The 57,671-nt window shown below is 55.9% G+C and carries 41 protein-coding genes, 3 tRNA genes, 1 other RNA gene and 1 pseudogene (1 of these 46 running past the window's edge); 20 read left to right on the top strand and 26 right to left on the bottom strand.

The annotated features are described in order from the left end of the window. On the top strand, positions 1-1,042 hold the 3' end of the coding sequence (locus SPI05_RS03845; RefSeq protein WP_321076329.1) for an AAA family ATPase. The gene continues 1,265 nt to the left of window position 1, outside the view; 1,042 of the gene's 2,307 nt are visible here — the last part of the coding sequence; its start codon lies off the left edge, out of view; the stop codon is at positions 1,040-1,042. Here SPI05_RS03845 and SPI05_RS03840 read toward each other — a convergent pair. After that, positions 1,014-1,259, bottom strand: coding sequence for a hypothetical protein (locus SPI05_RS03840; RefSeq protein WP_321076328.1), 246 nt, complete (start codon positions 1,257-1,259; stop codon positions 1,014-1,016). The genes SPI05_RS03845 and SPI05_RS03840 overlap by 29 nt on opposite strands. Before the next feature lie 42 nt (positions 1,260-1,301). On the opposite strand from SPI05_RS03840, the gene SPI05_RS03835 reads away from it, so the two are divergent. Beyond that, positions 1,302-2,198 carry a XamI family restriction endonuclease gene (locus SPI05_RS03835; protein ID WP_321076347.1) on the top strand — a complete coding sequence of 299 codons (897 nt, stop codon included), beginning with the start codon at positions 1,302-1,304 and terminating at the stop codon, positions 2,196-2,198. A 64-nt stretch (positions 2,199-2,262) separates the two neighbouring features. Continuing rightward, positions 2,263-3,756, top strand: a complete 1,494-nt coding sequence (locus SPI05_RS03830; RefSeq protein WP_321076327.1) for an Eco57I restriction-modification methylase domain-containing protein — start codon at positions 2,263-2,265, stop codon at positions 3,754-3,756. A gap of 345 nt (positions 3,757-4,101) precedes the next feature. Here SPI05_RS03830 and SPI05_RS03825 read toward each other — a convergent pair. Both SPI05_RS03825 and SPI05_RS03820 read right to left on the bottom strand, forming a co-directional pair. Then, a tRNA-Ala gene (locus tag SPI05_RS03825) sits at positions 4,102-4,177 on the bottom strand. 33 nt (positions 4,178-4,210) lie between these two features. Further along, positions 4,211-4,287: transfer RNA gene (locus tag SPI05_RS03820), tRNA-Ile, on the bottom strand. 548 nt (positions 4,288-4,835) lie between these two features. On the opposite strand from SPI05_RS03820, the gene SPI05_RS03815 reads away from it, so the two are divergent. After that, complete coding sequence (locus tag SPI05_RS03815; RefSeq protein WP_296180270.1) at positions 4,836-5,096, top strand: CopG family transcriptional regulator; 261 nt, start codon at positions 4,836-4,838, stop codon at positions 5,094-5,096. Between the two features lie 198 nt (positions 5,097-5,294). On the opposite strand, the gene SPI05_RS03810 is transcribed toward SPI05_RS03815, so the two are convergent. Then, the gene (locus tag SPI05_RS03810; protein WP_321076325.1) at positions 5,295-5,780 is read right to left on the bottom strand and encodes a prolyl-tRNA synthetase associated domain-containing protein; all 486 of its coding nucleotides are present in this window, start codon (positions 5,778-5,780) and stop codon (positions 5,295-5,297) included. A 369-nt stretch (positions 5,781-6,149) separates the two neighbouring features. Next, on the bottom strand, positions 6,150-6,335 hold the full coding sequence (locus SPI05_RS03805) for a hydrolase (protein WP_321076324.1): 186 nt from the start codon (positions 6,333-6,335) through the stop codon (positions 6,150-6,152). Positions 6,336-7,054: 719 nt separating this feature from the next. On the opposite strand from SPI05_RS03805, the gene SPI05_RS03800 reads away from it, so the two are divergent. Continuing rightward, positions 7,055-22,177, top strand: coding sequence for a VaFE repeat-containing surface-anchored protein (locus SPI05_RS03800; RefSeq protein WP_414601962.1), 15,123 nt, complete (start codon positions 7,055-7,057; stop codon positions 22,175-22,177). A 182-nt stretch (positions 22,178-22,359) separates the two neighbouring features. Here the strand turns inward: SPI05_RS03800 and SPI05_RS03795 are convergent, their stop codons facing one another. Both SPI05_RS03795 and SPI05_RS03790 read right to left on the bottom strand, forming a co-directional pair. Next, a complete protein-coding gene (locus SPI05_RS03795; RefSeq protein ID WP_321076320.1) occupies positions 22,360-23,247 on the bottom strand; it encodes a rhomboid family intramembrane serine protease in 888 nt (295 codons plus the stop codon). Positions 23,248-23,295: 48 nt separating this feature from the next. After that, the gene (locus SPI05_RS03790) at positions 23,296-23,817 is read right to left on the bottom strand and encodes a peptidylprolyl isomerase (RefSeq protein WP_321076318.1); all 522 of its coding nucleotides are present in this window, start codon (positions 23,815-23,817) and stop codon (positions 23,296-23,298) included. Between the two features lie 189 nt (positions 23,818-24,006). On the opposite strand from SPI05_RS03790, the gene SPI05_RS03785 reads away from it, so the two are divergent. After that, entirely contained in the window at positions 24,007-24,435 is a 429-nt protein-coding gene (locus tag SPI05_RS03785) for an acyltransferase (protein WP_282922431.1), read from the top strand. Positions 24,436-24,665: 230 nt separating this feature from the next. Here the strand turns inward: SPI05_RS03785 and SPI05_RS03780 are convergent, their stop codons facing one another. Further along, positions 24,666-24,938: a cell division protein CrgA gene (locus tag SPI05_RS03780; RefSeq protein ID WP_282922430.1), complete on the bottom strand. Its 273-nt coding sequence runs from the start codon at positions 24,936-24,938 to the stop codon at positions 24,666-24,668. Between the two features lie 113 nt (positions 24,939-25,051). Between SPI05_RS03780 and SPI05_RS03775 the strand changes: the two genes are divergently transcribed. From SPI05_RS03775 to galE, 3 genes are read left to right on the top strand one after another with little or no spacing between them, the layout of a single operon-like run. Continuing rightward, positions 25,052-26,488 carry a class E sortase gene (locus tag SPI05_RS03775; protein ID WP_321076314.1) on the top strand — a complete coding sequence of 479 codons (1,437 nt, stop codon included), beginning with the start codon at positions 25,052-25,054 and terminating at the stop codon, positions 26,486-26,488. Positions 26,489-26,505: 17 nt separating this feature from the next. Further along, a complete protein-coding gene (locus SPI05_RS03770; protein WP_321076312.1) occupies positions 26,506-26,661 on the top strand; it encodes a hypothetical protein in 156 nt (51 codons plus the stop codon). A gap of 51 nt (positions 26,662-26,712) precedes the next feature. Beyond that, the gene (gene galE / locus SPI05_RS03765; protein WP_321076310.1) at positions 26,713-27,738 is read left to right on the top strand and encodes a UDP-glucose 4-epimerase GalE; all 1,026 of its coding nucleotides are present in this window, start codon (positions 26,713-26,715) and stop codon (positions 27,736-27,738) included. 133 nt (positions 27,739-27,871) lie between these two features. Here galE and SPI05_RS03760 read toward each other — a convergent pair whose 3' ends face one another. Beyond that, entirely contained in the window at positions 27,872-28,069 is a 198-nt protein-coding gene (locus tag SPI05_RS03760) for a hypothetical protein (RefSeq protein WP_321076309.1), read from the bottom strand. 29 nt (positions 28,070-28,098) lie between these two features. Next, positions 28,099-29,565 carry an NAD(P)/FAD-dependent oxidoreductase gene (locus tag SPI05_RS03755; protein WP_321076308.1) on the bottom strand — a complete coding sequence of 489 codons (1,467 nt, stop codon included), beginning with the start codon at positions 29,563-29,565 and terminating at the stop codon, positions 28,099-28,101. 234 nt (positions 29,566-29,799) lie between these two features. Here SPI05_RS03755 and SPI05_RS03750 point away from each other — a divergent pair, with 234 nt between their 5' ends. The 8 genes from SPI05_RS03750 (at position 29,800) to SPI05_RS03715 (ending at position 38,391) form a co-directional block, all read left to right on the top strand. Further along, positions 29,800-30,612, top strand: a complete 813-nt coding sequence (locus SPI05_RS03750; RefSeq protein ID WP_321076307.1) for a hypothetical protein — start codon at positions 29,800-29,802, stop codon at positions 30,610-30,612. Between the two features lie 5 nt (positions 30,613-30,617). Beyond that, positions 30,618-30,713, top strand: an RNA gene (gene ffs, locus SPI05_RS03745) — signal recognition particle sRNA small type. A gap of 113 nt (positions 30,714-30,826) precedes the next feature. Next, entirely contained in the window at positions 30,827-32,539 is a 1,713-nt protein-coding gene (locus tag SPI05_RS03740; RefSeq protein WP_321076306.1) for an OmpA family protein, read from the top strand. Positions 32,540-32,723: 184 nt separating this feature from the next. Beyond that, on the top strand, positions 32,724-34,757 hold the full coding sequence (locus SPI05_RS03735) for a DNA polymerase III subunit gamma and tau (RefSeq protein WP_321076305.1): 2,034 nt from the start codon (positions 32,724-32,726) through the stop codon (positions 34,755-34,757). Next, complete coding sequence (gene recR / locus SPI05_RS03730) at positions 34,757-35,359, top strand: recombination mediator RecR (protein WP_321076304.1); 603 nt, start codon at positions 34,757-34,759, stop codon at positions 35,357-35,359. The genes SPI05_RS03735 and recR overlap by 1 nt, the downstream gene beginning before the upstream one ends. Positions 35,360-35,570: 211 nt before the next feature. Beyond that, complete coding sequence (locus SPI05_RS03725) at positions 35,571-36,905, top strand: aspartate kinase (RefSeq protein WP_321076303.1); 1,335 nt, start codon at positions 35,571-35,573, stop codon at positions 36,903-36,905. Beyond that, entirely contained in the window at positions 36,902-37,951 is a 1,050-nt protein-coding gene (locus tag SPI05_RS03720; RefSeq protein ID WP_321076302.1) for an aspartate-semialdehyde dehydrogenase, read from the top strand. Before SPI05_RS03725 ends, SPI05_RS03720 begins: the two co-directional genes overlap by 4 nt. Positions 37,952-38,031: 80 nt before the next feature. Continuing rightward, positions 38,032-38,391: a thioredoxin domain-containing protein gene (locus SPI05_RS03715; protein WP_321076301.1), complete on the top strand. Its 360-nt coding sequence runs from the start codon at positions 38,032-38,034 to the stop codon at positions 38,389-38,391. A gap of 95 nt (positions 38,392-38,486) precedes the next feature. Here SPI05_RS03715 and SPI05_RS03710 read toward each other — a convergent pair whose 3' ends face one another. Next, positions 38,487-39,803: a hypothetical protein gene (locus tag SPI05_RS03710; RefSeq protein WP_321076300.1), complete on the bottom strand. Its 1,317-nt coding sequence runs from the start codon at positions 39,801-39,803 to the stop codon at positions 38,487-38,489. 297 nt (positions 39,804-40,100) lie between these two features. Here SPI05_RS03710 and SPI05_RS03705 point away from each other — a divergent pair, with 297 nt between their 5' ends. Next, positions 40,101-41,093 carry a hypothetical protein gene (locus SPI05_RS03705; protein ID WP_321076294.1) on the top strand — a complete coding sequence of 331 codons (993 nt, stop codon included), beginning with the start codon at positions 40,101-40,103 and terminating at the stop codon, positions 41,091-41,093. A 41-nt stretch (positions 41,094-41,134) separates the two neighbouring features. On the opposite strand, the gene pknB is transcribed toward SPI05_RS03705, so the two are convergent. The 13 genes from pknB to SPI05_RS03640 form a co-directional block, all read right to left on the bottom strand. Then, a complete protein-coding gene (gene pknB / locus SPI05_RS03700; RefSeq protein WP_321076292.1) occupies positions 41,135-42,994 on the bottom strand; it encodes a Stk1 family PASTA domain-containing Ser/Thr kinase in 1,860 nt (619 codons plus the stop codon). Further along, a complete protein-coding gene (locus SPI05_RS03695) occupies positions 42,981-44,489 on the bottom strand; it encodes a serine/threonine-protein kinase (RefSeq protein ID WP_321076290.1) in 1,509 nt (502 codons plus the stop codon). Before SPI05_RS03695 ends, pknB begins: the two co-directional genes overlap by 14 nt. Then, positions 44,486-45,946, bottom strand: coding sequence for a penicillin-binding protein 2 (locus SPI05_RS03690; protein ID WP_321076288.1), 1,461 nt, complete (start codon positions 45,944-45,946; stop codon positions 44,486-44,488). Before SPI05_RS03690 ends, SPI05_RS03695 begins: the two co-directional genes overlap by 4 nt. Then, entirely contained in the window at positions 45,943-47,439 is a 1,497-nt protein-coding gene (locus SPI05_RS03685; RefSeq protein WP_321076286.1) for an FtsW/RodA/SpoVE family cell cycle protein, read from the bottom strand. Before SPI05_RS03685 ends, SPI05_RS03690 begins: the two co-directional genes overlap by 4 nt. Further along, positions 47,439-48,761 (bottom strand): PP2C family serine/threonine-protein phosphatase, encoded by a 1,323-nt coding sequence (locus SPI05_RS03680; protein ID WP_321076285.1) that lies wholly within the window; start codon positions 48,759-48,761, stop codon positions 47,439-47,441. Before SPI05_RS03680 ends, SPI05_RS03685 begins: the two co-directional genes overlap by 1 nt. Beyond that, positions 48,761-49,225, bottom strand: a complete 465-nt coding sequence (locus SPI05_RS03675) for an FHA domain-containing protein (protein WP_321076284.1) — start codon at positions 49,223-49,225, stop codon at positions 48,761-48,763. Before SPI05_RS03675 ends, SPI05_RS03680 begins: the two co-directional genes overlap by 1 nt. Positions 49,226-49,241: 16 nt before the next feature. After that, on the bottom strand, positions 49,242-50,090 hold the full coding sequence (locus SPI05_RS03670; protein WP_321076283.1) for an FhaA domain-containing protein: 849 nt from the start codon (positions 50,088-50,090) through the stop codon (positions 49,242-49,244). Between the two features lie 99 nt (positions 50,091-50,189). Then, a complete protein-coding gene (locus SPI05_RS03665) occupies positions 50,190-50,963 on the bottom strand; it encodes a methionine ABC transporter permease (protein ID WP_321076282.1) in 774 nt (257 codons plus the stop codon). A gap of 1 nt (position 50,964) precedes the next feature. Next, positions 50,965-52,014, bottom strand: a complete 1,050-nt coding sequence (locus SPI05_RS03660) for a methionine ABC transporter ATP-binding protein (RefSeq protein WP_321076279.1) — start codon at positions 52,012-52,014, stop codon at positions 50,965-50,967. Positions 52,015-52,176: 162 nt separating this feature from the next. Continuing rightward, a tRNA-Arg gene (locus SPI05_RS03655) sits at positions 52,177-52,249 on the bottom strand. Between the two features lie 81 nt (positions 52,250-52,330). Beyond that, positions 52,331-52,930 carry a sugar O-acetyltransferase gene (locus SPI05_RS03650; protein ID WP_321076277.1) on the bottom strand — a complete coding sequence of 200 codons (600 nt, stop codon included), beginning with the start codon at positions 52,928-52,930 and terminating at the stop codon, positions 52,331-52,333. A gap of 116 nt (positions 52,931-53,046) precedes the next feature. After that, on the bottom strand, positions 53,047-53,793 hold the full coding sequence (locus tag SPI05_RS03645; RefSeq protein ID WP_321076275.1) for a sulfite exporter TauE/SafE family protein: 747 nt from the start codon (positions 53,791-53,793) through the stop codon (positions 53,047-53,049). Positions 53,794-53,921: 128 nt separating this feature from the next. Beyond that, entirely contained in the window at positions 53,922-54,536 is a 615-nt protein-coding gene (locus SPI05_RS03640; RefSeq protein ID WP_321076274.1) for an FGGY-family carbohydrate kinase, read from the bottom strand. Positions 54,537-54,588: 52 nt separating this feature from the next. On the opposite strand from SPI05_RS03640, the pseudogene SPI05_RS08985 reads away from it, so the two are divergent. Next, a pseudogene (locus SPI05_RS08985) lies at positions 54,589-54,672 on the top strand (hypothetical protein); the annotation flags it as partial. Positions 54,673-55,245: 573 nt separating this feature from the next. On the opposite strand, the gene SPI05_RS03635 reads toward SPI05_RS08985, so the two are convergent. Both SPI05_RS03635 and SPI05_RS03630 read right to left on the bottom strand, forming a co-directional pair. Beyond that, positions 55,246-55,680: a hypothetical protein gene (locus SPI05_RS03635; protein ID WP_321076272.1), complete on the bottom strand. Its 435-nt coding sequence runs from the start codon at positions 55,678-55,680 to the stop codon at positions 55,246-55,248. A gap of 5 nt (positions 55,681-55,685) precedes the next feature. After that, positions 55,686-56,084, bottom strand: coding sequence for a helix-turn-helix transcriptional regulator (locus SPI05_RS03630; RefSeq protein WP_321076271.1), 399 nt, complete (start codon positions 56,082-56,084; stop codon positions 55,686-55,688). A gap of 1,051 nt (positions 56,085-57,135) precedes the next feature. Between SPI05_RS03630 and SPI05_RS03625 the strand changes: the two genes are divergently transcribed. After that, entirely contained in the window at positions 57,136-57,534 is a 399-nt protein-coding gene (locus SPI05_RS03625; RefSeq protein WP_321076269.1) for a DUF3800 domain-containing protein, read from the top strand. Positions 57,535-57,671 lie beyond the last annotated feature (137 nt).

Raw genomic sequence — 57,671 nt, 5'->3', positions numbered from 1 at the left:
GGCCACCGCGCAATCAGCACGCACCTCGATAAAGAACCTCGACTCGCAGATCCAGCAACTTCTCGGCTCAGTCGTTGACACAAGCGCCGTCAAAGAACAGATCAACACCGTCCTGCGAGAATCCGGATTCCAAGGCTTCTACCTCGACGACGTCCCAGACAAGGAAAACACCTACCGCGTAGTCCGCCTCGACGGCACCACCGCCGAAAACCTATCCGAAGGCGAACGAAACTTCATCGCCTTCCTCTACTTCTACTTCCTCATCCAGGGAAGCCTCGACCAAACAGAAGACCCCCGGAACAAAATCGTGGTCATCGACGACCCGGTCTCAAGTATGGACTCCGGCGCAATGTTCATCGTCGCCGCCCACATCAGAGAACTCGTCAAAATCTGCCAAAACAATGTTGACTACCGCCACGACACCGGACGAGGCAACCACGTCAAACAGATTATCATCCTGTCCCACAACCCATACTTCTATAGAGAGGTCTCCTACGCCAACCTCAGCGACTACCGCTACGCCTCCTACTACCTAATCAAAAAGAACGACAACGTCTCGAACGTCACCTTGTGCGTACGTGACCGGCAAGACGCCCCATCCCAGATAGAGAACTACTCCCCAGTCCTCAACTCCTACGCAGCGCTATGGCACGAATACAAAGAAGCTACGACTTCCATCACACTGCTCAACGTCACCCGCCGAATCCTTGAACACTATTTCCTGCAGCTCTGCGGCTACGACAACGCAGACCTCACCACAACCCTACTCAAAAACAACCGCGAAAAATTCATCCACACCGACGCCCAAGGCCAAGAAGACCTCGCCGACTACCACCTCGTCACATCCATGCTCACCTACATCCGCCACCACAGCAGCGGACTCGAAGACGACACCTACCTCATCGCCGAAGACCACGACCCCAACCAACTACGCCGCATCTTCCAACTCATCTTCACCCTCATGGGACAAGAACAGCACTACAAGATGATGAATGGACAACACGCGGACGACATTACGCCAGCAGAAGCGAGAAGCAGATGAGCCTGCGCTCAAACCGGCAAAAAGAAACCGCGTCGGTCGAAACAGGAATTTTCTGCACCGCCGGATCATCTATGACGCCAATCAAGATCAGCGCGACCGGAAAAACCGTCTCAAGCGCAAGAAGGCATTCATTTGGCGAACAGGATTGTGACACTCTCGGGCCAAAGATCACGAAAGGCAAGGACTTCTTATGAGTAAGCCAAATATCAACCGACATCGCGTGGATCTTTGGAAGGAGGATGTTTACCGATCGGTGAAGATGTACAACGAATGGTTTCTCGACGCCGCTCCCGAAGCGTATAGAGGTTCCCGTTCCGCCGTGATTGACGAAGTCGAGCAGCTTTTCAAAGCCACCGCCTACATGAATAGGTTAACCCCGCAAGACATTATGGATGCCCCACAGATTATCGGAATTCTCCGTATGGTCACTGCTCCACCAATTGCTCGGGACAGGTTGGTTGGTCTCGCCAATGTTCCCAAATCACTTGTCAATAGCCTTGAGGCTGGCCGGTTACCAGCCCGAATGAATGACAAGGATTTACGAGATAATTTAGAGCGGATTATTTCGATAATTATGGAGCTTCTAGACGACACTCTTTTTGAATGGGTTGCCACGAAGACGCCTCCTTCCGAGAAGCAGATTGAGCTTGCCTCAGTTGTTGTGGGCGATCGCCGATGTGGCGCAGTTACGGACCCCATCATTAGAAACGCGCAAGAAGCGCGACAAATGGCAGTGATGCGCGCATGGCTGACGGCCCGCGGGTACAAAGAAGAACGCTACGCCAGCAATCTCTCTCTTAAAGATCTACCACCAGGAACTTTTTCCGTGCACCACAACGTTCCGGTAGAAAATCTAGCGGGCAAGCTCATAAATATGCCGATTGACCTCGTAGTGCAGCCACATACACCAAGCCAATCCGGATTCCCTGTACTTATTGAGGCTAAGAGTGCTGGCGACTTCACAAATACGAACAAGAGACGCAAAGAAGAGGCAGCAAAGGCACATCAATTGAAGCGCACTTACGGCGATCAACTTGACCTTCTTCTTCTTTTATGCGGTTATTTTGACGCAGGGTATCTAGGCTATGAAGCCGCTGAAGGGCTTGACTGGATCTGGGAGCACAGAGTGGAGGACCTAGAAATTGCCGGGCTTTAGTCTTACAGATCTTGAGGAGAAACGCCTATCCGAGCAGCGCAGACTCGATGCGAAACGTGACGCTGTGGAGCGGAACAAGGAGGGCCAGTTTGCAACGCCTCCTTCGCTAGCAAGTTCAATAGCAAAATTCGCACTCCAATTGGTTGCAGTTGATGAACCCATCATGCTCGAGCCGTCATGCGGCTCCGGAGCTTTCATTTATGCTGCCCTGTCAGCTGCAGAACAATCTGGCATTAGGTTTAGGGAAATCGTTGGAATTGAGAAGGATCATGAATTTGCTGAGGTAGCAAAGAATCTATGGAGTGAGTGGGGGACAACGATCATTGAAGGAGACTTCCTCGATTTTGCTACAACCTCTTCACTCAAAGCGGATCTGCTCATTGCTAACCCACCGTACGTTCGTCACCATCATTTGCCAAAAGAAATCAAAGCTCGTTACGGCGCAATCGTGTCGCGTGCTGCTGGACGATCACCTTCTGGCTTGTCAGGGCTTTACGTCTACTTCATTCTCAGTTCCCAACTGTGCCTAGCGCCAGGCGCCATATCCGCATGGCTCATTCCATCTGAGTTTCTCGATACAAACTATGGAAAATCTATTCGGAAGTACCTAGCCGAAAAGGTGTCTATCGAGCGGATTCACCGATTCGATCCCGATGGATTGGTTTTTGATGACGCATTAGTCACATCTTTAATTGTCGTCTTTAAGAACAAACAACCCGGCAAGAATCACTTAGTCACTTTCTCCGAAGGCGATGACATCAACAACCCAGAAGGCGCCAGTCTCGTGTTCCCACAGACTTCACTGCGAGGAGAAAACCGCTGGAGTGGATATTTCACGCAAGTTCCACGTTCCGGCCTGCCGGAAACTGAACCTACACTTTCTGATTTGTTTACTATTCGTCGTGGAATAGCAACGGGAAATAATGCCTATTTCATCCGCTCTAGAGATGCGGTCGCAGCGGACGGAATTGACGATTCGGATCTCATTCCTGTGCTTCCCCCGCCCCGAAGGCTAGATCTTCTAACCATTTCTGCCGATCCGGATGGGTGGCCAATTTTATCTGAACAGCTTGTCCTGATGAGTTCCTCTGAGCCTGAAGCAACGATTGCAGCCAAGAACCCGAGTCTCGCAAAGTACTTTAAAGGTGCTGATGACAAGACACGCAACTCCTACTTAGTACGCAATCGCTCGCCCTGGTACAAAGTCGAGAGTCGAGACCCCGCGCCCATTTTGCTGACCTACATGGGGCGGGCGAACGGCAAAGGCACCCCCTTTAGATTCATTCTCAATTACTCGAGAGCCATTGCCACCAACGGTTATTTAATGCTCTACCCACGCGGCGTACTCAAAAACGCTATCCAAAAGGGCTCTCTTACGCTTGAGGACGTACACCAAGCTTTGCAACAGTTCTCCCAAGAATCGCTGATAGCTGGAGGACGAGTTTATGGAGGAGGACTCAGGAAGATCGAGCCGAAAGAGCTCGCAAATGTCCCGGCCGGTTCAATCTTCCGCCAGCTTGGGATTCGGGAAAACACGAGCGAGGACCTCTTGTTCTAGGAAACGTATATCACGAGACGAACGAAGCGACGCTCATATATGTGAATTCGGCACCCTAAACTGTTTTGACTCCTAACCCCATACTTTTTGACGGAGCCCCTAAACAATTTGACGATGCCCGATACTTTTTGACGGAGCCTCATACATTTTGACGCCCTCGGGGTCGCGACGCCCCGAGCTACCGCCTGAAGCCCAGATTCACCAGCCGGACTAGCCTCATCTATCGCCCGCTACGCCCACCCAGCACCCAGCCACTCCCCAGAAATCCAGCCCTGACAAGCCAAAACACCGCCCATCCGGGCAAAACAAAAGGACGCCCACTTTGTATCAAAATGAGCGTCCTATTGGTGGAGCTAGGGGGACTCGAACCCCCGACCCTCTGCTTGCAAAGCAGATGCGCTACCAGCTGCGCTATAGCCCCGTTTGTTATGAAAAAACCCCGACGATTCGGGGTTGGTGGGCCTAGCTGGGCTCGAACCAGCGACCTCAGTCTTATCAGGACTGCGCTCTAACCAACTGAGCTATAGGCCCTTTGGGCACCAGAAGATACTACCCGAACCCGCTATCTTGCGCAAATTCGCGGGGTATGCGGGGGTACGCACCGGTATGTGCTGACGATGTCACAAGCGCGGTGGGTTGCGTTGGGGTTCTCACAGGCGCGGCGGGCCCGGCATGAGTTGCGGTTCTCACAAGCGGGGTGGTTACAGCGTGGGTGTCTCCGCCTGGGCTGGTGGTGTCACAAGCCACGTCTCACAGTGAAAATGCCTTGCACACTTACGAAATACATAATACAATATATGTCGTACATAATAGTGGGCAGGAAATACAGTGGAGATATACATCAACGCTAGGATTGCACAACGCCACCCCGACATAACACCTGCAATGGTGCGCGAAGCCTGGAACACAATGTTGAGATGTATCCCCCGAGATACCGACCCTGTGCAATGGGTAGGTGTAGGAATCGCTGATGGAAAACTCATTGAGTACATCGCGATTGAGAATGATAACGAAACTTGGCACGTGTTCCACGCTATGAAGGCAACCAGGAAAACATTGAGAGAGGTAGGGCTGGAAAAATGAATTGGACTGCGGCAAACGGCACGACCTACACCGATGAACAAATCGAGCAATGGGCCACCGCCCAAGAGACCGAACCCGAGTACACGGGCTCGCATCTCGCTCCTTCCAAACCCGGCAGGCCCGTTACGATCGGAAAAAATGCCCAACCTTTCACGATTCGGTTGGACGAAGCCCGGAGAAACAAAATAACCGCCTTGGCCAAAAAAATGAACACCACTCCCAGCGGTCTGGTGCGCGACCTCATCGACGCTATGTAACCAGAGCCACCTCGTGCCGGTATGCGCTGACGGGTTCACAAGCGTGGTGGGGTACGTTGAGGTTTTCACAAGCGCGGTGTTTCCGGCTGAGGGCCCTCGTCGGCGGCCGGGCCGGGCAGACAAACCGGCCAACCGCTCCGACGCGGCCAATAAAGTCCGACAGCCGACTAAACCAAGCCGCGAACCCAGGGTGTGGAATTACACCTCCACCAAATGGTAATCAATCCCCAGCTCGTCATAGAGCCGCAGGAAATCCTGAGTCCCCAGGAACAGGGTGGCGCGGTTGTCGCCCGGGTGGAAAGTAAAAATGTCCTCCTGCATCATGGTTTTGTCCAGGTAGAGCGCGACTGAACGGTGGTCGGGGTCAATCATTCCGAGGGGCGAGACGACTCCGGGCTCCAGCCTGAGGGTTTGAGCCAGCAGCTCTCCGGATCCGAAGGACAGGCGGCTTTCCCCGACTTCGCCGGCAAAACCTTTCAGGTCAATCTGTTTATACTCGTCCGTAATTAAAAGATACGTGCGGGTTTTCTTGCGGTTGGTCAAGAACAGGCTCTTGGTGCGCACGCCCTCGTGGCCCTCGATATATTCGTCCGCCAGCTCGATGGTCGTGGCCGGCGGGTGTTCCACCAGCTTGTATTCGACGCCGTGTTCCTGCAAGGTTTCCAGTATCTTGTTGCGTTCCATACGTTCCTCCTTCTGGGTATGCGGTTAGGGTTCGCGCAGGGTTAGGTCTGCACAAGGCCGGGGCGCGCACAAGGCCGGGGCGCGCGCCGAATCTGGGTCGGCCCGAGCTTGGTGTTCGCCGGGTCAAAGTGCTCATTAGGACGGGGCGCGTACTGAGGCCTGTAAGGCTATCGTAGCCCGAAGTGGGTTCGGGGCGCGGTCGGCAGGAGAGGAAATCGGGAGGAAGCGAAATCGACGGCGCAATATCAGCAGTGCAAAATCGGCAATCCCATAACCTGTGGTGTAAAACCTCAGCAGCCTAAAACCCGCTGCGTATAAGAAAATAGACCCACCGTTTTGCGGCGGGTCATGAGGCTGTGGCTGACTGCGTTAGTCGGCGCTGACCTCCACCAGAACCTGTTCGTAGCTGCCGTAGGAGATTTCTACGGGCTGTACTTGAGTGTTTCCGGTCAGTTTGGTTTCGTGGTCGGCAGCCTGAGCAGGCAGTAGGGTGCTCAAAGCTACCACTAGGGCTAACACCACTGCGGCAAATACGCCCTTCTTTTGTGTCTGCATGGTTCCTCCAAATTTCTCTCCCCGCGGACAGTTGATAACGGACAAGTCCAGCATCAACGCCGCTATACAGTCAACTATACCCGATTTTCAGGAAATTACAAGTTGTTTTTCTAAATTCTTTCACCGGGATTTTTCGCGGATTTTGGGGATTTCTATCCATATCTGAGGGTTTTCCCGTTTCATTATCTGAAACCGGGGCCTCGTGTAGGCTGAAGGAATCCTGGAAATGTCTGGTCGTTTTTCCGGCATCGCCTAGGCGGGGAGTTGTGTTCGAGAACGAAGGCGTTTTCACCAGGTCGGTTCCGCAGCGGTGGTGTTGCGGGTCGGATTAGATGGCAAAAGCGCCGGTGGGAGGCTTCATTCTCAGGTTCGAATTCGATTTTTAAGGTTATTTTAAGATTTGCGGAAAATACTGGGGAATTTTGCAGAAAACCGCACTTTTTACTGTTTATTTGCGGTTTTGAGACCCCGGTTCGAGGTGACAAACTCAGCTTCGCATTCTTGGAGGGTGCTGAAAACTGCCGCTATTTTTGGCGAATTTTGCCCGGTTAAGCTGAGTTTTCCTAAAGCAATACTGGGGTTTACCGAACGACTCTGGAGTGATAGTCAGATTGTCAGCACAATCCTGGAAGTACTCTTGGAGATAGCTGGGAAACCTGGTATTCTTATCACTGTATATAAGCAGGTGAAGTGTCCCCACCAGGGTCCAGACCGAAGAAATGGCTAACAAATGGAGGTATTTGAGCATGAGTGCTATAGCCAAGAAACCGCGGCAAAATCAGCCCGGAAAGCCCACTTTGGTGAGCTATAAGCAAAAAGGTAAAAAGAGCCGGAACTGGACCGCGGGGGTTATAGCTTCGGCTATCGCCGTGGCGTGGGCCGTTGGCGGCTTGGTTATGCCCTCTCTGGCGGCCACTCCGGCAGCCCAGGCTTCGGTAAAGCCCACAGTGACCGTTAGCGACGGAAATGGTGTGGTAAGTGGTACTCAGGTTCAGGGTAAAAGTTTTGGCGTTGCAGTGAAGATGGATTTGTTCTCCACTGAGGACCAGGCTGAGGCCGCTTTAAATTACGGTAAAACAACCCAGGTCGGAGAGTTTACCGCACAATATCTACCAAAAGAGTGCATAATTAAATACAGTAGCATCACCACTGTTGGCGGAGGAAAAAACAAAAAAACCTATGCCTATTTCTCCAACGATCAAGGTTTGCAGGAGGTTCATCCCGACCGAGGCAATAGAGACGTTAAGCTTGAAAAGAGGTATGACCATGCTTTTGGTGCTTGGGTGCTCTACCCGAGTGGTTCCTCTTTAGTCTCCTTCAATCAGTCTTCTTCTCCCAGCAAGGCGGCTTCCTCCAACCGTTCTACTGTTTCCTCTGCTGAGCCTGAGGAAGATGAGGATACTCTCACCCTGAGCCTGGAGCACATCGAAGGCGAAGCGATGGCAGCGGCTGGCGCTCCTGCAGATACGGGTGCGACTCAGGCGCGTATTTTTGCTCAGACTTCCGACCCCTCCAGCGACCCGGGTTCCTCCACCGAGTCCACCGGTTCGGCCAGCACCGCGCAGCTTCCCGCCAATACTGAGGATCCGGTTGAGCCTGCCCCTCAGACTTCGGAACCTTCATCGGATCCTTCCATTCCCACTCCGGTGACCGGTCCAAATAAGGCGCCGACGACCCCCACCCCGACCGCAACGGCTACTTCCGGCGCGGTTGCGTTCGCTTACAAATTTGAGCCCACGATGAAAGAAATCAAGCTCAAGTTTGATCCCAGCGTGGACAAAGACACCGCTATTGCCGCCTTTAATAAACAGGTTGATGACGCTAAAGCGGATGTGATGGATCAACTGGACCAGTTTGTGGCTGCACATAACATTGATGCTGTCACCAAGGCAAAGATGGTGGATAACCTCAACGCCCAGTTCGATAATCTGCGCAAGCAGGGCCAGGACTGGTTAGAAAAGAAATATGAGGAATCGGGCTCTACTTCAAGTTTTGTGGGTTTGGATTACTGTGAACAGAACGGTCCTATTGTCCCGGTTGGTAGCCTGATTCTGGTAAAGAACGTTAATGCGGCACACCATGGAAAAGAGTCGAATGTTTGGTGGTTGGTAAAGAAAGATACCAATGAAACCACAAAGAAGATTCCCATGTATTCAGATAATGATGGTGTAACCATCACGACTAATGGCGAATCTTCATTCTGTGTTGAACCAATGCAGAGCTTGGACACAGGTAAAAATCATGAGTTTTATACAAATCCGTCCCAAACTACTATTGAATGGGCAAAGAATAATCCCGAGAAAGCTGAAATAGTTAAAGCTATTGCCTGGCATTTTGCAAAGCATGGTAATAAAGAATATGGCAAGCATCAGAATGCCATTTGGATGACTGTGTTGGGATTGCCCGATAATTTCGGTACATTTGATGGAAATAATTATACTTGGATCGGTGGTTTAAATACGCTAAGTGCTTTGATTGAGGAAGCTAAATCCGAGTACAAGAATCGTCCGCAGGCGCATATTATTGAGGCTCTGGAAACCATGCATCTGGATCAGGTGTCCTTGGAACAGGCACCTGATGGCGCATACTTGTTACGTGTCAAGCTTAACGATTATGACTTGAATTCGGCCGAGGCTCAGGCTATTGGTGAGAACGTTTACCTCGCTGTGGCGGGTGCCACAGATGAAAACGGTAACCCTATCAACAAGGTTAGCTTGAAGGATGCAGCGAACGGAGTAACCCTCAAGATTACCGACCATGGTAGCTTCAGTATCGGTTTTGCTGGTATGCTCGAAAACGTTGAGGATGCATACTTTGTAGATGCTACGAATGGAACGACACAAGGTCAGGTCGTAGTTACTAAAAAGAACCTCGACGTCTCCGGGCTACTGGAAGTATCTTGGACTCACGTTCCCGAACCGAAGCCTTCAATTAAGACCACCGCGAAGGTGAATGGCGCTGACTCGGTACTCGGTGGCGCAGAAACCGCCACGTTCTCCCGTACGGATGAAGTCATCACCCTGAGCGATGATGTGACGTATGAAAACATCCCCGCCAACACAGGTTCGAATGCTACTAAGTACCTGATTGGCACGCTTAAGAAAGTTAGCGGCGGAGTCACCACCACGGTGTTCACCCAAACTGCCGACGCCCCGATTAGTGGCAAGGGCACTTTGACCGGGCAATTCAAGTATCAGTTGAAGGCTTCCGAGGTTAAGGACGGGGATTGGTTCTATTACGAAGAAGTCCTGGCGACTTCTGACCCGAAGTACGCCGGCGGTGGACAAATTGATTCTGCCTACGGTGAGCTCAATATCATCGCCAAGCACACCGGTGAGCACGCGGACCAGACCGTTAACATCGTTAAGAACAAGGCCCAGCTGACCCTGGAGAAAGCTGCAACTGGTGCTACCGATAAGGCTAGCGGCAACGTGACCTTCCAAGTCACTTGTGATGATGGAACGAAAGCGACCCTCTACGCTCCCGCAAAGGGCGGCGCGGCCAATACGGATAGCACCCAGGCGGGAACGCCCAGCCCCATTGATGTCACTCCCGGCACCAAGTGCACTATCGAGGAAACCTACCGGTCCGCTCCGGTCAACATGTCCGCTCCCAATTGGTCTGCCACCAACGCCACTGCGGATGGTGCGACGGTAGGTTCCTCGGTCAAGTTCGTGATGGGTCAGGCTGGTGACATCAAAGTCATCGCGACCAACACTTACGAGGAACAGACTGGCGGCTTCAAGGTTATGAAGTTAGTCCAGGGTGACAGCAACATCGACGCGAATGCCGCGGCTGCTGCCAACGGCGGTAAGTTCCAGTTCACCTACACCTGTGACAAGGGTGTGGCTGGCGGAAGTTTCTCGCTTCCCGAGGATGCCTCTACCGACACGGATAACGACCTGTGGACCTATGAAGTCAAGGGTCTGCCGGTAGGCACCAAGTGCAAGGTCACCGAAACCCAGCCGGTCGCTCCGCAGGGCTATGACGTCGTGGTATCCACCACGAATGCCTCGGGCGTGACCAGCCCGCTCAGCACCATTGCGGTGAAACCGATTCAGAATGGCGTCGTCGATGCCGTTGCGTTCGTCAACTACTACCAGCCCGCCGATGCGGCCTTCAGCCTGCAAAAGGAGGCCAGGTTCGACAATGGAGATAAGGAATCCATCAACCAGGACTTCTTGCTGCGCTATCGGTGTCAGGGCGCGAACGCGGACACAGGTTGGAAGTACCAGCCTGTCCCTGCTAATGGCGCTCCGGTGGCCGTCACGTCTGGCATTAAGGCCGGCATGACCTGTACTATCACCGAGAATCCGAGCAGCACTGCCGTGCCTGGGGCTATCTTTAAGTCCTTGACCTTCGGGCAAACCGGAATCCCGGCAACCAACGTGTTGGAGAACTCCGCTGATGAATTCAAGTTCAAGGTTCCGACCAACGGCGCAACTGTCGTGGTGACGGCGACCAACCTCTACGAACATAAGATGGGTTCGTTCACGCTGACCAAGAAGGTCAAGGCTGACGGTGCGAACCCGCTGAAGGAGGACAAGGCCTTCGATTTCACCGTCACCTGCGGTAAAGACGTGACTACCTTTAGCCTGAAGGCTGGCGAGACCTGGCCCTCGAAGTCTGACCCGGTGAAGTCCTACCCGGTAAATACTGAGTGCACGATTCAAGAGGATAACCCGCCTAACGCGGCTTTTACCAACAAGGTTTCCTACACCAATGCTGAGCCGCTAGGTGAAAACAAAGCCAGGGTAGTCATTAAGGAAGGCGCCAAGCCGGCAGTGGAGGTTGTGGCCACCAACACGGTGAAAGCAAAGTACGGCGGGTTCTCTGTCACCAAGAGTGTTGAGGGCGACGCCAAGGCTGAACCCGCCACCTTCACTTTTGATTACGAGTGTAACGACGAGGCTAAGACCCAAGACACCCTGGACTTGAAGGCTGGGGAAACCAAGACTGTTGACAACATCTTGGTCGGCACCACCTGCTACATCAAGGAAACCCCGGGCACTATTGATGGCGTCACCGTCACCCCGGATTGGGTGACGGACCTCGCCAACGGCACCGGAAAGTACGAAAAATACAAGAAGTTCACCATTCCCGAACAAAAGGATGGCAAGGCTCAGGTGTTGAAGCTGGAAGCTAAGAACACCTTGGATTACGACAAGGCGAGCTTCACCATTAAGAAGGTCGTCCAGGGCGGAGCCGTCTTTGAGCCCGGCGCCACCTTTAAGTTCACCTACAGCTGTACAGCCCCGAACGGTAAGACCTACACTCAGGCCACTCCGTTTGGCTCCCAGGCCAAGGCTAAATTCATCGAAGTAGCCCCCGGTCAGGAATCGGCAGCGATTGTGGTGCCGAAGGACTCCAAGTGTTCCGTGGCTGAGCCGAAGGCTCAACTGGACGCCACCAACAAACAGCTGGTGAATGATCTGAACGCGAACCCGTTGAAGTACGTGTCGACCTCGTTCGTTCCGGCAGGTAAGGACCTGGCGTCCGGTGAACAGACCGTGACTCAAGGCAACGTCTTCCAGTTCGCCGCTACCAACGTTTACACCGAAAAGATGACCGGCTTTAAGTTCTACAAGGCCGCCCTCACCGGTAACAACGCTGGCAACCACACCGAGCAGTTCTACTTCAACTACTCCTGCCAAACTCCGGCTGGAGCGGTTAAGAACGGTGTCGGTTACGACCTGAGCGCCGGCAGCGACCCGGTCAAGGTCGAGAAACTCCCTGTAGGCACCAAGTGTGTCGTGTGGGAGAAACCGGTAGTGGCTAAGGCTAATGAAGAGCCCACGACCACGTGGACCGTTGGCGCTGCTAAACCGGTTGAAGGCAAGGAAGTAAAGCCTTTCGATACTAACGCGAAAGCCCAGCCCAACGGCGTGGCGTTCACCGTGGATAAGGAAGATGAAGCGCTGATGGTTGGCGCCACCAACGACTTCACGGTGCCCGACACCAAGCTGGTGGTCAGCAAGACCATCGTGGCTGGTGAGAACACCAACGTTGACTCTAAGACGGTCAAACTCTCGGCGACTTGTAAGTACCCGACTGATAACGCCGACCACGTCATCATGGACGGCAAGACCTTTAAGAACACTGACAAGGCCGAGTTCACCGCTGATGTGAACGGTGTGAAGATTCCGGTCGGTGCGACCTGTACCATCACCGAATCTGAAGCCAGCGCGAAGGTGGCCGGACACAAGTGGACCGTGGAGATGAAGGAAGGCAAGAACGTCCTTTCCGACAAGGCGACCGGCACGGTCACTTTGAATACCGAAAAGGGCCGGACAGTCGAGGTAGTCAACACTTACGAGCGTGAGCTGGGCAAGTTTAAGATCATTAAGTCGGTTACTGCCGCCAAGAACATCACGGTGAAGGAGTCTTACGACTTCACCTACACCTGTGCTGATCCGAAGGATGCCACCCAAAAGGTGGAAGGCAAGGTAACGAAAGTCACCGATAAGGGATACCAGTTCGCAGAGAACATCCCTGTCGGCTACACGTGCCACATCACCGAGGATCAGGCTGGTGCAGAGACCGAGGAAGGCTCGACCCTGTCGGCTACCTTGTCGGAGAACGACTTCGTAGTCGAAAAGGACAACGTGGTTGAGGTCAAGGTAGATAACGTCTACTCTGACGCGAACGGCAAGTTCAGCGTCACCAAGGCGATTGCCTCTGACTCTACCGCGGCGATTGTTGACGGCAAGTACAACTTCGAGTACTGGTGTGTGACCCCGGACGGGTCCAAGATTGGTACCCAGGATGCTCCTATCACGTTCAATATCGCGGCTGACAAGACCTGGACGTCCGGCAACCTACCCAGCGGTTCCAAGTGCTCCATCCGCGAGGTGACCCCGAGCGGTAACACCGCCGGCGTGTCTGCCGAAGTGTCCTGGTCGTTGGATGAATCTACGACCATGAAGGGCGTAGAGCCGACTCCTTACACTGCTGTTGGCGCTGAAGGTAACTTTGTGTTCGGTGCGGAAGGTGCTACCGCCGGCAAGTTCGTCATCGGCAAGGACGGTACTACTACCAGCCTGAACGCTACGAACAAGCTGACGTACAAGGAAGTCAAGCTGTCGCTACAGAAGGTGGCGGAAGCCACTTCGGCAAACGGTAGACTCGACTACTCCGAGGATAACTTCAACAAGAGGCAGCAGTACAACGAGTACTACCGCTACATGAACCGCAACTACGTGAATATGCACGTCACTTGCAAGAGCGGTAATGACACGGTTGTTGATAAGACAGTCAAGGTTGATGTCAACGGCAATGCCCTCGACTTTGGCACGGTGCCGTACAACTCGAAGTGTACGGTAGCGGAGCTGGACGATCAGAGCTTTAACGACCGGAATGCCCTCCTGTACGGCAACTGGCGTCACAAGGCTGAAATTTCAGCCACTGATGCCAACGGCAAGGCTCTGGCCTCCCCGGTTAAGTACGCCTTTGACATGTTGGGGCCTGATGAAGAAAAGGCCGCTATCACGTTCGATGTCACTTCCGAAGCCAACGTCTCCGTGAAGATGGTCAACAAGTGGGATTGCTACGCCAGTATTGAAACTGTCTTGGATGCTCCTGGACAAGAGGCTACTGCTAACGGCCAGCGCGTATTCAAGGATGGCATCAAGGTAATCGATATTAAACCTAATCAAGATCGGGTCAAACTGACCGATAAAGTTACCTTGAAGAATGTCACTGAGGACCAGACTTACACGGTGGTGGAACGTTTGTACTCCACCAAGATGGCCGGAAAGACGGGCATCTTCGATGCGGGATACCTGAATTGGAAGAGCGAAGGCGGCGCCAATTGGGATTATTACGCAGAGGAAGTGACCGTTCCCTATGGAGCGAATGATTTCACTAAGGAGATTTCCTTCACGATTCCGGTTAGCTTACTGAAGGAACATCCCGAAGGTATTGCCGCGGGCATCATGGTGTTCAACGGCGGAAACCCGATGCAGCTGAACCAGGCTTGCGCCAAGTGCAGGGCCTACGGTTCTGAGCTGACGCTACCGAAGGGTCAATCCATCGTTCCGCAGTTTGAACCGGAGATGTGGACTATTGCCAACGACCGGACGACAAACTCGCGAGTCATGTCTACGAACGAAAAGGATGTGCCCACACAGAAACTCACTGATAACCTCAAGTACACCAGGGTTTCTGCAGGTGACTACTACCTGTACGGACGTTTGGTGCAGACGGATGATACCAGTAAGTCCGCAGTGGACAATTACAAGAAGATTGCTGTTCCGGCTGGACAGAATTTCTTCGGCAACAATGAGGCAGTCAACGAGTTCACTCTGGAGACAGCTAACCTGACCCCAGGTGCCACATATGTAATGTTCGAATACATGCTGCCGGCTGATGTGGATGTCAACAGTCTCGCGAGCAAGACTCCGGCTGAACTGCAGGCAATGTCCAAGGCGGCAAACCTGCCCTTCCACGCGGATGTAAAGGACATCTGCCAGAAGCTGTACACGCCGAAGTTAAAGACAACCGCTTCGATTGACAAGCCTGTGACCCCGGCCGTTTCGGATGACGCGACGGTTACGGTCAAGGATGTGGTCAAGTGGAACAACCTCGCCGGAGGTCGCACCTACACTGTGACCGGTACCTTGCATGTCAAGGATGCTGACGGAAACGATGCTGGTGCACTCAACGATCCGGGCGCAACCGCAACCAAGACCTTCACGGTCAACGGTCCGCGCGACGCCCTTGTCAAAGAGGGTGAGGTCGAACTGACCTTTACCGTCAAGGCTAAGTCCCTAAAGACCCAAACAGTTGTGGCCTTTGAGGAAGTCAAGGATGGCGATGTAGTCGTAGCGACTCACGCCGACATCACCGATGAGGATCAGACGGTTTACAGCCCGTCAATCGGCACGACCGCGAGTGTGAAGAATGGTGCTCCTACCACCCAGAACATTAACGGTAAGGATGTCACGCGCAACGCAACCGTTGACATGAGTAACGCCAAGCCGGTTAAGGATTCCAAGACCAAGGAACTCTCCGATGTGGTTGTGACCGATGAGGTCGCCTACAACTCCATCGCTCCGGGCAACTACGTCATGTACGGCGAGCTCACGAAGATCAACAACAAGAGCACGACTACAGTTCAGACCGCGCACCAGACGCTGACTGTCGCCAAGGGCGCTGCCAGCGGCAAGATGGAACTCACCTTCCCAGGTGTGAAGGTCGTGAGCGGTGAGAAGTACGTAGTGTTCGAGAAACTCTACAAGGCGGACGACTTCGACCAGACGGCCGGAAAGCCGAAGAGCGGAGCTACCGCGGTTGCTGAACACGCCGATCCGAAGGATGAAGCTCAGACCGTCTACGTCCCCGGTGTCACTACTGACGCATACAACGGCGCTGGTAAACCCGGCGACAAGTACGTGGATGTCACCAAGGACTTCACCATCAACGATAAGGTGACGGCCTCTGGCCTGATTCCGGGCAAGACCTATGAGGTGACCGGCGAACTGAAGATCAAGGACGGCTCTGCGGAAGGTCAATCCACGGGTATTACCCAGACCGGTACTATCACCGCCGATGCCAAGGGCAACGGTGAGACCGTCCTGACCTTTACGGTTACCGCGCAGCAGGCTGCCGATTTGGGTCTGATTGGTAAACCGATTGTGGCCTTCGAGGACCTCAAGCACGAAGGCAAGACCATCGCGGTACACCATGACATCAACGATGGCGACCAGACGGTCTACAACGGTTCCATGGGTACCAGCGCAGTCGATAAGTCTGATGAGAACCAGACTATGACTCCTGGTCAGAAGGACGCGACCATCGTCGATACGGTGACGTTCACCGGTAAGTTCGAGCCGAAGCACAACTACACCTTGGTTGGTGAGTTGCACTACGTCAACACTGACAACGGTGCCAAGACCTTGGGTGAAAAGGTGCCCGGTGTCACTGTGGCTCCGAAGAGCGTAACTGCTGGTGCGGACGGTACTATCGCTGACCAAAAGATGGAATTCAAGGTTCCTGCCGATTCCATCAAGGCTGGAAAGTCTATGGTGGTTGTCGAGAAGCTGTTCGACGGCAAGAATACGACCGGTACTCCGGTGATTACGCACGAAGATCCGAACGATGCGGCTCAGACCATCACGGTCAACCCGGTTGAAATCGACACGACCGCTTATGACGGCACTTCCAAGGATCCGAAGGATAAGAACCTGGAAGCCGCCAAGGATGGCAGCGTGACGATTTGGGACCTGGTGGACTACAAGGGTCTGGAAATCGGCAAGGAATACACGATTACCGGTACTCTGCACTACCAGGCTGACGCCACTTTGGCTGATGGCACCCAGGTCAAGGCCGGGGATGCGATTGACGCCAAGTACGTTACGACCGAGCCGGTCACCTTCACTGCCAACAAGCCTAACTCGACAGACAAGGATGCCTTCCAGGTCATCGTGAAGTTCACGGTACAGCGCGCCGGTTTGGCTACCGCTCCGGTTGTGGTCTTTGAGGACCTGAAGCAGGGCGAGACCCCGCTGGCAACCCACACCGATATCAACGATGACAACCAGATTGTCTACCCGCCGTCCATCACCACAGTCGCGCAGACTGCGGATGGCGCCAAGATGATTCAGGTCAACCCTGATGCGAAGAAGCAGGGCAACGTCACCATCACCGATACCGTTGACTGGAAGGTGGCCGCTCCGGGCACCTACACCCTCAAGGGTCAGTTGATGGAGGTCAAGGATGGCAAGCTCGTCTCCGAGACCCCGGTTGCGACTGGTAACGAAGTGACCATTACGGTTGAAAAGGGTGAGTTCTCCGGGACCAACAGTGAGATGAAGTTCACCTTGAAGGCGGACAAGATTCTCGCGGCCAACAAGGCCGGTCACTCCTTCGTGGTCTACGAGCAACTGGTTGGTAAGGATGGCAAGCCTATTGCCACCCACGAAGACCCAGCTTCACCTGAACAGACCGTGACGCTCGGTTCTCTGGACACCACCGCCACTGATGCGGCTGACGGCGACCAGGTAGTGGACAACACCGGTGATGTGGTCATCACCGACCGGGTGGATTACACCGGTCTGAATCCGGCCCAGAACTACACCCTGAAGGGTGAGTTGAAGGACAAGGCGACCGGCGACACTGTGAAGTTGTCTGACGGCTCGTTGGTGGAATCCACCATCGAGGTCGGTCCGGGTACCGGCAACGACATCGATCCGAGCGGTGCTGGATTCTTTGAGATTCAGTTCTCGGTTCCGGCTGGGGTTATCCTCGGCAAGCAGGTCGTGGCCTTCGAGACCGTTCTGAAGGATGGTAAAGAATTCCTGATTCACCACGACATCAACGATGACTCTCAGACCATCTGGGCTCCGAAGCTCGCCACTAAGGCCAGAGCTGAGGGCGACCGTGGTCTGGTCATTGCCGACGCTAAGTCAACGGTCAAGGACACCGTGACCTTCACCAATATGAAGGTTGGGGAAACCTACGTGGTCGTCGGCGAACTGTGGAACAAGACTCAAAACAAGTCCACCGGTATTAAGGTCACCTCTAAGTCGTTCAAGGCTGACAAGGCGACCTGGACCGAGAACGACTTCATGACCTTCGAGATTCCGGCCGGTACTGTGGCCGAGAACGACGAGCTGGTCGTGTTTGAGACCCTGTACCTCGGCGAGAAGGCAGACGGTCCGGCTGAGTCTACTCACCGGGATCCGAACGACCCGGCACAGACTGTTGGCTCCGGCGTGAAGCCCGGCATTAAGACGGTGCTGAGCGTGGATGGCAACCGTGCGGCTGGTACTGCGGTTCCGACCGTCCCGGTCGAGTCCAAGCAGCTGGTTGATACGGTCAGCTACGTTGGTTTGACTCCGAGTGTTTCCTACACGTTGAATGCGACCCTGATGGAAATCGGTCTGGACGGTAAGGTCACCGACACCGGTATTACCGGCACCGCCACCTTCACCCCGGACAAGGCCAGTGGCACCCAGCAGGTTGGCTTCAATGCCATCCCGGAGGGTACGCTGAAGCCCGGCTACAAGTACGTCGCTTACGAACAGCTGATTCGTAACGACAAGCCGAACGAACCTCCGCTGAAGCACGAGGATCCGAAGGATTCCGACCAGACGGTAAAAACCGCCTACAACCCGACTATTGAAACCGACCTGACTCAGGACGGCACCCAGGTCATCGCGACCGATGCGGCGCTGGATTTGCAGGATAAGGTGCAGATGAAGGGTCTCATCAAGGGTGAGAAGTACGTGCTGGTTTCCCGCCTGGTGTACAACGCCGGTCAGCCTAACGAAACAGTTTTGGCAGATGGCCTAGAGAGGTTCACCGCTGACAGTGTGGACATGACCAAGGACATCAAGTTCAACGTGACGGCTGATAAGCTCAAGGCTCCGATGGAAGCGGCTAAGGCTGCTGGCAGCGAGTTGAAGCTGGTGGCGTACGAATACCTGACACGCGCCTCGCTTGTGACTGGTGACGACGCAACCATCAAGGCCAGCGTTACCGACACGACCAAGTGGGATACTAAGCACGCAGACCCGAATGATGGTCGTCAGACCGTGACAGTTGTGGACGTGCCTCGGATTGGCACCAAGCTGGAATACGAAGGCCAGAAGGTTGTTTGGGAAGGCGATAACGTCAAGCTGATTGACCACGTTGAGTTCTTCAACCTGCTGCCCGATACCGAGTACACCCTTAGCGGCTCGCTCATGGGTATCGCGGCTGACGGTACGGTCAGTGACACCGGTGTGGTTGGTACAGGCAAGTTCACCACCCCGAAGGCAACTAACGGCGCTACTCGCGTGAACGGGACCATCAAGGATGGGACAGCTGCCACTGTCGAGTTCACGGTACCGTTGAGCGTCTTGAAGGCTAACGATAAGTTGGTTGCTTTCGAATCGTTGCAGCTGAAGGGCCAGCCCGTGGCGGATCACAATGATCCGAACGATGAGAACCAGACTGTGAAGGTCAAGCATCCTGGCGTGGGCACCGAAGCCAGTTATGACGGCAAGTCAAACCTGACGGTTTGGAAGGGCGTCAATAAGGAAGGCAAGAAGGCTCCCGAAACCTACACGGTTCACGACGTAATCCGCATGGCGAACGTCGAGGAGGGCAAGACCTACGCTCTGGACGGTCAGGTTTACAGCAAGATTGCCTACAGTAACGGTGATAAGACAGCCTTGGCTACCAACGCGAAGACTGTAAAGGTCACCGAGAGCATGGCTGTGGATCCGAACGCTGACGAAATCGCCAAGTACGGTAAGGATGTCAAGGTTTACGAAACGACCATGGACATCACGGTCAAGGCTACGGACATTAAGGCCGATGGCGACAAGCTGGTTGTGTTCGAGCAGCTGTGGGCGGAAGGCACGTATGAAAGTGCTGACGGCGGCAAGGTGACCCCGAAGGGTGACAACAAGCCGGTGGCGGTACACAACGAGATTACCGCCGACTCCCAGTCCATCAACGTGAACCGTCCCGAGTTCGGGTCCTTGACCCTGACCAAGGCTGTCACGGGTTGGGATGAGAACACCGCGAATGTCGAACGCACCAACGCGAAATACGTGTTCACGGTTACCTGTACCGAAAAGGGCTCGACTGACACGATTACCCTGCACGAAGGTGAATCCGCGACCATTGACGGTATTCCCGTGGGTGACAAGTGCACCATCAGCGAGAATGTCCAGAATGCTGAAGAGCAAGCCGGACTGAAGGACACCGTGAAGTTCACCGAGGCCAACGGCGTCACCGTTGAGTCCACGAAGAACGGCGAGGGCACAGTGATTGTCGGTGGCACGCCGAACGGTACTACCCGCGTTGCGAACGTGACAGTGACCGCTGAAAACGTGTTCACTAACGAAGTCTCCATCGGTACGCACACCACCGGTAAGTTCGACAAGAAGGCCAGCAATGGCGACACGATTACCGATCTGGTGAAGTACCAGAACCTGCAGGGCGGCGAGTACCTGTTGCACACCTACTTTGTCGAGTACGACAAGGCGGGCCAGGCTCACAAGATTGACTACGTCCCCTCTGAGGTGCGCAAAGTCACTGTTGTGGGCGGCTACGCTGTGGGTGGTCACAACGGTACTTGGACCATCGATATGAAGGTTCCGACCGAGCTGATTCAGGAACATAAGACGGTCGTCTTGTGGGAAGACCTGTATCGGATGCCTCAGGATAGGGATGCTTTCGAGGCGCAGTTGTCTAAGTTGCCGACCGGCAAGACTGCTGCAGGCTTGATTGCCTCCCACCATGAAGAGAATCTCGCTTCGGGTGCTGGCACTCAGTGGCTGGAAGTCTCCACCCACTTCGGTGGATTCCAGGTCACCAAGGTAATCAAGACGGATGCGGATATGCCCGCGGACGTGGTTGGTAAGATTCCGACAACCTGGAACTTTACCTACAAGGCTAAAGTGCCGGATGGTAAGACCGCCAAGGAAGGGACCGCTCTGGAGGGCAGCTTCAACCTGACGGTTGACCCGAACAATCCGACCAAGGCTGTCAGCCAGAAGTTCGACGGCTTCCCGATGGGTACTGATATAACCATTACGGAAACCGACGCCAAGGCGCAGATTCCGACTCAGGCAAAGTGGAAGGTTACATGGAAGTCTGAAGGCTGGACTGATGGTGCAGAAGGTACCACCAAGAACTTCAAGATTACCCCGGCCTCCACTGTGAGTGTCACTGCTCTCAACGAGTTCAGCTTGGTCAAGCCTACCTTGGCGACCGTGGCTCGGACCGCTGATGATGGCAAGATGCTCAAGCCGAGTGAGGACACAGCCGTGGTCGATACCGTCACCTACACCAACCTGGTGGAAGGACGCGACTACTGGCTCAAGACCGAACTGGTTTACGTCGATGACACGGCTGACCCGAATGACAACCAACCAGTGCTGGGTGCCGATGGCAACCCGCTGGTGAAGTGGACGAAGGTCACGGCTGAAACTGACAACAGCGAATGGGTCGTTGATCGGGACAACCCGATGGTGGTTCCCGCCGACGCTAACCCGGATGCTGACGTGGTATTCTTCGAATCTCTCTACGAGATGACGAAGGATGGCGGACAGCCCAAGGCCGAAGACAAGCCGATTGTGGAACACCGCGACAACAGCGATGAAAAGCAGATCATCACTCGTCGTCCGGCTCTGGACCTCCAGACCACTGCGGAATTGTCCGGTGCTAAGGCGATTACCGCCGGTGAGAGCGCGACCGTGAACGATAAGGTGACTTACAGCGGCTTGAAGGCCGGTGCCGAGTACACCTTGGTTGGAACCTTGGTCAAGAAGTCCGATGGCTCCATCGTTGGTTCGCCGGTGACTGTGGCTGGCTTGAAGGCTGAGGCTGACGGCTCCGGCAGCTGGAAGATGTCGATTCCGCTGACCGCGAAGGATACGGCCGGCTTGACTAACGGCGAGAAGCTGGTGGTCTTTGAGAAGGCCTACGTCGGTAACCTGCCGAAGGCTGGTACGGCTCCGGCTGGCACCTACACCCCGATTCTGGCTCACGAAGACCTCGAGGATGCTTCGCAGACCGTGAACGTGGTGAAGCCGACGACTCCGCCGCACACGCCTGGCACGCCTGGTACGCCGTACACGCCTGGCACGACTCCTCCGAGCTCGTCGACCACGCCTCCTCCGCCTCCGGTAGAGTCTGAGACGACGAACCCGCCGAGCACCCCGCCGACCATCCCGGTTGCCCCGGCGACCACCCTGCCTCCGATGCACCCGAAGGTTCCGCCAACATTGGCACGGACCGGTGCGCAAGCAGCAATCTTTGGTGGCTTGTCCATCCTGATGATTGCGGCAGGTGCAGGGATTGGCTTGCTGGCAGCACGCCGCAAGCGCCAGTCTGACGCGCAGTAGGCGACATAAGCCCTAGGCTACTGAAACGGCGAGGTCTCACGACCTCGCCGTTTCAGTATGTGTGTGGCTTTAATCAGCGCCATACCTGCTGGAGTTGTTGCTAAAGGTGGAGAATAGCCGGGTAGCTGCCAATAAGGGCAGCTACCCGGCTATTCTCCCCTTATAAACCGGTTTCCGGGGGATTATTTTAAGAAACTGTAGATAGCCTCGTAGTTGAAATGGTAGAAAACCCAGTTGCTCACTAACAGCACGGCGAAAACTCCGCCGTAAACCGCGAGGTCACGCAGCCGTGTGGTCGTATTGGTGACTCGGCGCACCACGGGAGAGGCCGGAGCAGCTGGGGAATCCGCCCCGTTAGGAACCTTCGATCCGTCTGGCGCCGTTGCGTCGGAAGTTTCCGGCACGTCCAAGGCTGTGGTACCTGGATTCTCCAGTGGCTCGGGCGCATTGGCCGTAAAGTGGGGGTCTTCCACACCCTCGCCGGGAATCACTTCGTAGGTTGAATGACGCAGCACCCAGCCGGTGTAGGCACCTAGCGCCAGACCCACCACTAAGCCCCCCAGATGGGCCACCCAGGCGACGTTAGGAACCATGAACCCTATCACAAAGTTCAGCCCGATTAAGGTCGCCATTTCGGTCCAAGGCAAGCGCAGCACCTTTTGAATCGCCAGGACCATACCAAAGAATCCAAACACTGCCCCGGACGCCCCGACCGTGGGGGTGATCCAGGCGTTGGGGTCGACAAAAACGGATAGGCATTGCGCCATGAGCGCCCCGAAAGCGCTGATACCAAACGCTAGGGCCAGTTTCACGTGGCCCACGACCGGCTCCAGCGCCCTGCCGACCACCAGCAAAGCCCAGGTGTTAAACGCCAGGTGAAACGGTGAGGGCACCGAATGCAGGAAGGCCGCGGTGATGAAACGCCACGGCTCAAACAGGCCCAGGAGCGGCAAAAATGCGAAATTCTGAATGACTCCGGGGATAAACAGCTCGGCGACCCAAACGATGATTAAGGCGATACAAAGCCCCCAAGTCACGTAGGGCTTAGGGGCTTTTGCGGTGCTTTTCATGACTTAACAGTACATTCAAAACCGCCGGAGTACCGGGTCAAACGGGCTTTACTCCGTGATGTCGATGGACTCAATCATGATGTCCTCCAGGGGACGATCCGAGCGGTCCGTTTGGGTTGCGGCGATTTTATCCACGACAGCGCGGGACGCATCGTCCAGGACGCGGCCAAAAATCGTGTGCTTGCCGTTGAGCCAAGTGGTCGGGGCGACAGTGATAAAGAACTGGGAACCGTTGGTGCCCTGGCCGCCACGCGTTCCGGCGTTAGCCATCGCCAATAGGTAAGGTTCGGTGAAGCCCAAGGCCGGGTCGATTTCGTCGTCAAAGACGTAGCCCGGGCCGCCGGTGCCGGTGCCGATGGGATCCCCGCCTTGAATCATGAAACCGGAGATGACCCGGTGAAATACCGTGCCGCTGTAGAGAGGCTCAGTTGAAGTTTCCCCGGTAATGGGGTGAGTCCACTGACGCGCGCCGGTCGCCAGGTCGGTGAAGTTCTTTACCGTGACTGGCGCGGATTGCGGAAAAAGTTCCAGGCTGATGTCGCCTTCAGATGTGTGAATTGTTGCTTGCATAGTTCCATCTTTTCATGCGTGCGGCCCGGGCGCAAAGCATTTTTTCGGCAGTCTGTCCGTCGTCGGCGAGGCCCGTTTTGGGGTGGTCGAGAAAAAAGAACAGGGCTATTTCCTGCAAAAATTCCAAATAAGAGGCAAAATAGTACCAACCGTGTCCGTTCGGCTCGGTTTGAGAGAAAGAAGGATCCAATGTTGGATAACTTGTCGAAATGCATCGATATGGACTGCATGAAACGAGCCGGAGAAGACATGGCACTGAATGCTGCTGAGGTTGCTGGGAAGGCTCGCGGGGCCGTCGGGGACTTTGGCACTAAGGTGAAATCAGACCTCCTGCCGCGGGCGCAAGCCGTCAACGAGGCAGTGTCAAAGGCGGTTACCGGCGACGGTACCATCGCCGAAAAAGTTTCCAAAGCGAGTGAAGGAGTCAAGTCAGCTATGAACCCCAAAAAGAAGTGCCCAATTCGTCATCCCTGGTTGACGACTATCCTGTTGACCGGAGTCGCCGCGGTGGCTGGGTTTATCTTGTATAGCCGCACCCGTCCGGTCGAGGATCCCTGGGCCGAGGAATCCTGGGAGGATATTGATGATGACGACCTGGTGGTCGTTACCGACAAGTAAAAAAAATCTTTAAAAACCGACCGGCGGCTGATGTTGCCGGTCGGTTTTTTAGCACCCCCGGCTTTGCTTTCGCTGTTATTACTCGGAAAACGAAGGGGCGGAACCCAAGCGCGAGACTAGGGGGTGTGCTTTTCGTGGCAAACGCAACGAAAAGTGAGGGGAACCCGACCCCTAGGTCACGCGTGGTTCCCCCGAGTTGACAAGCAATAAAAATTAAGCAGAAAAAAGCCCTATTTCCACCACATCAGCATGATGAAACCGACCATGATGACGCCAAATCCCAACGCGATGTTCCAGTTGCCCAGCCCCAGCAGGTTAATCCCCGCGGTTTGCGCCAGGATATAGTGCAGCACAATCCACAGCAGACCCACGCCCATGATTATCAGGGCAGCCGGAGCGTACCAGCTGGGGGAGTGCTTCATATCCTCAGTCCACGAGGGACGCAACTCGCTGTCAGACTTAACCACTTTCGAGGCGCGCTTGCGCTTTTTGGATTCGGGCACAACAACTCCTTGTGACAAAAGTTTGCTTAACAGGTTAATGATAACCGTAAGCTAAATCCTTTGGAAATTGGTAAAATTGTGGAGTTGGTGTATCCGCGCGTCAAGGGGTTGGAATGAGTGAGCAGCGTCCTGTACCACAGCAGTTTCCCTCGCGCCGGCAACGTCGCGAACAGCAGGAACCGCCTGTAGCACCGCTGTCGCCCGCGCCGGGGCAGCCTCGCGGGACGCAACCTCCCGTAGCGCCGTCTCCCGGGGCTCAGCCTTATGGGGCCCCACCTCGCGTGCCGCAGCAGTCCGCCCTCCCGCCTCAGGTGGTCTCACAAGGGGTCACAAGTGCGGTTCCACCTGCAGGTTTCCAACCTCTTGCCGAACCTTCCGGCGCGGTTCGTCCCGCGACTGCCCAGCCAAATCGTCCGGTATCCCCCGGCGTATCGGCGCGCCCCGCGGCGAACCCCCCGGTTCCTGGCTCGCCACACTTCTCCATGTCGGGCCCAGCGAATCATCAAGTCCCCGGCACGGCAAACCCGGCAGTCCCCGCTTTTGCCCCGGTTCCTTCCCGCCCCCCGGCAGCCTCGACACGACCAGCAACCCCGGCGCTCAACCCTGGTGAACCCCAGGTAAACCCACAATCCTCACCGAAAGCCTCAACCCGCCCGTCTGAACGACCCACTGCCTCGACTGACCCAGACGAGACGGCCGCCTCACCAAAGCGCCGGCGCACCCCCGTATCGGTCCTGGTGATGAGCGGGATTGGGCAAACCATGCTGACGGTCGGTGTCGTCCTGGGCTTGTTCGTCGTGTGGCAGCTGTATGTGACGACTTGGCAGGTGCAGGGGGCGACGGCGGCCGCGGTGCAGTCTTTCCAAAGCTCCACCGCAAACGATGCGACCGCCACGACCGAAGTGCAGCGCACCGACCCACCTCCCAGCGTCACCATTCCCGCGGTGGGCCAAACTTTCGCCACCCTGCACGTGCCGCGTTGGGACTTGATGGTTATCCCCATCATGCAGGGCACGAACGAAGCCGTGCTGGACACGGGCTATGCCGGACACTACACGGACACCCAAGGGCCGGGAGAGCTGGGCAACTTTGCCCTGGCAGCCCACCGGCGCTCGTACGGAAACTCTTTCCGCCGTGTTCACGAGCTACAGACCGGTGACCCGCTGGTGGTCGAAACCTCCCAAGCCTGGCTGGTTTACCAGGTTACGTCAACCGAGATAGTCCTGCCATCGCAGGGAGACGTGATTTACCCGGTACCGCACGAAGCGAAAGACACCGTCCCGCATGAACGGCTCATGACCCTGACGACCTGCCACCCCGAATACGGCAACACGCAGCGATTCATCGTGTACTCCAAGTTTTCCTACTGGGTGCCGCGCACACAAGGCCGGCCTTTCGCGCTCAAAGGGTTGGACGCGATGAAACAGGCTGGTCAGGGCACCGCGCCGGAGGGTCCGCAGGATGGAACCGGTGCACCCGCGAGCGATTCGAACGCGATTGCCCAGCCCGGCGACGCCAGCCCCGCGCCGGCTGAGGGCTTGGCCGGGTAAACGGAAAGGAAACCAGAATGTACAAATGGTTGTTTGCCGTGATGCCCGGCCCGAAGTGGCTGCGCTGCATAGAGATGGGGATTTTGTTGCTGGCGGTGGTGGCCGCGCTGTTCCAGTGGGGATTCCCCTGGGCGGTAGAGACTTTCAACCTAAACCCGAACACCGTGAACTAGCGTCTCAACCCGACAACTCAACGGGGGCCCTTGTGAGAAAGGAACAGTACAATGACTGAGAAAACAATTTTGGTAGCCGGAGGAGCCGGATACATCGGCACGCACACGCTGATTTGCCTCTATGAGGCGGGATACCGTGCGGTCTGCGTCGATAACCTGTATAACTCCAGCGCGGAAGCGATGACACGCGTCTCGGAAATTGTGGGGGAAACAATCCCGTTCTATCAGCAAGACGTGCGCGACATTGACGCTTTACAACGGATTTTTGCGGTTCACCAGGTTGACGGAGTAATTAACTTTGCCGGGCTCAAGGCGGTGGGCGAATCGGTAGCCAAGCCGGTGGAATACTACGACAACAACCTCAACGCGACCCTCTCCCTGGTGCGCGCCATGCGGGATCACGACTGTCACCTGATGATTTTTTCCTCCTCCGCTACCGTGTACGGAGCTGACGGGGTGTCCCCCCTGAAAGAAACCATGCCGACCGGCACCGCTACCAATCCTTACGGTTGGTCCAAGCTGATGAACGAGATCATGCTGCGCGACGTGTGCCACGCCGATCCCGAGTTTTCTGCCGTGTTGCTGCGCTACTTTAACCCCATTGGGGCGCATCCCTCCGGCCGGATTGGCGAGGATCCCAAGGGCATCCCGAACAATGTCATGCCCTACATCACCCAGGTCGCAGTCGGCAAGCTCGAAAAACTGCACGTGTTCGGCGACGACTACGACACCCCGGACGGAACCGGGGTGCGCGACTACATTCACGTCATGGACTTGGGGCGCGGGCACGTGGCCGCCATTGATTACGGGCTGAAACATCGGGGCGCGAAGGCGATAAACCTGGGCACCTCGCAGGGGTATTCCGTGTTGGAGTTGTTGCACGCGATGGAGCGAGCCTGCGGCAAACCCATTCCTTACGTCATTGACGGGCGCCGACCGGGAGACATTGACACGGTTTACGCCGACGCGAGTTTGGCTCGGGAACTGCTGGGCTGGGAGGCGCACCTAGGTTTGGACGATATGTGCCGAGATTCGTGGAATTGGCAGTCGCAGAACCCGAACGGCTACGCCGGCTAACGCGTTTTTGTGGCCAGCTACTAAGACTGCTTGGGTGACGTGGCTGACTTGGGCGGCATGGTTGACGTGTATGACGTTTGTCGTGCTCGCCGGTTGAACCGTGTTGCTTCCGGTAAGAACTCGGAGGTATCTCTCAACTCTTGGAACCGAACTTGGCGATAGTCACCAGGCGCAAAATCCGCCAGTTAAAGCTCACAAAGGAAAACAACTGGAGCAACGGGTCTTGGCGGTGACGCAAAGTCGCCGGGGAAGGGTTCGGGGCCGCCGCAATCCGTTCGGCGGTGGCCGGGCATAACTCCTCAATCGTGGGGGACGCGCTAAAGTCAGTCATTATCAAAATCCTCTCTACGTGGGGTTGGGCTACTCGGGGATAATCCACCAAAACGGCTTCCACTTCGCTTTATAGATAAAGCCCACGTGAAGCAGGAACTTGGTCCAATGCCCGAACAGGCCGATGCGTCCGAAACTCAGTTTGGGATGGCGTCCGGCATTATCCGGGTACTTGTCGTAATTGGGCACGATGGGGAACATCACCATCGCGGCCGCGGAGCCTTTCTTAAAACCGGTGCCGGTGGAGGCTACGCAAGCCGCCCCCAACACCGCCATCGAGGCTTCGTGCAGTTTCGCCTGCGGGCCTTGGTTAATCAGGTCAACTATGCTCATGGCTACTTCCTTACCAATTGATCCTGACGGCATCCCGGTACGTGGCGGCGCCGGGGTAATGTTGGTGCCGTTGGGAGTCTGGTGCGGTTTCGAAATACCGTGCGGGGGCGCAAAAGCAATCCCGGCGGCAAAAATGTTTTTATACAGCGGGGACTGGTAAGTCTTGGGCCAATCCTCGTGGGACCACTGCGCAGAGCTCTTCTTCGAATAGTCCGCGTCTACCTTCATGAACCCAGCCGGGTTGAACATTTCGGGAATCAACGTCCCGTCAGGTTTCTTGGCCTCCAGCGCGACCCCGGTAAACGGCGGGAGCAGCATGGCGAAATCAAAGGACAACTCGTGCATATTGCCGTCATAATCCTCGTAAGTCAGAGCGTGCGGGCGCACTTCGCGAACCCCCGCACCGGTGATGGCTTTCACCCCGCGTTCCCGAAACAGCGATTCCGTCCACAACTGGGAGTCGGTAGAGTAGCCGTTGTCCTTAAACCGCATCCCAGCCATCCCAAAGTCGCCGAGCTTTTCCTCATTAGTGAGGTAAACGACCTCAGTCTTGTCCCGAATCCCCGCCTGGCGCAGGTCATATTCAGTGTTGAAACAGTACTCAAAAGCGGCGCCTTGGCAGGTACACCCGCCGTTGCCGGTCCCAATCACGAACCGCTTGGGAGTCCCAGTTTCTTTAATCTCTTGGACGATTTTTTGGAACTCGACCCCGGCCTGTTCGGCGTGGTCAGGAGTGCAAACCGAATACGTGTTGCCACAATCCGGGCCCAAACCCGGCGTAGCGGCAAAGTTCAGTTTCGGGCCAGTCGCGTTGATGAGGTAGTCATAATGCACAAAAGCGCGCCGACCTTTGTTTTTGCCTCCCGTAAACTCAATCTCGACCTGGGGCTGAGAATCATCGCCGCGACCCTCGGGATAGATAACTTTCGCTGCCGCCTGATGAAAAATGACCCCCTTGCGCTTATAGAGTGGGGCGAGGGGAAACACTACTTCTTTCTTCTTCATCTTGCCGGTGCCCACCCAAATGTTGGAGGGAACCCAGTTCCAGTTGGCGCGCGGGGAAATGACCACGACTTCATGATTGCGCCGCGACAACTTGCGACGCAGATGCATGGCGGCGGTATGACCGGAAATGCCCGCACCTAAGACGACAACTCTTGCCATAGTTACAACTTCCTTAATCTGTTGCGGTTCTTTAGCAGTGCCTCAGGAAATCGTTGAGCGGTGGGAAATCCGCACCGGAACGGGACGTCCGGCACTGCACGACCAAGGCTTATTATAGCTTAAACTCCGGGGTGGATTTACCGGCTTCGCCCCCTCTTGTGGTTTAGACTTGAAATTCAGAGAATCCCGAAGGTAAACCGGGGAAAACCGTGAGCAGCTGATGAGGAGCGAACCATGAGTGTGGCGGGTGAAAACGCTTTGGGACAGTCCAATGACGAGGACGGCACGAAAGTCTTTACCATTGGACCGACCTGGCGTGCTGTGGGCTTTGAAATGACCACCGAGCAACGAGCCGACGCAATTTTGGCCCAGGCGGCTGACCAATGCACCCCGGTGGTGGGAGATATGGATAACGGCACGTTCCAATACGTGGACCGTTCCGGCGCGGTCGCCGTGTTTGACGTGGTTGCGGAGAAAATTGCGGATATTCACCAGGATTTCAACGCTAACGCCGTGGTTGACGCGCGGTGGGTCGAGATGGCAGACCGTTTTGCCTTGGTTGACATAGTTGACGCACAAGGGGGGACGGAGCGTTCCGTAGGTAAGGCTTGCGTGGCGATGCGGTCCGGGCTGGGACACGAGCCCGGACGTGCCGATGCCGGGAAACTGGGGATTTCCGCCCTAGCGCAGCGCGTCGAACTGTATGAAAACGTGGCAAGTTACGCGGCGAGCCAGACCGCCAAAATTTTCGGCGCGGCTCTGGACGGCCCGCAGCGCGCCCCGGAAGAAACCCTGCCGACCTTCATCTCTACCGGAGCTGTTTCCGTCCTGCAAAAGCAGGGCGCGCACGCCGGAGCCGTGCTGGCTGCGAAAGTTACAGCCGCCGAGATGCATTCCAACACCCTGACGGGACAAAACTTCTGGGTGTTGGAAGTTGCGGCGGGATTCCCCCTCAGCGTGTGCGTGGCTGAAGGCGACATTGCGGGACGTCCCCGCCCCGGAATGATTGTGGCTGGAGAATTCCTAATTCTGGCTGCCGCCAAGTAGAATAGTCTCGTTCCCCGCGTGACGGCATAGTCTGAACCTCCCCAGGGTCGGAAGACAGCAAGGATAAGGGCTCCCTGTCGGGTGCGCGGGGAACTTTTATTTTTCCGGCGTCCGCGGATATTTTTACCTGATGTTAACCTGGTGAGCACAGAGGCTTTACTTTAGCTTGTTAATCTGCGAACAGAGTGTGACTACTGCGGAAAGCTGGCTATTCATGGTGAAACCTGGTTTGAGGATGCTGGTGGCGGCAGCCTTTGTGGCGACGTTGGCGTTGACGGGATGTGTACCCAACGGGAAAGATACCCCAAAACCAGCCAAGCCTGACGCTTCGGTGAGTAAAAAGGCTCCGCAGAGCCTACCAGGCGCCATCGACCTGAAAGCTGACTTCGAAGCCGGTTCTATGTGGGCCCAGGTAGGCCCGCTGTATCGGCTGGATAACGGCAATTCGGCGCTGGCGCTTACAGCGGGCATCGATGATGTGAACTCCGCCATGGTGAAAACCAGTGTCGGAACGGCTCTCACCACCCCGGATTATCCTGCGCAAAGGGAATATTCGGGGATGTATCTGTTGACGGACACTGAGGTTTTTGAACCCTGGCGTGACGACCAAGAACACGTTCCCTACGTCAAACAGGATGGGACCGACACCAAGAACAGCAGTTTCAGCGGCAAAGACGGAGACCCGATTTCCGAAAGCGTCCTGGTACCCTTCGGGGACATCGGCGATGATCCAGGCACGGTCGGGGTCGATTTGGGCCTCATCGGTTTCGCCTACGATGTTCCGGTCCAGGACGCGGCGAAAGCCCCGAAGTCTTTGCAAAAAGCTTTGGATAGCCTGCCCGACAAGGCAGCAAAGGATAACCACGGGGAGTACTCGGCTTTCACCATAGTTCCGGGCATGGACGTGGCTTCGAGTTCAAAGAGCCTGGACGTGACTTTGGCTGCCGACGTATTCTTTGATTCCGGCAAATGGGACATTAAGCCCGAAGCCCAGGCGACTTTGGATGACTTGGCGAAAACGCTGGCGACTCACGAGCCGGGTGAGGTAACTATTGTGGGTCACACTGATAACGTGCCTGAGCCGACTATTGGGAACCAAGCATTGAGTGAAAACCGGGCGAACGCAGTAAAAGCCGTGCTGGAGGGCAAATCGGAGTTGTCGGGCTTCACTTTCAAGGCTTCGGGCAAAGGCGAGACGCAACCGGCCGTGCCGAACTCTGATGACGCTTCGCGGGCAAAGAACCGACGGGTGCAGGTTTCCATTAACACCCCGGTTAAAAAGGAAATCCTAGAACTGCAGGCGACCAGCGCACAAATGCCCGCCCCGTATGCCCAGGAATCTGATTGGCCCAAGGCAGTGCTTTACAATGTCAGCCGCAGTGGTGCCAGTAATCCCCGGTATGTGCAAATCTCTACCTCCGAGGCCGTGGCCTACCCGAACTACACCCTGGTGACATTCACGGTGGAAGCTGTTGACCAGGTGGACTCTATGTCTTTGAACCTGGGCGGCTTTCATCGTCCAGAAGAGACGACTACCAATATCAGCTCTGTCTTCTACGGGCCTGATATTTTGCTAGGTTCGGCGCGCACTGTGCCGTTGGAATATCCGCGTATCGGTGTTAACGGGAAAAATATACACGGGGTGGTGACGGGCGGAAGCCTAGGCGCCATTCCGCTGTTGAAACCGGGTGAAAAGTGGACTGTTCCGGTTCTGTACCCGCCGGTTAACACCAAGACCATCACCATCGATGCCTCCAAGGAATACAACCATGTCAAGTATGGCTACCGGATTAACGATGTTCCGGTGAAACAGCCCGGTGAGGCCTCCGGCTCTTCTCAGGGTTCTAGCAAGCCCACACCCCAGAAGAACCAGTCTGGTCAGACCAAACAACCCAGCGGCACTTCTGCTGAATCTCAGGCAGCGTAACCTAGAAATACTATTGCAGGCACAGAAAATGGTGCCCCCTAGCCCGCAGGGGCGAGCGAGAAACGCCAGAATGGGCGCTTTTGGCCAGCATCGCGGGGCATGTTTGGCGCTGGGTTAGTCGGGGCCGAAATAACTGCGCGAAACTTGAAAATTTTCGCCACCGGGGCTCGGGTAGAGTAGAGACATGATGACTGCCCTGTATCGCCGCTACCGTCCCGACACTTTCGAGGACGTAATCGGTCAAGAACACGTAACTAAGGCGCTGCAGGCGGCTTTAGCGAACGGGCGGGTCAACCATGCTTACCTGTTCTCGGGGCCGCGGGGCTGCGGAAAGACGACCAGCGCTCGGATTTTGGCGCGCTGCCTGAACTGTGCCCAGGGACCGACCGCTACCCCGTGCGGGACTTGCGATTCCTGTCGGGATCTGGCGACAGGCGGGCCGGGTTCCCTGGACGTCATTGAGATTGACGCGGCCTCTCACGGCGGAGTGGACGACACTCGGGAGCTGCGCGATCGGGCGGCCTATGCCCCAGCGCGGGATCGGTTTAAGATTTTCATCATTGATGAGGCACACAACGTGTCCAAGGAAGGTTTCAACGCCCTGTTAAAGCTGGTAGAGGAGCCTCCGGAACATATTAAGTTCATTTTCGCCACGACGAACCCCGAAAAGGTCATTTCCACGATTCGCTCCCGCACCCATCACTACCCGTTCCGGTTGGTTGCCCCGGAGGTATTGCGCGACTACATGGCGGATTTGTGTCGTTCCGAGGGCGTCACGGCCGAGGACGGGGTGCTGGGTCTGGTGGTGCGAGCCGGAGGCGGGTCCGTGCGCGATTCTTTGTCCATCCTCGATCAGCTCATTGCCGGCGAGGCCGAGCCGAAGCTGCACTATGACCGGGCCGTGTCCCTGCTGGGCTACACCGATTCAGCTCTGTTGAGCGGGATGGTGGACGCTTTGGTGTCCGGCTCCGGTGCCGATGCCTACACGGTGGTGGACCGAATGATTCAAACCGGACACGAACCGCGGCGTTTTGTCGAGGACCTGCTGCAATATCTGCGTGACCTGGTGGTGATGAAGCTCGCTGGGGCGGGAGCCGGGGCCGTGTTGGGGGATTTGCCCGAGGCCGAACTGGCGGCGATGCGTCCCCAAGTGGCGGCTCTCAGCCCGCGGACCCTGACGCGCTGTGCCGAACTCGTTGACGAGGGGCTAACCGAGATGGTGGGGGCCACTTCCCCGCGTCTGGCATTGGAACTGTTGGTGGCGAAACTGCTGTTGGCGACCTCCGCGGAAGGTCTGGCGTCGCCCCCACCGGAGGCAACGAAAGCTACCGGGTCGGGCTCTCGGGACAGCGGCGGTCCTGCTCCCCTGTTGGCGCCCGCGCCCACTGAGACTCCTTCACAAGGGGTTCTCACCAGCACCGTTGCGGGCTCGGCTGATCCTGCCGCGAGGTCAGGCGCATCCGCGAGCCCGGATGCGTCCGCGTCTGAAGCAGCGCCGGTTTCCCCTCCACAGCGCGGACAGGACACCGTTTCTCAGCCCGAGCCAACTACGGTGCCCCGTGAGGAAAAATGGGAGTTCAAGCCTACCCCGTGGGACATTCCCGGTGGTAATACCGGCGGTACGGATCAGCCAGATAATCCGGGCCCAAGCGGTCAGTCCGGGCAAAAGCCTGCTCGACGCGATACCCCGGCAGACCAACCCGCTCCCACCCAGGACGCGCAACCGACCCAGTCCGGCACGGGCACAGATAGAGACTATGAAAAAATCCGCGCCAACTGGGGCAAAATCATGGCTCGTGTGAAACAAAATCACGCCGCGACCGGAAATCTGTTGGAATCCCATGGCCAACTGCAAGGAATGCGCGGCTCGACGGTGGAAATCGCTTTCCCGAACCCCGGATTGGTGCGGGCCTTCGGGGAACGCCACACTTCCGCCCTGGCTGGGGTCATTCAGGGATTTACCGGCCTCAACGTGGAAGTACGCGGAGTGGTGGCTGGTTTCGGGGCGCCCGCTGCTACCCCTGCGGAGCAACCCTCACCTGCAACCGCGACCACACCTCGTGACTCGAAAGAATCTGGTGAACCACGTAAACAGCCTGACCCGCAAGCTTCAGGGGAAATGAAAGCGGGAATCCAGACTGCTCAAGCCATGTTGGGTGGAACCATCATTAATCCGAAAACCCCGCCCGGTTCCCCGTCTGCAAAGGCAGGCCGGTGATGAGCCAAATTTTCACCGAAGCCCTGCAAGACCTCATCGACGCGCTGGGAAAAATGCCCGGCGTAGGGCCAAAATCCGCCCAACGCATCGCATTTTGGGTACTCAGTGCGGATGAAGCCGACATTAAGAGACTCACCGAGGCGCTGACCAGCGTTAAGGAAAAAGTCCACTTTTGCGAGGTTTGCGGAAATATCACCGAACATTCGGTATGCGCGATTTGCCAGGATTCCCGCCGGGATCAGTCGCTCATCTGTGTGGTGGAACAGGCAACCGACATTGTTTCCCTGGAACGCACCCGGATGTATCGCGGGCTTTATCACGTTCTGGGCGGCGCCTTGGATCCCATCAACGGGGTCGGCCCCGATCAGCTGCGGATTGCCGGGCTGATGACGCGCCTGCAGGATTCCGCCATCAAGGAAGTCATCATCGCCACCGACCCTAATACGGAAGGTGAAGCGACCGCAGCTTACCTGGCGCGAATGCTCTCTGCCATGGGAATCCCCGTCTCGCGTCTGGCCTCCGGCCTGCCGGTGGGAGGCGACCTGGAATATGCTGACGAAGTGACGCTGGGGCGCGCCCTGGAAGGTCGGCGCCGCCTGTAGAAACCTCGTTTCGCTCAAACTGTCTGCCCAAAAACTGCCCACCCACAATCTCCCGCCGCAAAACCACCTGCTCCAAACCGCTTGTCGGGAAAACCCGATTCGCCTCCCGGCGGCGAATTCACGAGTTTCGGGCATAATCGCTATAATCAAGAGGTCAGCAGTAAAGGTGCCGCGGCCCTCACTGCCGCGTGTCGGCTTAAGGGAGGTTTTCATGGCGCTGGTTGTGCAAAAGTACGGCGGCTCGTCTGTATCGGACGCAGCGGCCATGAAGCGTGTCGCCAAACGTATTGTTGCCACCAAACGAGCTGGTCACAACGTTGTGGTGGTGGTTTCCGCGATGGGAGACACCACTGATGACCTGCTGGATTTGGCCGCTTCTGTCACGCAGAAAGCTCCCCAGCGGGAAATGGATATGCTGCTGTCTGCCGGGGAACGGATTTCGATGTCCTTGTTAGCGATGGCCGTGAATGAACTCGGTGAAACCGCCATTTCCTATACAGGCCAGCAAGCCGGGGTACTGACCGATAACCACTATGGCAAGGCACATATCGTTTCGATGGTGCCTGAACGGGTTGCCCGCTCTATTCATGATGGCAACATCGCGATTGTGGCAGGCTTCCAAGGTGTGAACGAACGTAAAGACGTGACTACACTGGGCCGTGGCGGTTCAGATACGACCGCGGTGGCGTTAGCTGCTTCCCTTCACGCCGATGTGTGTGAAATCTATACCGATGTGGATGGCATGTTCACGGCAGACCCACGTATCGTCTCTAAGGCAAAACAAATTTCGTCCACAACTTATGAAGAAACCTTGGAAATGGCTGCCCACGGCGCAAAAATCCTGCATCTTCGGGCTGTCGAGTTTGCGCGGCGCTACCACGTGCCCCTCCACGTGCGTTCTTCCTTTTCGGACAAATTAGGCACCTGGATTTCCGATGGGCCGGCTCATCCCGAGCTAAGGGGATTGGTGCCCGACAGTGCTTTGACATTTGACCCTGAATCCCAGCTCATGAAGGAGACCCCCGTGGAGGAACCGATTATTTCCGGCCTCGCGCATGACCGCAGCGAGGACAAGATTACTTTGGTGGGAGTGCCCGACGAACCGGGTCGAGCCGCCCACATTTTTGAGATTATTGCGAGAGCCGGCGCCAACATCGACATGATTGTGCAAAACGTGTCGACGGTGCAGCCAGGCGCTACCGACTTGACAATCACTCTGCCCCACGCCGATGCTGCGGACACAGTAAAGGCGCTAGAAGGTGCGAAGGCGGAAGGAGGTTTTCTAAAGGTCGTCCACACCGGCAACGTGGGTAAGTTGTCGCTCGTGGGCGCCGGAATGCGAACCAATCCGGGTGTTTCTGCAAAACTTTTTGGAACTCTTTCCAAGGCGGGAATCAACATTGACATGATTTCCACTTCGGAAATCCGCTTGAGCGTCCTGGTCAGCGAGGATCAGCTGGACGAAGCTGTACGTGCGGTTCACAGCGCGTTCGACCTCGATGCTGAACAGGTTGAAGCCGTAGTTTATGGAGGTACGGGACGATGAGCCAGGATAATCTTTGCGTAGCCGTGGTGGGTGCGACCGGTCAGGTCGGCCGGGTCATGCGGACTCTGCTCACGGAACGGAACTTTCCTGCCTCCCGTTTTCGTTTCTTTTCTTCATCCCGTTCTGCGGGTACCGTGGTTGACTTTCGGGGTCAGCAGGTCGTGGTGGAGGACACTGCGACAGCGGACTTTTCCGGGGTAGATATCGCTATCTTTAGTGCTGGTGCCGCCGCCTCTCGCGAATTCGCCCCGAAATTTGTGGAGGCTGGAGCTGTCGTGGTTGACAATTCGAGCGCCTGGCGCAAAGACCCGGATTGCCCCCTAGTTGTCAGCGAGGTCAACCCCCAAGACTTGAAAAACCGCCCGAAAGGCATTATCGCCAACCCGAATTGCACCACTATGGCGGCCATGCCCCCTTTGAAAGTGCTGCACAACCTTGCTGGGTTGACCCGGTTGACGATTTCGAGCTACCAGGCAGTGTCCGGCTCGGGACTTAAAGGGGTCCGTGAACTGGAACGTATGGTAAAAACCGTGGGGGACGTCTCCAACCTAGACAAACTCGTCCTCGACGGCAAAGCCATCGCCTGGCCTGCTCCGGAAACCTACGTGGCTCCCATCGGCTTCAACGTGGTGCCTTTTGCTGGCAAATACGTAGATGACGGCAGCCTGGAAACCGATGAGGAACAAAAGCTGCGCAATGAGTCGCGCCGTATCCTGGGGATACCTGACCTGCGCGTGTCGGGAACCTGCGTGCGCGTCCCGGTGCTGACCTCCCACACCCTCACTATTCACGCCGAATTCTCCCGCCCTATTACTGTTGAACAGGCCAAACAGGCGTTAGACGGCGCTCCTGGTGTGGTTCTGCAAGACGTACCGACACCGCTGGACGCTGCCGGTATCGACCCTTCCCTGGTCGGCCGCATCCGTCAAGACCAGGCAGTTGACGACAATCGTGGCCTAATCATGGTCGTGTGCGGCGACAACCTGCGCAAGGGTGCTGCACTCAATGCGGTGCAACTAGCGGAACTGGTAGCAGCGGAACTTTAAAATGTTAAATAATTGTAACTAATTTACCGTGTTGTCATGTTTCTCTGTGCTAAACTCATTCCAGAAAGGAGCACCGACTCATGGCAGTGAATATTGTCACTCAAGATAACATGGCTCAGGCTATGAGTGAGAACGATATTGTGGTGCTCGAATTCTGGGCTCCATGGTGCAGCCCGTGCCGCCTTTTTACCCCGGTTTTTGAACAGGCTTCCCTGCATAACCAGGACGTTTACTTTGGCACCGTCAACACCGAGGAACAAAAACCGTTGGTGAACGCGGCGGGTATTGTTTCCATCCCAACACTGATGATTTTCCGGCAGTCAATCCTGGTGTTCCGTGAGGCCGGCCTGCTGCAAGGCACTCAGCTGGACGAACTGCTCCACCAGGTTCGGAACTTAGATATGGCCCAGGTCGCAGCCGGGCACGGGGCAGTACAGTAACCCCCATATAACTCGCACTCTACCCCCGGTTTCGCCGGGGGTGACGTATATCTACCGCCAGACGAAACGTCGGGACACAATTCGCCAGACGCAGCTTACTTATCCCACTGCGGAGGGACGTATTGGCCTTTACCGAAGCGTGCCGCCATATCGCTACCCACCACGATGCCATCGCCCGCGGTGGTGTTCCAGCACACCACGCGGTTGCCGGACTTACTGGCCTGACAGGCAAAAATGCCGTTAGAAACCGTTTCGTTAGCAGCCAAAGTCCCTTCCGTGGCCGTGTCGATGGGTTCGATACACGCATACTCGTGGCGGCGGCTGTGCGAGGCGTAAAGTACATCACTGTATCCCGTATTCGGGGCTTGTGCAGAACAGTAGTAAGGATCCGTAGAGTTAGCGAAACACTGTACTTGTGACCCGCTGAAGATGCAGCGAACATTGCCGTCAGCAGTAGTAAAACTTTTGAGCTTCTTGGCATTAGCCGGGGCAGCCAGCGGATCCGTGGGCGTAGGTGTCGGCGAGGCGCTAGCACTGGCGCTCTCATCAGGAACAACCCGCTTTATGGTCTTGCCAGGGTTGGCTCCGGGCACTTCAATAGTCTTGGTGGGGCCGGTGTACCCTTCCGGCAAGCCGTTTTGTACTAACTCTTGGGGAGTGGCACTCACACTCGGGGTGGGTTCTGCCGCGTTAGCATTCACGGGAACCGGTTTATCAGCTTGGTTGGCCAGTCCCCAGACAACCAGCACAATCACGACCAGCCAAATCAATAACCCAAAAATCATCCACAGCCAAAACCGGTTGTACCGACTCTTTGTTGTTGCTCTGGAGCGGGAAAACCGGGAGTCGAGCCTTCCGGTCGTCGCAAATTCGGGACCTGCAGCAGTGGCGAAATCGGGAGTAAAGTCCGGTCCTGAGGCCTGGTTTTCCCGGTTCACCGCCGCCATTTCGGCCGCGGCTACGGCAGCGGACGAGTAGTCATCCTCATAGAGCTCTAACTCGATAGGCTCAGATTCCGGTTCCTCAAAAACGGGCGATTCTGGCAGAGGGGAGGGCTGAGATTCCTCGGGTACAGGCAAGTCGTCCGGTTGGGAAGTCTCGGGCTGGAGGTCAAGTGGGAGTTCGCTCGGCTGAGATACCTGAGGTTCTGCGACGGGTGAGTCTGGGGACAGATAAGCCATTGCGTAGTGTTCCAGTTCACCTCGTTGCACCAGTTCAGCACGTTTCGCGAGAGCGTCATCGACCTGCGTATCCTGCAGTTCAGCTAGCCAATCCAAAAGGTCAGGATAGGTCGACGGGTTCAAAGCTAGTAAGGGGCGCAACTCCGGAGCGTCTTGTGCAATAGTCTGCAAACGATCCAGCGGGGTATCTGGGTTGATAGCTTCAAGTTGTTCCTGGGTTAAATCTTCCATGAGCGCACCGGTTTCAACATCACAATAGGACAGTACCTCCTATTATATCCATATTCATAGCATTTTCCAAGGTAACCTCCAGGTTTGTCCATGCAAAGGTCTGAATCCTGAACACGCGGGCGATAAAACCACCCCAGGAATCCTGGCGATGCCTTGCTGTGCGGGTATGTGCCGGGTGTTCCAGCCTGATAACCGGGATAATTATTGACGTTAGCTTCCGGTTGTGGGGCTGGGCTATTATTCCAGACACTTCCAGGTAGACTAGGGGCAGTGAGTTTTGGCGGTGAGAGGTGAGTGATGGTGGGAAATACGCAAAAACCCGTTGCGCAGCAGGGCCGTACCCCCAACCGGGCACGCCCTAATCCTCAGCAGCAGACCGCGGAACAAATCGCCAAAGCGCGCCGCCGCTGGACCATTGCTATCATCGTGGCTGCTGTCATGTTGGCGGCTCTCGTTATCGGCCTGGTCGTGATGTGGGTGCTGGGCAGCGATTCCCAGGGGGCGCGTTCGGCTTGCGCGAAAGCCAGCCAGGATTTAACCAAACAGTACACTTCGCTACAGCAGGTAGTGTCCGACGCGGAAACTACTTTGGCCACGACTGATTCCACTCAAGTTGCAGACCCCGCCATGCTCGATGACATTCAGGCCAAAGCGCAGCAGGCCAGCAAAGAAATCAAACCCCTGGAATGTACCGGTAAGGATGTCGCCAAAAAAACCTCCACCATGATGGCTCAGGCTGAAGCGTTGAAAAAGCAGCAAACCGAGCTGGAGGCGGCGCTGCAACACATTAAGGAAGCTGAAAATCTCAACGGTCTGTCGGTAGCCAAGAAAGCCTTGGAAGATAAGATTGCCCAGGCGGAAAAGCTGGCAGAAACCGCTGCGGCTGCAGAAGCCAATACCGAGCCCAGAGCGGCTCTAGCTGCCCAAATTGAGGACGCGAAACGCCTTTTGAACCAGGTCAACTCCCTGTCAACCGTGTCAGACGATAAAGTCGATGGTCTCAACGAATCGATGCGTGCCTCTGTGGACCGTCTGGAGGAGGACATCACCGCGGTCACGAAAGCTATCGATGACAAACGCCTAGAAAAGGCTCGGAAAGAATCCGAGGAGCAACTTCTCCGTCAGCAACAGCAAATGGAGCAGGAACAGCGGGAGCAGCAAGGCAGTGCGACCTGCGAGGTCGGCCAGATGACCGTTGATGCCAACGGCAACAAGTTCTATTGCCGCAACGTCTTGGACCCCGCGACCGGAAAAGGCCAAACGACCTGGGTTGGAGAACCCACGGAATAGCCGCAACTCGGCACTTATACCCAATCCCTATCCCACGACGACTAGACAGAGGGCGCTTCAGGGGAGTGCGAGGAAGTCTCTGTGGGCGAGCTCGGAGAGTCAGTCGAAGTATCCGGTGGCGTAGGTTCCTTCGGAGCAATCGCCACCACTGCGGTCATGGACGTATCCAGCCCGACCAACTGCCCCGCCTTGTCCAAAGACAACACGGTACCCGGTTCGACCGAGGAATCTTCCTTTTCGGTAATCGTCAAGCGCACCCGGTTCGCATCCACAAACTGCTGCAGGCCCTCCTTGGTGCCTCCCACCAAGTCTTGGGGAATCCGGAAGTTACCGGAGGCAACCTCCAGGTCGACCGAGTCGCCTTTCTTAACCGCTTCGCCCTCGGCGGGGTTGGATTTAATGACTTTGTCTTTGTCTATCGTGCCCGAATCAGCGGTCGTAATGCTGCCAACCTCTAAGCCTTCCGCCTCTAAAGCCTTCCGAGCCTGTTCCTGGGTCAGCCCGGCCAGCGAGGGCACACTGGCATCGCCCGGACCGGTGGAAAGCGAGACGAACACCTTGGAACCTTTGGCGACCTTCGTCCCCACCGCTGGATCGGATTTAACAAAAATACCTTCCGGAATATCCTCGGAACTGACCCCGCGACCTAGGCGGAACACGAGTCCCGCATCGGTAATCGCGGTGGAGGCTTCCTCCTGGTTCATGCCGTCCAGAGAAGGAATCTCGACCATCTCATCGGTCGGCTTGTCTCCGCTGAAAACCAGCCAATATCCGAGGCCCAAAGCTGCCAATACCGCCAACAGTATAACGACAATAATCAGCGGCTTCTTGTTGGGCTTACCGCGATGATCCTGGGTCGAATCCGTGGTGTCCAAAGTCTGGGTGAGCTGGTTGTGCCCTACGGAATCCACTGCATTAAACCGGGGGGCTGCGCTGTTAGAGGCGTACCCCTGGTTCACCGGCGGGAGTACCGTGGTTGCGGCGCCGGTGGTATCACCGGCTAGAGGGGCCGTCCAGGTTGAGGTGGCGGGAGCCGCTACGCTTCCTCCACGCAGGGAAGCCTGCAGGTCAGCACGCATATGAGCGGCATCGGGATAGCGTTCTTCACGGTCTTTCGCCAAGGCTTTCATCACCACGCGGTCCAAAGATTCCGGGATGTCCGGCGCAATCGAGGAAGGCAGAGGCGGCAGCTGGGAAACGTGCTGGAACGCGACCGCCACAGCCGAATCACCCTTAAACGGGGGTTGGCCGGTCAGCAGCTCAAACAGCAAACACCCTGCGGAATACAGGTCAGAACGGGCATCAACCTGTTCGCCGCGAGCCTGTTCGGGAGAGAGATACTGGGCGGTACCCACCACCGCATCGGTTTGTGTCATGGTCGCTTGGGAATCGGATAGGGCGCGGGCAATCCCAAAGTCCATCACCTTGATTTTCCCGGTCGTGGTAATCATCACATTGCCTGGCTTAATGTCGCGGTGCACCAAGTTTTGATGATGGGCATACTCCAGCGCGTCCAGGACACCGGAAACGATTTCGACCGCTTCTTCCAGCGGAACCGGATTGCCGTCCGTCAACAGCTCCCGCACCGTGTGGCCTTCCACGTACTCCATGACGATGTAAGGCACCTTGATTTCCGCACCATCCGAAGCGGTGATGGTTTCTTCACCCGTGTCGTAAACAGCCACGATAGAGGGATGGTTCAAGTTGGCGGCTGATTGTGCTTCGCGGCGAAAACGTGCCTGAAAAACAGGGTCGCGGGCCAAATCCTGGCGCAAAATTTTAATCGCTACAATCCGGTTCAGGCGCGTGTCAGTACCGATATGGACTTCAGCCATACCGCCGCGTCCGATGAGCTGGCTAATTTCGTAGCGCCCGCCGATGATCCGGTCAGACTGACTCAAGGTTTTCCTCCTCTACTGGCGAGCTGGCTGGGGCTGCAACCGCCGTTACGGTCAAGCCCGATTCAAGGTTACCGGTTGAGGCCCCGGTACGCAGGGTGGTTGCCAGCCCAAAAATCAACGCTATCAACACCACGGCGGTGATGACTAATGCAATAACAAGTTTTCGTTTCGAACCCGTTTCCGGCTGGGGCAGCGGTTTGGCTTCCAGATAGCGCATCATTTCCTCATGGCGCCGCGGTGGAATCGCCTGGGACCCTACCGGTATAGCGGCTGGTTGAGCCTGTTTTACTCGGTGAAAATCGGGTCGCAAGGGTGGGGCGGACGTTTCCGGGTTCGCGGAGGTGGGTGGTGTCGAGCCGGCCTGGTGCAGTCCGGCTGCGGAGGCAGTCGCATCAGGTTTGGCCGGGGCCGCGTGAGGGGACAGCGGTACCGGGTCTACCGGCGCAGCAGATGATTGTGCGGAGGTGTCCGGGGACGGGGAAGCCGCAGGTTTGGCCGGGGGCGCGGATGCCGCAGTTTCGGTCGGAGAGGCCGATACGGCAGGCGTGTTTGCGGCGGGGGACTGCGGTGAAGTATCTTCCGGCTTTTTTTCGACCTGCGCCACGGGCATCTGGGCGGTCGGGGGAGCATCGGCCAGATTGCGTGAAAAACTCATGCGCGGAGTAAACGACAGCGGCACCGTGCCGTGCCACAGCGCCTGAACTGCTTCAGCGAGCTGTTTCGCCGATTGTGGGCGCAGCCGCGGATCTTTTTCCAACACCTGGTAAATCAACGCTGCCACTTGGGAATTTACGGTTTCAGGAAGGGGCGGAACCGGGTCTTTCACGTGCGACATCGCGATGTCGACCTGGGTAGGCCCCGTAAACGGACGTTTTCCAGCCAAGGCTTCATAGGCGATGACCCCCAGCGCATAAATATCGCCCAAGGCGGTCGCGGTTTCACCCATCGCCTGTTCGGGCGGCAGGTACTGGGCGGTACCCATCACCATCCCGGCCGCGGTCAGGGCTTCGGCGCGCGGAGCCAACGAAATCCCGAAGTCCGTCAGCTTCGCCACGCCCTTGTCGGAAACCAGAATATTTGAAGGCTTCACATCACGGTGAATGACGTGTCCTTCGTGGGAAGCCTGCAGGCCGTTAGCGATTTGGATGAGGATGGGAGCGAGCTGTTCCCAAGTCAAAATCTGGCCTCCCGCCAGAATGTCCGACAGGGGACGTCCCTCCACCAGCTCCATCACGATCCAGCCTTGGCCATCTGTTTCGCCCCAGTCAAAAACGGCGGCGAGGTTGGGATGATGCAGACGGGCAGCGTTGGTGGCTTCAGCACGTAAACGGGCCAGGAAGGTCGCCTGACCGATGAGTTCTTCTTTCAGCACTTTCACCGCGACGACATTTTGGCTGCGTTTGTCCCAACCGCGCCAAATCACGCCCATTCCTCCGGTCGCCAGGATGGACACCAGGCGATAGCGGTCGTTCAGTACCGTATTTGCCCCAATCATTGGCTCACTCCTGCCTGCAAAATGCTGCGTGCCAATGGGGCAGCCACGGTTCCGCCGGTGCCGCGTATACCCTGCGGATCCTCCACCACAATTGCTACGGCAATACGTGGGTTTTCCGCTGGGGCAAACCCTACAAACCAATGGTCAAGGCCGTGCCCCACCCCTGTTTCGGCAGTTCCGGTTTTACCTGCCACGTTCAGGCCGGGAATGCCGGCAGCCTTGCCGGTTCCGGACTGGACAACTTCCACCATCATCTGGCGGATACTGGCGGCAATTTCCGGCGACACTGCCTGGCTCAAAACCTGGGGAGCATACTGTTTGAGGACCTCAAAATCGGAGGACAGTTCCTGATTAATCAGGTAGGGAGTCATGGTTTTTCCGTCATTAGCGATAGCGCCGGCCACCATCGCCATCTGCAGGGGCGTCACCCGCACGGACTGCTGCCCAATCGCGGCGTTCGCCAGGAAAGACGGCGCTTCCGGGGGAGGGAATTCGGAAGCCACCCCGGTCAGCGGCACGTTCGGGACGGTGCCGAAACCAAAGGCTTTGGCCTGGGCCTGTAAAGGCTCGCCGCCCAACTGCATTCCCAATGCCGCAAACGGGGTGTTACAGGACAGGGCGAAGGCTTGATGCAACGGCACCTGGCCGTTTCCGCAAGATTCCCCGGCAAAGTTGCTGAGTTTCACATCGGTGCCCGGCAAATCCAGCGTATCGGGCGCATCCACAATCGTATCCGCGGCAACTGTCCCGTGAGACAGCAGAGCCGCGGTGGTCACAATCTTAAACGTCGAACCGGGGGGATATAGTTCACTGATTGCCCTGTTCAGAAGGGGTTTTTGCGGGTCGGCGACCAAAGCGTTGTAGGTATTTTGCAGGGCGTTGCCGTCCGGGCCGCTCAAGGCGTTGGGGTCAAAAGCGGGAGAGGAAGCCATTCCCAGGATTTCTCCCGTTTTCGGGTTCAGCGCCACAGCGGCGCCGGTTTTCCCTGACAACGCCGCGGTCATCGCATCCTGGACTGCCGGGTTGATAGTTAGTGACACGTTTCCAGCCTGCGGCTGGGCGCCGGTAAACAGGTCTTGGAGGCGCTGCATCCATTGGGAATCCGCCTTGCCAGACAAAATCGGTTCAGCGGCCTTTTCCAAATCTGTCATCTGGCCGCGAATCGCTGCCGGGAAGTATCCCGTAATATGGGCGTATTTCGCACCCTGGGGATAATTCCGGGCGTAGGTGACTTCCGGCCCGTTTCCCACGGGCAGCGACTGAGCCAGTACCAGGGCACCGTCCCCGGTCACGATTTTGCCACGCTCTTGGTTCCAGTAGGCATCGGTGACGCGACGGTTCAGGGGGTGTGCGTTCAGTGTCGGGGCGAAAAAGAACTGCTGATACGTTAACGCCCCCATTAATGCCACAATCATGACAATCAGGGCAACCGCTAAACGGCGAATTTGAGCGTTCATTGAGGCATCACCACTCTTTCGGTGGCGGCGTAATCGAGAGCTCCTCCGGCTGCCCCCGCAGAATCTCCCGAGTCGCCGGAACCGCCGGACGTCAACCTAAAACCACTGGTTCCATTGGAAGGCACTGGTCGACGGGCCGAATCGGAAATCCGCAGCAGAATCGCTACCGCTAACCAGTTGGCGACAGAAGAAACACCTCCTGCGGCCAGGAACGGGGCGGTCAAACCGGTGGAGGGAATTAGGCGGGTCACGCCTCCCGCCACGATAAACAGCTGCGCCCCGATGCCGAAGGCCAAAGCGGTGGCCAGCAGTTTCCCGAAACCGTCACGCACCCCCATCGCTGCTCGCAATCCGCGCAGTACCAGGATCAAGTACAGCAGCATCACGGCCAACATGCCGGTCAAACCGATTTCCTCAGCGACGGAGGACACAATGAAATCCGAGTTTGCCAGAGGGGTTTGACCCGGCCTGCCTAACCCCCATCCGGTTCCGGTCAAACCGCCGTAGGCCATCCCGAACAGGGCATTGACCAGTTGCCAAGAACCGCCGACCCGGTCCGGGTTCGCGACCTCCAGATCCAAAGCGTGCAGCCAGTTCGTCACCCGGTCTTGCACATGGGAAAAGGACAGATAGGCCACGACAGCCATCGGTATCATCAGCACTCCGCCGAAAAAAATCCAGGAGGGGCGGTCGGTAGCGACATAGAGTACGGCGACAAAGATAGCGAACAGCAGTAGCGCCACCCCCAGGTCCTTTTGCAGTACCAACAGACCCATCACCGCTGCCCACACGACCAGAATCGGCAACAGGTCGCGCCATCGGGGCAGTTGAATGAAACCGAGCTTTTTCCCGGCAATAGCCAAGGAATCCCGGCGGTATTCCAGATAGCCGGCAAAGAAAATCGCCAGCAAAATCTTGGCAAATTCATTGGGTTGAATCGTGAATCCCAAAATCCGCAAGGAAATATCGGCACCGTTGACGGTTTGTCCCAGTCCTGGAATCTTGGTGGAAAGCATCAGTAAAATGGCCACGACCAGGGAGGGCCAGGCAAACTTTCGCAGGCTGCGATGATCCCGAAACACCAGTAGGGTCAGGATTACCACCGCGATAGAACCGACCATGAAAATGACTTGGCGTTCGTTGTTGACCTGGGTCAACATAGCGTTACGCACCGCAGTGGAACCGGTGGTATCGGCGCGTTGCTGATAGTACAGGTCCAGGCGGGAAATCATCGCCAAACCAATCCCGTTTAACGCCAAAGCCACCGGCATAATGACCGGATCGGCATAGGGAGCCAAAAACCGCATCGCCACGTGTAGCGCGATTCCCCCCACGGCGATCGCGGCGCAATACCAGTACCAAACCTGGGGAGCCTCCGGGTGGGAAACCATGATGGAAAGGTAGGCTCCGACCCCGACCAAGATTGCCAGAATGAGCAAGAACAGTTCGGAGCGACGCCCAGATCTGGCAGGATACTGCACGATGGTAGCCATTACTGGTTACCTCCCGCAGTATTTGAGGATTCTTCGGTTGACGCAGTTGTCTCAGGTGTGGTTGGGCTCGGGGTCACAAGGGATGGTGCGGGCTTGTTCGCTTCCTTAACCATTCCGGTGTCCCGCCACGATGCAATCAACTCCTGGGCTTCCTCACGATTACGCAGGGAAATGCTCTTTTCCAGGCGCTGCTGGATGACGGGCGCCAAATCGGAATTGCGCACCCCCATACCTTCGACAGGGTGATACAAATCCCACGAGCCAATGGACTGATCAATCCCCCTAAACAGGGTCACTTCGCCCTGATTCACGCCCAAGAAGTATTGCTTTTGGGTCCAGCCATAGGAAAACCACGCTCCGAGACCCAAGGCCGCCAGAACCAGCAGCGTCAAAAAGATGCCGATGAACCAACCCCGCCGAGACAACTTGCGGGGATCTTTCGGGGTGCGCATGGCAAATTCGTCCTGCTCCAAAGGCTTCCCGCGGCGCAGCATTGCGGCTTTCTCAGCGGGAGTCGCTTCGCTGATACTGGCTCCAGCGGGCCGAATTGAAGCGGCTCCCACAATCTGGGGAGCGGTAGCGGTCAGTTCCTCATCGGAAGCCACCACGTCAGCAATCACGCAGGTCACGTTGTCAGGGGCACCGCTCTTCAGCGCTAAACCGACCAATTCTTCACAGCAGCTTTCCGGCGTCTCGCCCTCGGCCAGAACGGTGGCGATAGTCTCAGCGGAAACCACTCCGCTCAACCCATCCGAACACAACAACCAGCGATCCCCCACCACAGCCGCACGCACGGACTCGTCCAAAGTTACATCCCCTTCGGAATCCCCCAACACCCGCAGCAACACGGAACGTTTCGGGTGGTGCGCCGCCTCCTCCGGGGTCAACTCCCCAGATTCCACCAGGTACTGCACAAAAGAATGATCTTTCGTCACCTGGGTCAACTCACCGTCCCGCAACAGGTAGGCTCGTGAGTCACCCACGTGAACCATCGCCATCTTGTTCCCTGAACGTAAAATCGCCACACAAGTGGTACCCAGGCCCTGCAACTCCTCGTGACTGCCCGACAGTTCCACCAAATCTCGGTGGGCCTCCCCAATGGCGTCACGCAGCAAGTTCAACAAGTCGTCAGCAGCGTGGGAATCTGCGTCCAGCGGCGCCAAATGCGCCACCGCCACCGAGGAAGCAATGTCGCCCCCGGCGGGACCGCCCATTCCATCAGCCAGCACCAACAGATGCGGCCCGGCATAGCCGGAATCCTGGTTGTTTTTACGAACCAAGCCGACGTGAGAACGAGCCGCATAACGCAGTTGGATAGACATCAGCGCAGCTCCACTATGGTTTGTCCGAAGCGAACCGGGGTGTGTGCGCTGAGCGGAGTCGGAGAAGTAATCCGGACTCCTCCCACAACAGTCCCGTTCGTTGAACCCAAATCCTCCACGAACCACTGGCCGTCTCGCGGAAAAATCCGGGCGTGTTGAGCCGAAGCGTAGTCATCATCCAGCACCAAAGTTGAGGTCGGAGCGCGGCCCACTATGACCGGCCTATCGGTGAGCTGCAGAGAAGACCCCGTCAAAGGCCCCTCGGTAACCAAAAGCGTGGACACCGCAGCGTCACGTTTCCTCTGTTTACGGCCTTTGGCAGGTCTCACAGATTTAGCTTGGTCGCGCCGGGTGACAACCGTACCGTAGATGTCGCGGCTCAAAACCAGGATGGACCCTCCCACCAGGAGCCACAGCAACACCAGGTATCCCAGGCGCAGTAAGGAAAAACTCAGTTCGTTCAACAGTTCGCCCCTCGCCTCACGATTCTTGGGGTGGAGCGGCTTGACGCCAGAAAATCATCTTGATACGGCCTGCCGTCACCACGTTGCGATCTAAGAGAGTAGCTTCGTTGACGCGGTTTCCCTCTACAAAAGTTCCGTTCGTAGAACCTAAATCGCGCAGCACGTAGTTGGTGCCGACCTGGACAATTTCAAAATGCTGATGGGACACTCCGGAATCGCTCAAAGCGATGTCCACGTTGCGTCCCCGTCCCACCACGGTACGCTCTCCCACCAGCAGGTAAGTCTGTCCCCCGACCACTTCCAACAGAGGTTTTTGTTCATGCTTTGCTAATAGTTCGGATTCCTGCGGGTTAGTTGTGCCGCCGGAGTTAGCTGGGACGTCCGGAGCCGCGGATTCCACAGGTTTCCATTCCAGATTCTCACTAGCGGGAGTCTGTGCAGGCGCCGGGTGTGGTTTTGGTTGGGAGGGCGATAGCACGGGCTCGGCTGGGATACCGGGTTCACTCCCGGATACCGGACGAGCCCCAGAAACGGAACGAGCCTTAACTTCCAGGCGGCGCTGTTCGGGATTGAGCGGGGTAAACTCGACGTAAACCGAACCGGTCAAAGAATAATTTTGCTCGGTAGCGTAGGCGTTGGCGTCACGCACGAACTCTTGCAGCAAGGCTTCTTTACCCCACTGTTCGAATGCAGCATCAGTTTCAGGAGAAATGGAAATCTCAAAATGATTGGGTGCCACGGTGCGTTCACGAGACATCGGAGTGGCGCCCCGATCCATGGCTTGGCGGATTGCTTGAGTCACATCTATAGGCTTGTCAGGACCGGAACGATACACCTTGGATTTCATGCGGTCAAAGAACTCCAAAACCCCTCCTTCCGAGAATCGCCAACAGTTGAGACAGTCTGGGGCAATTCTAACGGCATAACTCGTGTAATTCGTTATTGAACTATGGGACCAGGGGTTTTAGCGGTGATCCGCAACCCGGGTAAAGAAGTCCCCGATGGCCTGCAAGACAATGACGATGATGCCAATAACAATTAGCGAAACCAGCAGGGTATCAGCTTGGTAGCGAGAGTAGCCGTAGTTAATGGCCAAAGAACCTAAGCCGCCCCCGCCAAAAGCCCCGGTAATCGCGGAATAGCCAATGATGGTGATGACCAGCACAGTCGTGGATTGAATCAGGGCAGGAAGCGCCTCGCGGACTTGCACGCCCCACATGATTTGGCTGCGACTGGCACCCATCATTTGCGCCGCCTCAATCTTGCCGGAATCCACACCCATAATGTTGGATTCGACCAGACGAGCAAAGAATGGCGTGGCCCCAACTATCAGCGGGACGCAGGCCGGTTGCCAGCCAATGGTGGTCCCCACGACCAGGCGCGTGAACGGGAGGATAAATACTGCCAAAATCAGGAACGGCAGAGAACGCCCCAAGTTCACAATAAATCCCAAAACCTTGTTCACCGCCGCGTTGGGAGTCAAGCCAGTTTTCGCCGTGGAAACCAGAAACAACCCCACCGGTAGACCAAACAGTACTGTAAACAGAGTCGAGACGGCTGTCATCGCTAAGGTCTCCAGGGTGGCAGGAAGCATCTCTCGCGTGATGGCGGGGTTGTCAAACCAAGTCGGATCGCCAGGTCCAGCGGGCAGAATGGATTGCACTGATGTAGCAATAGAGTTCACCTGATTTACTAAATCTGCGTTTTGTGACAGCAGGGTGGGCAGGAGTTCCAGCATTTTAGTTTTCCACCTCCAAGTTCAAAGCCTCCAGAGGTCTGACGGTTGCATACACACCTTTGGAGCGCATCGCCGCAATCAGACCGTTCATGTTTTCAGCCGAAACTGCCAAAGCGAGCCGTCCGACCTGGGTGTTTCCTACAGTCTCAAATGTTCCGGCAGCAATATCCGCCCCCGCGGCGGCAACCATTGACATCACGGCAGAACCGGTAGGCTTGCCCGGATTCGAGTTGAAAGCAATGTCTACCAGCGCGGCCGGTTTGCCGTTTAGCACCGGCTTGCTCTTCACTTGTGGACGGGGAACCAGGTCAAGCGCTAAACGGCTTTCTGGCTCGGTTAATATGTCCTCAACCGTGCCGGTTTGGATAATCTTGCCGTGTTCCAGCAGGGTGACGGAATCACAAATTTCACGTACCACCGCCATCTCGTGCGTAATAATCACCACGGTGACCCCCAAACTTTCCGAAAGGTCACGAATCAGGTGCAGGACCTGACTGGTGGTTTCCTGATCCAGCGCCGAAGTCGGTTCATCACACAACAGGACCTGAGGACTGGTGGCCAGACCCCGAGCAATGCCAACCCGCTGCTTCTGACCTCCGGAAAGCTGCGACGGATAGGACGAGGCACGATCCTGTAAACCTACCAGCCGCAGCAACTCCATGACTTTTTCCTTGCGGTTGCCGTGCGGTACGCCAGCCAGATAGAGGGGATAGGCAACGTTACCGGCCGCGGTGCGGGAATCCAGCAGGTTCGCGGCCTGGAACACCATCCCGATTTTGCGTCGCGCCTGGCGCAGTTCTGTCTCATTCAAGGTGGTCATTTCTTGACCGTCAAGGGTGATGGAGCCGGTGGTGGGTTTTTCTAACGCCGTCAAGCAACGAATTAAGGTGGATTTACCAGCCCCGGATTGTCCCACGATACCGTGAATCGAACCTTTGGCAATCGTCAGGTCAATGTTGTCCAAGGCATGCACGGTTCCGCCCGCCGCGGACTTCACATGATAGATTTTGCTAACCCCGCTCAGGGTAATCATCGGCTCGCTTGTTTTCATCGCCTTAAACCTTACCGGATTTTGTTGTAATCCCCGCAATAGCGTCCGTCTTGGGCTGGCTGGTACCAGCCCGGCCAGCCAGCCCGAGGCTTGCGGAACAAATTGTGGGTGTTAAATGAGTTTTCCCCGGTCCGCTGGATTGCAGCGGATTCCGGGGAACAGCGCGCCCGAAGGGACTCGAACCCCCAACCTTCTGATCCGTAGTCAGATGCTCTATCCATTGAGCTACGAGCGCTGAGGTCATTAAGTCTAGCCCTAACCTGCACGATTCCCCAAATCGGCGTTCTCCAGGCAAAAAATCAAGAGAAATCTGGCTTTATTCAAAGCGATTCCAAGAAGTCAGTTTGTCGGCCTCGGTGATTTCACGCAATACCCGGCAGGGGTTGCCGATGGCCACGCAGTCGTCGGGGATATCTTTGACGACGATACTGCCCGAACCGATGACCACGTTGCTGCCGATGCTCACCCCCGGCAGGACCTGCGCAGCGGCGCCAATCCACACGTTGTCGCCCACGGTAATGCTGTGGCCGTACTCCAAACCTTGGTTACGCCGCTCAAAGTCAATCGGGTGACCCGCCGTGTGAAACCCGCAGTTCGGAGCAATGAACACATTGTCGCCGAAGGTAATCCGGGCGCAATCCAGCATCACCGTGTTGTGGTTGGCGTAAAAGATTTCCCCGATTTCGATGTTGTAGCCGTAGTCACACCAAAACGGGGCGGTTATGGTGAAATTTTGCCCGGTTTTGCCCAAGAGTTCCCGCATTAGGCGGTACTGAGCGGCGTGGTCGGAAGGCCGGATTTGATTGTATTCAAGGCACAAGTCTTTGGCGTGGTCCCTTTCGCTGCAAAGAGTGGGGTCTCGGTCTGCGTTATAGAGCATCTGGTTCAGCATTTTTTCTTTTTCAGATAAACTCACCAGAACTCCTTTGCGGTAGGCGGATAGATTGTCAGGCTGCCGTGGGGAACGATGCCGTACCTACAGTGTAGAGCACCCGCAGAACCGAAAACGAGACCACACCGGTCTTGGGAACTTTAGGGCAGGCCGGGAAAGAACACGCTGATAATGACCCGCAAAGCCCCGAAGGTGGCCAGGGCCAACGCCAGGTTGCGGGCCCACTGAGGCTTGACATACTTCTTAAGCAATCGCGAAATGACGGTGCCGACCAGGATAGCCACCAAGATAGCGGCAATCGTGGGGGCAGGTAGGGAAGTGAGCACGGCTCTTTGCCCGCCAAACCAGACTTTGCTGGTCACCACAATAATGTTGAAACACAGGAACAGTGGCTGCAAAGTGGCCGCAAACTCACGCTGAGACCATCGGGTAGTTTGCGAGTAAGCCGCCATGACCGGCCCGGACTGGGCCACCAGGGCGCTCATCATGCCCCCCAGGAAACCGAAAATCAGAGACCCCGAAAAAACTGGTATCGCCCGAAAACGCGGGGCAAAAATGGAAAAGAACACCATGGTCAGCATGATGATTCCCACAAAAAATGAGAAAACACGATCGGGCACAAACCGTAGTGCCACAACGGTAGCGAACAAAGCTGGCAAGGCACTGAGCATCAGCAAGCGGAAACGATACCAGTTCACATCTCGAAAACCGGTCACGAACAGCAGTAACGTGACTAAACCGCCGCAAATGTTTCCCCACAGAATCCCGTAGTGAGCCCCGGCTGCCACCACCAAAACCGGGACTGCAATCATGCCGAAACCCATCCCAGCCAAGCCTTGCACGCAGGTACCCAGCAAGACGATTGCAGTCAAGAGCACCAATTCCATTACTTCACTATATCGCCTCGCCGCGAGGCTCCCAGCATGGAATACGTCGCCAAACTGTGGGAAAGCGAGTCATTCGCGCAATGGATTGAGTTATCAGGGTGTGGAACCCAGTCGGGACCGGCCTAGCGTCACCGGTTGGCGTTATCGCTATAGGCCTCCAGGTAGCGTTGATATTTCTGGGCGGTGATTTCGGCGTATTCTTCCTGCGGGACGATTACCTCACCCACTGGCGGTTCGTAATCCTCTAAGGATAGCGTGCTATCCAGCAGATATGCTCCCCAAAGGGCGGCTCCCATCATGGAATTTTGTTTCACCAGACAGGGAGTCAGGGTGTGTCCGAACACGTTAGCTGCCAACTGGGACCAGATGCTGGAGTGGAGGATTCCCCCCGAAATGAGGATGCGCTCGGGTTCTCCGTTCAGTTTGGTTACGGCGTCATAACATTGTTTAAGGTTGAACAAAACCCCTTCCAATACGGCCTGGTAAGTCAGCTTGAAATCGTGTTTCGAGGTCAGACCTAAGAAACCGCCCTTGCGTTTATCGCCCCAGCCGGGGTTACGTTCGCCAAAAATGAAAGGCAGAAAGACCGGAGTATCAGCAGCGTAATCCATCCCCGCTTCGAGTTCATCGTAAGTGGTGGGACGCAGCGACAAACCTTTAAACCAATCCACCGTGTTGCAGGCGCCCGCCGTTGCAGCTCCGGAAATCCAACTCTTGGGTCCGATGTAGCACCAAGTAGACATATCCGGGTGGAATTGGATTCTTGCTGAAGAACTACGCGAGATTCACGCACACAATTTTGGCGTCTATGGTATTCGTAAGATGTGGCACGCAGACAGGCGCGCGGGCTGGGATATTGGTCGTGACCAGGTCGCTCGACCGAATAGTTCCCCAGGCCTCCCTAGACATGACAAAGCCCCCGATCTAGAACATGCAACTAGCCACAATCCATGCAACATTTCGTGCAACATCGTAGCGAAAGATGGGTAATACACAAGCACGATAAAACGCCGCTATATCAACATAAAATCCGCAGAATATCAACGATTGCCGGGGGTAAAAGCGGAGGGCGAGGGTGGTGTTTGTGGTGTTTCGCCTGAAACGACCAGTGGTGGTCGTTTCTTAACGGCTTCACCGTTTTCGCGGCGACTCATGCGAGCTTCGCTCGCTGCCGCCCGCGCTGGTGAACCGGGGGTTCGAATCCCTCGCGGAGGGCGAGGGACACTAACTAAGCGCGGAGACTGCAATAAAAAAATCCATCGTGCAACATTTCAAACCATTATGAACTGGTAAAACCCCAGGTTAAGTACAGTATAATGTTGCATGTGGCGGTTCACAAGCATTGTTATGAGGAGTCTGCCGGTTCGCCCGTATCAACCCCCGCTCACTGACGTAGGTGAGGACGGGGGGCTATTTGGGTTCCGGTTCAAGTAGCTTGCCCGTAGCACTCGGTTATTCAGGGGCTGGCAACGTGACTTCGACTTCTGGCAGTTCCTCATTGAAATCAGTACCTTTGCCCTGCAATAATCCTTTCAATACTCCAAAACTTTGTGAGGACATCGACAGTAACATCGGAATGGTGGAATCCAAGTATTTTTCGCAAAGTTCGGTGTAATTCCTGTTGGGTAGCGTACCATCGTTAGGACTGATTTCTTCTTCAACATTCAGCTCCACAAATGTGCTACCCGTAGTCAGCCAGTCTGACGAAACTAAACACACTTCTGAGCGATAACGAATCTTATTCAAATCGAATGGCTCCTTCGTATCAGGAGGTGAAACAATTATTCTAACATAGGGCTTAGGTGGCTTGACTTCCTCAGAGTCGAACCCCATCAGCTTTAAAGGTGCGGTCATCAACCTGATGACTCCCGAGTCTGTAACTTGCATGTGTATCACGCCTCTGCCAGGATTTGTGTTCGTGTGGGATAGTCGGGTGACTGATCCAGAGTTTCCCTAGAGACACGTTCCCACAATTTTTCCGCTTCGTCGCTGGGGGCGCTAATGTTTTCCACTGCTGTTACATTCGGTACCGGACGAACCGTGTATTCTATCTCCGCACCAATTGCAATGGCGTAAGCCCTAATCGTCCGTTGGTTAGGGTTGACCTGCAAATTCTCAAATCGCGAGATATAGGACTGGTCATTTCCCATACGCTCAGCTACTACCTTTTGCGTCAGACCATCCTGTTCGCGGGCGCGGCGAATCTTGACCAGAGCTTCAATGAGCTGACGGTCACGACGTACTTGGGCGCGTGCTAAGGTATATACTTGTTTCTCGGTTGGTTCCTGCATGTCCTTACCTTTCCATAGCCCAAATTATTCCACGTTTCCTACGCAAGTTGGCTCAAATGAATCTTGATATGTCTTTCTTAGCATACGTCAGATGGTTCGGTAACAGAAAACGGTAGATTGCGCAGATTCATGCGGGGCTACGTGGAGTCATGAAAGAAATCTTACGTTGTGAGCACTTATGGATGAAGCTATCTTGGAGTTCGCGCCATCGTTGTCTGTCCAGCACCTTTACGTAGCTTCCCAGACTCACCAGGGAATCTCTATCGTGTTCTGGCTCAAAACAGTAGATTCGTGAACGGCAACGATTTCCGTTCACGTCGAAGGGTTCAGGCACTCGCAGTTCTATAACTTCAACATCAAGGCGGGTCCTGGTGGCATCCCTTGTTGCTTTCACGAACTCTGGATCTTGTTGCAGATTCCCATATGAGGCTCGTTCTAGCAAATCATCCATTTCAGCCCGAAGATGCATACGTTCAAACATATGAGCTTCCAGAGTATTCAAGTCAAGTGCCATATCGTCACTAATCCAGCATGGCATCTCATACCATTGACGACCAGGCATTATTTCCCCGTTAAATTCATCTCCAGGGTGAATCCAGATGTACGGCTTCTCAGTGAAGGAGCAACACCGCAAAACACCACTATCGCCCATTAATGCTCCCTCAACAATCTCCGGTATCCCGCCATCTGCCTGCTACTCATTCTATTCCATAAGAGTCTTACTTCGATATGGTGTTCGTTTACCAACCGAAATGCTCATCTGCAATGGCCTGTTCATCATGGTACGTGGCGGTTCACAAGCATTGTTGTGAGGAGTCTGCCGGTTCGCCCGTATCAACCCCCGCTCACTGATGTAGGTGAGGACGGGGGTTATTTGGGTTCCGGTTCAAGTAGCTCACCCACACCAGAGCGGAAAGCAGCTCTAGTTCTTTCGATATTACCTGAAGTACAATGATGGGAGAGGGGGTACGATGATGACTTCACAAGCCACAGCGAAACAACATCTACCCCGGCTGGTGAGATAAGAGGGATATAATCACAGGTTATGCATGTGTATATTGATGACTCTGGCGATGGAGGGATGAAGTTTGGGAAAGGATCGACTCGGTTTCTAGTTATGGCAGCCTGCGTCTTCGATGATACACGGCAGATAGAACTCCTCGACCAGAAAGTTAGCGATTTATCACAACAGTTGCATCGAAAGACCGAGTTTAAATTTCATAAAACCAAAAAATCACACAAGAGAATGTTTTTTGAGGCAATCGAGCCAGTGAATTTTGCTGTTCGAGTACTGGTGATAGACAAAACGATTCTCTATTCTGAGACGCTTCGCAAATCTCCGAGTAAACTAAAATCCTTCGCTATTTCGCTGCTGTTAACCCACACCTTCAACACGGTAAAAAACGCAAAAATCATCATCGATGGCCAAGACACAAAAAGCTTTGGCTGAAGTGTCCCAGGTTTTGTTCCGTTTGAGTAGATGGGAAAATCTGGATTATGCCGAAGAAGTTTGATCAGGAATCGAAGGATCGGGTTGTGCGTTTGGTCGAGGATCGGATCCTTGCTGAGGGGCTTTCGATGCAGCAA

The organism is Mobiluncus sp., assembly GCF_034180645.1.
Lineage (GTDB): Bacteria > Actinomycetota > Actinomycetes > Actinomycetales > Actinomycetaceae > Mobiluncus.
Note: the sequence above shows the minus strand (reverse complement) of the source record. Positions and strands in the feature narration are given on the sequence as shown.

Excerpts from the sequence above, each read along its gene's own strand:
- SPI05_RS03775 (WP_321076314.1), top strand. The coding sequence starts at position 25,052 with ATGAGTGAGCAGCGTCCTGTACCACAGCAGTTTCCCTCGCGCCGGCAA.
- SPI05_RS03810 (WP_321076325.1), bottom strand. The coding sequence starts at position 5,780 with ATGGAACGCAACAAGATACTGGAAACCTTGCAGGAACACGGCGTCGAA.
- SPI05_RS03635 (WP_321076272.1), bottom strand. The coding sequence starts at position 55,680 with ATGCAAGTTACAGACTCGGGAGTCATCAGGTTGATGACCGCACCTTTA.
- SPI05_RS03740 (WP_321076306.1), top strand. The coding sequence starts at position 30,827 with ATGGTGAAACCTGGTTTGAGGATGCTGGTGGCGGCAGCCTTTGTGGCG.
- SPI05_RS03750 (WP_321076307.1), top strand. The coding sequence starts at position 29,800 with ATGAGTGTGGCGGGTGAAAACGCTTTGGGACAGTCCAATGACGAGGAC.
- SPI05_RS03710 (WP_321076300.1), bottom strand. The coding sequence starts at position 39,803 with ATGGAAGATTTAACCCAGGAACAACTTGAAGCTATCAACCCAGATACC.
- SPI05_RS03695 (WP_321076290.1), bottom strand. The coding sequence starts at position 44,489 with ATGATTGGGGCAAATACGGTACTGAACGACCGCTATCGCCTGGTGTCC.
- SPI05_RS03805 (WP_321076324.1), bottom strand. The coding sequence starts at position 6,335 with ATGCAGACACAAAAGAAGGGCGTATTTGCCGCAGTGGTGTTAGCCCTA.
- SPI05_RS03640 (WP_321076274.1), bottom strand. The coding sequence starts at position 54,536 with ATGTCTACTTGGTGCTACATCGGACCCAAGAGTTGGATTTCCGGAGCT.
- SPI05_RS03705 (WP_321076294.1), top strand. The coding sequence starts at position 40,101 with ATGGTGGGAAATACGCAAAAACCCGTTGCGCAGCAGGGCCGTACCCCC.
- SPI05_RS03645 (WP_321076275.1), bottom strand. The coding sequence starts at position 53,793 with ATGGAATTGGTGCTCTTGACTGCAATCGTCTTGCTGGGTACCTGCGTG.
- recR (WP_321076304.1), top strand. The coding sequence starts at position 34,757 with ATGAGCCAAATTTTCACCGAAGCCCTGCAAGACCTCATCGACGCGCTG.
- SPI05_RS03715 (WP_321076301.1), top strand. The coding sequence starts at position 38,032 with ATGGCAGTGAATATTGTCACTCAAGATAACATGGCTCAGGCTATGAGT.
- SPI05_RS03630 (WP_321076271.1), bottom strand. The coding sequence starts at position 56,084 with ATGCAGGAACCAACCGAGAAACAAGTATATACCTTAGCACGCGCCCAA.
- SPI05_RS03785 (WP_282922431.1), top strand. The coding sequence starts at position 24,007 with ATGTTGGATAACTTGTCGAAATGCATCGATATGGACTGCATGAAACGA.
- SPI05_RS03790 (WP_321076318.1), bottom strand. The coding sequence starts at position 23,817 with ATGCAAGCAACAATTCACACATCTGAAGGCGACATCAGCCTGGAACTT.
- SPI05_RS03685 (WP_321076286.1), bottom strand. The coding sequence starts at position 47,439 with ATGGCTACCATCGTGCAGTATCCTGCCAGATCTGGGCGTCGCTCCGAA.
- SPI05_RS03755 (WP_321076308.1), bottom strand. The coding sequence starts at position 29,565 with ATGGCAAGAGTTGTCGTCTTAGGTGCGGGCATTTCCGGTCATACCGCC.
- SPI05_RS03720 (WP_321076302.1), top strand. The coding sequence starts at position 36,902 with ATGAGCCAGGATAATCTTTGCGTAGCCGTGGTGGGTGCGACCGGTCAG.
- SPI05_RS03665 (WP_321076282.1), bottom strand. The coding sequence starts at position 50,963 with ATGCTGGAACTCCTGCCCACCCTGCTGTCACAAAACGCAGATTTAGTA.
- SPI05_RS03815 (WP_296180270.1), top strand. The coding sequence starts at position 4,836 with ATGAATTGGACTGCGGCAAACGGCACGACCTACACCGATGAACAAATC.
- SPI05_RS03680 (WP_321076285.1), bottom strand. The coding sequence starts at position 48,761 with ATGTCTATCCAACTGCGTTATGCGGCTCGTTCTCACGTCGGCTTGGTT.
- SPI05_RS03770 (WP_321076312.1), top strand. The coding sequence starts at position 26,506 with ATGTACAAATGGTTGTTTGCCGTGATGCCCGGCCCGAAGTGGCTGCGC.
- SPI05_RS03835 (WP_321076347.1), top strand. The coding sequence starts at position 1,302 with ATGTACAACGAATGGTTTCTCGACGCCGCTCCCGAAGCGTATAGAGGT.
- SPI05_RS03725 (WP_321076303.1), top strand. The coding sequence starts at position 35,571 with ATGGCGCTGGTTGTGCAAAAGTACGGCGGCTCGTCTGTATCGGACGCA.
- SPI05_RS03840 (WP_321076328.1), bottom strand. The coding sequence starts at position 1,259 with ATGTCGGTTGATATTTGGCTTACTCATAAGAAGTCCTTGCCTTTCGTG.
- galE (WP_321076310.1), top strand. The coding sequence starts at position 26,713 with ATGACTGAGAAAACAATTTTGGTAGCCGGAGGAGCCGGATACATCGGC.
- SPI05_RS03690 (WP_321076288.1), bottom strand. The coding sequence starts at position 45,946 with ATGAACGCTCAAATTCGCCGTTTAGCGGTTGCCCTGATTGTCATGATT.
- SPI05_RS03735 (WP_321076305.1), top strand. The coding sequence starts at position 32,724 with ATGATGACTGCCCTGTATCGCCGCTACCGTCCCGACACTTTCGAGGAC.
- SPI05_RS03795 (WP_321076320.1), bottom strand. The coding sequence starts at position 23,247 with ATGAAAAGCACCGCAAAAGCCCCTAAGCCCTACGTGACTTGGGGGCTT.
- SPI05_RS03760 (WP_321076309.1), bottom strand. The coding sequence starts at position 28,069 with ATGACTGACTTTAGCGCGTCCCCCACGATTGAGGAGTTATGCCCGGCC.
- SPI05_RS03800 (WP_414601962.1), top strand. The coding sequence starts at position 7,055 with ATGGCTAACAAATGGAGGTATTTGAGCATGAGTGCTATAGCCAAGAAA.
- SPI05_RS03660 (WP_321076279.1), bottom strand. The coding sequence starts at position 52,014 with ATGAAAACAAGCGAGCCGATGATTACCCTGAGCGGGGTTAGCAAAATC.